The following is a 56,812-nucleotide window of genomic DNA, read 5'->3' as shown; positions in this document are numbered from 1 at the left end:
AATAAAGTATTGATATCTATTTTAATATTTCTAGTCATAATAAAACTCCCTGCTAAGTTTTCACTATTTAAGTGTTTACTTAACAGGGAGCATATCATATTATTAATGGCTCGGCTTTTTATAATCTATTATTTTATTTATAGGTCTCAAGACAATAACTCTCTACACCACATTTTGGACACTTTAATTTTCTAGTTTGATACGTATGATTTGAAGTAAACCACTCTGAAAATTTTGGTTTGAAATCCCTTTGACAATTTGGGCACACATATTGAACGACCTCATAATAACGCTTTGAAGCTATTACTGCATATAATATGATAAATGGATAAACAATAATAATTGGTTTCCATTTCTTTTTTAATATAGCCATCAATATACTACTGTATTGTATAACTCCTACGCCTATTGATATTCCCATAAACTTTTTTCGAAAGTTTTGCATCTTTTGATGTTCTTCAGACTTATTTCTTAAATTTAAAATATTAGATACAGGATAATTACTTTCTTTACTAATACTCTCTTTTACAAACTTAATTTGTTTATGCTTTTGCTTATTATGCTCTATATTATCGTCAAGTTGCAGTAACTTTTCATCTAACAACATATTGAGCGTTTTAATAGATTGCGTTGAATAAAGTAATTCTTTAATTTCTTTCAATGAAAAATTCATATCTTTCAATGTTGTAACAATTCGTAATTGATTGAGTTCTTCTTCAGTATAAAATCTTCTATTATTTAAAATCACACTCGGCTTAACTAAACCTTTCTTATCATAATACTGTACAGTTCTAACTGTGATATCACATAATTCTGCTACTTCACCTGTAGTCCACTTCATATTTTGCCTCCTCATTTTTATAACGATCACTATATTAGTGTTAGTTTAATTGTATCTTGTGACCTTACGTTATAAGCAAGAAGAAAATACTTTTCCCTTAATATTATGTACAGGTTAGACTGACGTATGTGTAAATTCAGCCCATGGATATTCTTTTGGTGGTTCTGATTCAACCGTAATCATTTCATCTTTAGTCGGGTGCTTAACACTTAAGCTAGATGCCCAAAGCGCAATTTGTTGCCCATGTTTATTTACGTGCTCCCCATATTTTTGATCACCATAAAGGGGTGTACCTTGATTAGCTAATTGAACTCTAATTTGATGAGATCTACCAGTTTTTAATTCTACTTCTAACATACTCAAATTATCTTTTTTACTTAACACTTTATATTCAAGTATCGCTTTTTTACCATCTTTATTCTTAGAACTAACGACACTTACAAGATTCTTCTTACGATCTTTGTATAAGTAATCCACTAGTTCCCCTTGTTTATTAGGTAATGTTCCACGAATAATCGCTTTATATTTTCGATAAATTTGTTGTTTCCTCAATTCATTAGACAAACGAGACGCTGCTTTAGATGTACGCGCAAATACCATCACGCCTCCTACTGGTCTATCAAGTCTATGTACAAGTCCTAGGTATACATCACCAGGCTTATTATATTTTTCTTTAATATAACTTTTTAGCATGTTCAATAAATCCATATCTTTTGATGCATCTTCTTGAACTGCAATATTGACTGGCTTCTCCACTATGAGTAAATGATTATCCTCATATAGTACATTAATATGCACTAAAATCACTCCTATATAAATAATTAAAAATTCTTATCAGCTTTAAAGTTTTTGGGTTTATAAAAATTTAATAACATTCAATATAACATTGAAATATAAAAAATCAATAATAGATAAATGGAATAAAAATACATCATTTATAAAAAATAAATACGCTTATTATGTACATAATCACAATGGTGTACATAAATATAAATAACATTTGTGATTAAAGGTTGTACAACTCTTTGATGTGCTGTGATAAATTGGATATAACAACAAAGGAGGGAATCAATATACAGAAGGAAAACTTTAATATCATAACTGAAATGATCAAAAATCCAAAAATAAAAGGTAAAGATTTAGAATCGATGTTTAACATATCTCGCAGACAACTAGGATACAGAATTCAAAAGTTAAATGATTGGTTGAAAGAACAAGACTATCCACAAATAGAAAGAACTAGTCAAGGTTTCTTTATAGTTGATGATTCAATTAAAGATTTTCTTAATATTCCTAGTGAAACTCTCCATCAAGAAAGTGAGCAGGTTTATACAGCCTATCAGCGCGCGCACCTCATTTTGTTGATGTTGTTTAGAGAAGATGAAGTACTATCTTTAAATCACTTCTCAATCGATTTAGAAGTAAGTAAGAATACTGTGCTCAATGACATTAAACAATTAAAGGAATTAATAAGCTCATACAATGTATCAATTAATTATTCACGCCAACAAGGATATTACTTATCTGGTAATGAGTTTGAAATAAGACGCTTATTGATGAGATTAATTGATAAAGTATTCACTTTAAATATTTCAGAAAATGACGTAATCAATAGTTTAAATATAGAAGAAGACAAAATAATATTGATTAACAAACACATTAATAAAGTGGAACAATATTTAAATAATATGTTCATTGACGAAAGTACACTTACATTACCTTATAAACTTTACTTGATATTAAGGCGAATTAATCACGATAAGATAGTCGCACCATTTTCTATTGGTTATGATGATCTTTCAGATACTCAAGAATATCAAGCAACTGAAATTTTAACTTCAAATTATCAAGAAATACCTATGCAAGAAAAGTTATTTATAACTTTACAATTATTATCAACGAGTGTTCAATGGTCAGAATTACATGATGTTCAACATCTGCCAGAACTTCAATACGCACTTGAAGAAATGATTGAGCAATTTGAAAAACTAACATTTATTACTTTTAAAGATAAAGAATCGCTAATTCATCAGCTTATGCATCATATGAAGCCTGCATTTTATCGTATTCGTTATCAATTATCTGATGTTGATAGCTTAACAAATTCACTAAAAGAAGATTATAAAGAGCTCTTTCACTTAGTTAAATTATCTTCTAAACCTTTAGAAAAGTTTCTTAACCAAGAATTACCGGATAAAGAAACAGTTTATTTAACAATGTTAATAGGCGGAAGTTTACGGAGGCAAGATGAAGATATCGATCAGAAAGTAAAAGCCGTTGTTGTTTGTACACAAGGAACTTCTATTTCGAAATTAATGTTGCAAGAATTAAGAAGTGTATTTCCAGAATTTATTTTTCTAGATGCTTTGTCACTTCGCGAATTTAATCAATACGATTTAGATTTTGATATCGTATTTTCGCCAATGCACATTATGACGAATAAAAAATTGTACATTACAAAAACGATTTTGACTGCTCAAGAGAAACACGAGCTAAGGCAACATGTTTTTGGTCAATTAAATAACACTTTAGAAACAGATATCCAAGCCGAAAAAATGCTTTCAATTATACGTGAACATGCGACGGTTCATAACGAAGCTGAACTGTTCAATCAAATTAAAGATCAATTTGAAGATACGTATGCATATTCATCCATTAAAGCATCTACTTTGTCTATAAATAGCAATTTAGATTTACAAGATTTATTGCCTGTAAACCATATTCATTTCACAAAAAATGTTATGAATATCGAGGAAGCTATTCAATTAGCAGCTGAACCCCTTGTCAAAATCCGGTATATCGATAATCAGTATATAGACTTGATGAACAATGCTTTTGACGATACTTATATGGTAATCAATCAAAATATAGCGATACCTCATGCTGATGGCGAGGACACTGTTAACCGTACTTCAATGAGTATGTTGGTACTAGAAGAACCTCTTAAATTAAGTACAGGGTTAGACGTTTATATCTTTGTAGTCATTGCTGCAGCTGATAAATTTAAACATTTACGTCCCCTACTACAATTAAGAGATTTGTCTCAAGATACTCAAAATATTCAACGTATTTCACAAACTCAATCTAAAAGAGAAGTTTATGAAATTATTAAGCATTACTCAAAAATAGATTAAAACAAAGGGGTTGCGTTATATGCAAGATTTGAAAATCGATATCTCGAATGTCCTTATAGATTTAGAGGCATCGACAAATGAAGAAGCATTAAGTAAGTTATCTGACCAAATGTATCAAAACGGATATGTTAAAGAATCTTATAAAGATGCTGTAATAGAAAGAGAACGTTCATTTGCAACAGGTTTACCAACTGTGTATTGTTCTGTGGCAATCCCGCATACCGACATTCAGCACGTACAATCTAAAGCAATCGGTATCGCTACGCTCAAAGAAACAGTTCCATTTATCATTATGGGAGAAGAAAAAGAAACAACAGATGTGAAGTTAATTTTTATGCTAGCAATGGATAAAGAGGATGCTCAACTTTCATTACTTCAAAAATTAATGGGCATATTCCAAAATGATGAAATTTTAGAAACTATTGCAAACGCAACTGACAAAGAAACAATCGTAGAAACGATAGATAAAGAATTAAACGAAGTTTAAAAAATTAAAATATAACAGGAAAAGAATTTAAATATTAAATTCTTAAAATTAGGAGGAAATAATTATGAAACAAGTATTAGTAGCATGTGGAGCAGGTATCGCAACATCAACAGTGGTAAATAACGCAATCGAGGAAATGGCTAAAGAACACAATATTAAAGTAGATTTAAAACAAATTAAAATTTCAGAAGTTGGCGCATATGCGGATACAGCAGACCTTCTCGTTACAACAGCTATGACTCAAAAAGAATATGACTTCCCAGTAATTAATGCACGTAACTTCTTAACTGGTATTGGTGTAGAAGATACTAAACAAGAAATCTTAGACGCTTTACAAAAATAATAAGTTTTTAAAATCAAAATAACTAGCATGTGGTTGAAATTCACAACTTTGATATTTCAACCTCATTCTTCTAAAAAAGAGGATGGTGTAGGGTATGAGTGGTTTCGTAGATTTTATTCAAGCTTTTCTAGACTTAGGTGCAACGGTTATTCTACCGATTGTTATATTTTTACTAGGTTTATTCTTTAGACAAAAAGTCGGTGCAGCATTCCGTTCAGGTTTAACAATCGGTGTTGCATTCGTAGGTATATTTTTAGTTATTGATTTACTTGTAAATAACTTAGGACCAGCAGCACAAGCAATGGTTAAAAACTTAGGTGTAAGTTTAAATGTTATTGATGTAGGTTGGCCAGCAACTTCTTCAATCGCTTGGGCTTCAGTTATTGCAGCTTTTATCATTCCATTAGGTATCGTTATTAACGTCATTATGTTATTAACAAAGACTTCAAAAACAATGAACGTAGATATATGGAACTTCTGGCATTACACATTCATGGGTGCCATGGTTTATGCAATTTCAGGTAGTATTTGGCAAGCTTTAGTCGCTGCTGCACTATTCCAAATTGTTTGTCTGAAAGTAGCAGACTGGACAGCTCCAATGATGAGCGAGTTCTATGATCTACCAGGTGTTTCAATTGCAACTGGTAGTACAATTTCATATGTTCCTGGGATTTTCTTAGTAAAAGGACTTCAAAAAATTCCTGGCATTAACAAATTAAACGCTGATCCAGAAACAATTCAAAAACGTTTCGGCGCATTTGGTGAATCTATATTTGTTGGTTTAGTTCTAGGTTTGATTATCGGTATATTAGCAGGTTATAACGCTGGAGATGTTATTAATTTAGGTATGTCGATGGCAGCAGTAATGGTATTAATGCCTCGTATGGTTAAGATTTTAATGGAAGGTTTAATGCCAGTTTCTGAATCTGCACGTACTTGGTTAAATAAACGATTCGGTGATCGTGAAATTTACATTGGTCTAGACGCAGCAGTTGCACTTGGCCACCCAGCAGTTATTTCAACTGCATTAATTTTAGTACCAATTACAGTTTTATTAGCAGTTATTTTACCTGGTAACCAAGTCTTACCATTTGGTGACTTAGCAACAATACCATTTATCGTTGCATTTATAGTAGGTGCCGCACGTGGTAACATCATACATTCTGTAATTGTCGGTACAATTATGGTTGCTATTTCTTTATACATCGCAACAGATGTAGCACCTATCTTTACTAGTATGGCAGATGGAACAAACGTCAAAATGCCATCAGGCTCATCACAAATCTCAAGTCTTGACCAAGGTGGTAACATCTTAAACTATATTATCTTCAAGTTCTTTAGTTTGTTTAATTAATAATAAGGGGATGAAAGTTCATGAAAGCATTAGTAAAAACTGAACCTGGATTTGGTAATTTAGAAATATTAGAAAAGGAAATTCCCACACCTTCTGAAAATGAAGTGAAAATAAAAGTTCATTATGCTGGTATTTGCGGTACTGATGTACACACGTATGAGGGTCACTATAAAGTAAACTACCCTGTTACATTAGGTCATGAATTTTCAGGAGAAATTGTCGAAGTAGGCTCAAATGTTAATGATTTTAAAGTTGGCGATCGTGTGACTTCAGAAACAACTTATTATATATGTGGTGAATGTGAATATTGTAAAACTGGTGACTACAACCTTTGTAACCATAGAAAAGGTCTAGGAACACAGCAAAATGGTGGATTTACTAATTATTTAGTTGCTCGTGCTGCAAGCGTTCATAAATTACCTGATAACGTATCTTATAAAGCCGCTTCTATGACAGAACCATTAGCTTGTGCTTACCATGCTGTTTCTAAAACCGATATTTATCAAGACGACACTGTTGTAGTTATGGGGCCAGGTCCTATAGGATTATTAGTCGCTCAAGTTGTGAAAAGTAAAGGCGGAAAAGTCATTATTACTGGCTTAGACAACGATAAAGCACGTTTAAAAAAAGCAGAAGAACTGAACTTAGATCACGTTGTTAACATCCAACATACTGATTTGAAAGAATACGTTAATGGTTTAACAGATGGTTATGGCGCTGATGTAGTATTAGAATGTTCAGGTGCTGTACCAGCTGCAAAACAAGGTCTTGATTTATTACGTAAAAAAGGCCGATATGTTCAAGTTGGTATTTTTAAAGACCCTGAAATTCCTTTTGATTTAGAAAAAATCGTACAAAAAGAAATTAGAGTTGTTGGTAGTAGAAGTCAAAAACCTGCAGATTGGGAACCTTCATTACAACTATTAAGCACTGGAGAAGTTAACGCTGAAGCGCTCGTTACTACTGAATTAGATATAACACAATGGGACGAAGGATATAACCACATTAAAGGTGGAGAAGGTATTAAAGTATTACTCCGCCCTATCCAATAAATTATTAAAGGAGATTATTGAATATGGTAGAACCAATGTTAGATTTTATGCTTGGACCAATGAGAGGTATTACTGATTTTTACATGAATAACTTACTCGTTTGTAATAGTGCTGTTTTCTTAAGTTACTTTGGAGCAAAGTTATTCAAGAAGAAAGAAGTTTCTGCTGACCAGTCATAACAATTTATAATCAAGGGAGGGTGAAACATTTGAAATCATTAAATTTATACGGTGTTGAAGATTTGAAATTTGAAGATACATTAAATCCTACTATCCAAACACCTACTGATGTCATTATTAAAGTAAAAGCAACTGGCATATGTGGATCAGACACTTCACGCTATAAGAAACTTGGTCCTTACCGAGAAGGGATGACTTTCGGTCATGAATTCTCTGGTATAGTTGAAGAAATCGGAGATGAAGTTACACATGTTAAAGTCGGGGACTCGGTAACGGGTTGCCCTGCAATTGCATGTCACACTTGTCAGTATTGTGAAAAAGGTGAATACTCAAGATGTGAAAAACTCTATGTTATAGGTTCATATGTACCAGGTTGCTTTGCTGAATATGTCAAATTACCCTCACATAATGTATTAAAATTACCTGATAACGTCGACTTTGATACAGCAGCTATGGTTGAGCCATCTGCTGTTGTATCACACGGTTTTTATCGTACCAATATGAAACCCGGTGCTACTGTAGCAGTGATGGGATGTGGTAGTATTGGCTTACTAGCTATCCAATGGGCAAAAATATTTGGTGCTACAACAATTATTGCTATCGATATAGATAGTCATAAATTAGATATAGCTAAAGAACTCGGTGCAGACTATATCATTAACTCAAAAGATAAATCACTCGAAGACGCAATATCAGAAATCAATTGTAAAATAGATGTCGCTGTAGAATCTGCTGGATCACCTTTTACTATCGGACAAGTACTTACACTCCCTACTAAAGGTGGAGAGGTATTACTATTAGGCATACCTTATGCAGATATCGAATTAGAACGCACACATTTTGAAAAAATATTACGGAACGAATTAAACGTTTTAGGTTCATGGAATGGTCTGTCTGCCCCATTTCCTGGGAAAGAATGGACTGCAACATTACATTATATGGCTACTGGAGAAATCCAAGTTGAACCTATCATTTCAGATAAGTTACCATTAAGTGAAGGTCCAGATACATTTTATAACCTAGTTAATAAGAAGAAACATTACGACAAAGTTATATTCCATCCATAATTTCAACATTGCCGTATATCAATAATAAGCAAAGGTAGCGGGATTGGGATTGAAAAAAGTTTGATAAATAAACCCCAACTCAAAATAAATAACATCTCATTTCACTGATTTATTCAGTTAGAAATGAGATGTTATTTTTATATAATCTACTACGATTTTGTTCGTGCATGCTTGTCTTATATTTCTTGCACGTTAGAAGCTACTCACGCTGACACAACAAAAGTCCAAGACAATTGTTATACCCCGGACCCGGTTTCGTTGTTGTTTACAATGAAGCGTAATGTATTGTCATATTTATTTTAGTTGTATCATTACCTTTATTGCGGTAACTGTGCTGACAGTTTGCTTTGAATTTAATTGAATCATTCTTTTCTAGATAATAAATTTGATTATTAACTACTAGTTCTAGTTCTCCTTCATATACAGTTAAATATTCTGTTGCACCGTTTGTATGTCGTTCACTTTCTAAAAATCCACCCGGTTCAATTTCAACCATATAGATTTCAAATTGTTTATCTTGTTCAAATGAGAAATATGGATAAACTTTATATTTATCATTATCCATCGTTATTTCGTGTAACTCTGATTTTTTAATGACTTCAATATCTTCAGTTTGCTCTTCTATTAAAGAAGTAAATGACAATTTTAATCCGTTAGATATTTTCCAAATAGTTGAGATGGATGGTATTGAATCCAATCTTTCAATTTGTCCAAGCATTGTTTTGCTAACGCCTGTCATTGTTGCTACTTTATCTAAAGTTAGCCCTTCATTTTTTCGATATTTTTTAAGATTTTCTGCTATTATTTCATGAATCTCTCTCATACAATTTCACCTTCTTATTTACAATATAACGCACTAAAGTTATAATATAAAGCACAACAATTATAACGAATATAAAAACGTTATAGCATATTTAGGGAGGTTTTTAAATGCTCGTTCTGTCTATGACCATTTACGCTGTAGTTTCTAGTTTCACGCCTGGCCCTAACAATATTATGTCTCTTTTTTATTCCAAACATAACGGCATGATTGGTTCTTTAAGATTTTGTATCGGTGTCAGTTTAGGTTTCTTTTTATTATTACTTATTTCGAACTTTTTTAGTTCATTTTTATATCAAGTATTCCCTAAAGTTCAATTATTTATGAAGATTTTTGGTGCTGTGTATTTATTATATTTAGCTTATAAAATTGCTACAAGTAAAAGTACAGATGAAAATGGTTTTAGCGAAAAATATAATAACATTAAATTTGGAATGGCTCTTCAATTCATCAATCCTAAAGGTACAATTTATGCATTGAGTGTTGTCGCAGCTTTTGTTACACCTAATTTTGAAGATCCATTATTGCAATTTATACTGCTTATTTATTTAGCTTTAATTGGTTTCTTAGGAACATTTAGTTGGAGCGTTTTTGGTAGCATCTTCAAAAAATTTATAAACCAATATGAATTAATGTTTAATCTTATAATGGCATTACTACTCGTTTATACTGCTATAAGCATCCTATATGTATAAAAAGAGGCATTATTTAAAACAATGCCTCTTTTTTAATATTAACTATTTTGTTTAGAAAATGCTTTACCAATTGCGTCTAATTTTACTGGTGCGTCTGAAGCTGCCATTTTCACTTCGACAAAATGCATTTGATTTGGTTTTGAATTAATGTTTAATAATGTTTTTTCTAAGTCTTCAGATGTTTCTACATCATGTATAGCGACTTTATCTTTCCCACCGAACACTGCTGGTAGTAGTTTATAATCCCACATTTGAATGTCATTATATGGTTGGTTTTCACCATGAATTTTACGTTCAACAGTATAACCATCATTATTTATCACGAATATAACAGGTTTTAAATCTTCTCTAATCATCGTTGAAAGATCTTGTGCTGTTAATTGTAATGAACCATCACCTATTAATAAAATATTTCTTCTATATAAATCAGCAAGTTGTGTACCTAAAGTTGCTGGTAAAGTATATCCGATTGAACCCCATAAAGGTTGTCCTATAAATGTATTATCTTTGTATAAATTTAAGTCATAAGCGCCGAAGAATGATGTTCCTTGTTCAGCTAACACAACATCATCAATACCTATAAACTCTTGCATCATTTTAAAGTATGTTTCTTGCGTTAACGGTTCGTTATTCACTGTATAGTTGCCTTTTGCTGCACATTTAAGCTTTGGATATGATGCTTTATTTTCATAATTCACATCAAGTAAACCATTTATAAGATTTGGCAACGTGATATCAAATATTTTTGTTTCATTTAATTTGAAATTGTAATGATTAATCATTACGACATCATCAATATCAAAACCAAATGAATACCCTGCCGTAGCTGAGTCTGTTAATTTTGCACCGATATTTAATATTGCATCACTATTATCTACATAATTTCTAATGTTTTCTTCAGCGATACTACCATCATAAATTCCCATATATAACGGACTTTCTTCATTAAATGCACCTTTACCTAAAGATAATTGTGCTACTGGTATTTGCGTTAATTGTGCAAATTCGTTTAATTGTTCATGCAGTTTAAAACTATTTATTTCATGTCCTGCGATAATAACAGGTTGTTTAGCAGATTGAAGTTTTTCTTGAACCATCTTAACAATATTAGAAACATCTTGTTGTTCCGGTTCAGCTAATTTAAATCCTTCTGTAATTTCAATTTCAGATTGTGCTACATCAATAGGTAAATGTATGTGTACTGGTCTCTTTTCAGATAGTGCAGCATTAATCAAGCGTGGAATTTCTTGTTGCGCATTCTCTGTTGTAATATACCCTTGAGCTGTTGTAATTTCTTCATACATTTTTCTATAGTTGTCGAATTGTCCTTCTCCTAAAGAATGGTGTACATATTTTCCTGCATTTTCAACTACAGTACTAGGTGCTCCAGTAATTTGAATGACAGGTACACGTTCAGCATATGAGCCTGCAATCCCGTTTACAGCACTTAATTCACCTACTCCAAAAGTCGTTACCATTGCAGCAATTCCATTCAATCTTGCATAACCGTCAGCTGCATAGCTTGCATTCAATTCATTCGTATTACCAACCCAATCTAAATTTTCATGGCTTATAATATCATCTAAAAATGCTAAGTTAAAATCACCAGGAACACCAAAAACTTTGTTTACCCCAGCTTCACTTAAACAATCCATTAAATATTCCCCAACACGTTTTTTCATGTCCATTCCACCTTTATATATATTGAATAACTATTTAGGTCAATTGTATTGACCTATTAGTGTAAAAAAATATCTTTGGATATTTCTTATAGTTTCTTTAATCTATCTAACAATTACTATTGTATGCCTTTATACTAATTAAGTCAATTAACTTGACCTATAAATGCGTTTTATTCTTTTTTCTATTATAATGAACAAAAAGGAGACGACACTATGGATAATAAAAATAATTATGATCATATGCTTTTTTACTTCGCATACAAAACATTTATAAATACAGCAGACGACATCATTAAAGATCACGGAATGAGTAGACAACATCATAGATTTTTATTCTTTATTGATCAGCTACCTGGCATTACGATTAAAGACTTACTCGAAACATTAGAAATATCTAAACAAGCTTCGCATGCATCATTGAAAATGCTTAAAGAAAAAGGACTTATAAGAGATGCCGACTCACCAAACGATAAACGTGTAAAATGTCTATACCCAACTGAAGAAGGCAGTGCACTAGTAAACAAATTAAACCGTGCCCAAAATGAATTACTACAAGAAACATTTGGAGAAGCAGGAACAGACTGGCATGAAGCAATGGAGCAACTTGCGGACCATCGTTCAGGATTCAAAAATATAAAGTCACTTAAACCAAAAGATAAATAATCAATATAGGAATGTTGTATGTGGGCCCCATCTTGTAACATTCGGAAAAATATTAAAACAGGTTGGACAAGGAATTGTCTCAACCTGTTTTTATGTGAATTATCTATTCTTTTCTTTTTGTACATTTTCTTCTATAACACTATGAAAAACGGTACATATTATAAAAAGTACCGTTACAACTACAAAGCTATATGGGAGTTTTTCTAAATAAAACCAACTTATATGTGTATTGAATAAATTATTAGATGTATAAATAATAAATCTCGATAATAATAGTAGTAACAGTATGGAAGCTGTAGATTGTAGGACGTTGTCTATTAGTTTGATCATATTATAATCATCCTTTTGCCCTCACTTTAAATTTAAAGTAAGTAAACATTCTTAATATATATTCTAAAGGTCCGTATCTCAAATTTTTTTGATACCAAGTTGCAAGTAACATTTGGCAGATATACACAATAATAAAAATTATTATAGTAAAAATTAAGATATCCTTCCCAAATAACCCTAAACCATAACTATAAAAAATTAATGTTCCAATTACACTCTGTAATATATACATTGTCAAAGACATTTTTCCTAAATTTTTAAAACCTTGAAGTACAATATTTTCAGATTTTTTCTGATATAAATATTTAAATAAACACATCATACCAAACGCTAATGTCATACTAAATATACCGTGTAAACTTTCTGAGATATTCTCATTATCTATCCATAAATATGAACTTTTACCTAAAATAGATATAGGTATTAAATATATAAATAGTTTAGATGACCAGAAAAGCCGAGCATCTTTTTCAAACCATTTCGCTTTCGACAAATAAATTCCGAATACAAAAAATATTGCTTCCATTATAAAAGCAAATAAAAATATTAATCCTACCGCATCACCGAGCTCATCTTTCATATATGCTAACGATGGATCTTTAATTGTCGAATCACTATTATGTATTTCTGTATACGTACCGTTACTAAATACATGTTGAACTTTTTCTACATAAGTCTCTTTCTCTTTATCACTAATATTTACCTCTTCATCATCTAATAGTCCTAAAACATTCATTGAAAATAATAGCATTAAACCAATAATTGCTATCCACTTAAAAAATCTTTTCCCTAATGATATAAATGGAATAATAATTAGCATTGATAATGAATAACCAAATAAGATATCGCCTTCCCAAATATATATTGAATGCACTAAACCAATAATCAATAAAAATATAGCTCGTCTAAATAATTTTAGTCTTGGCCTTTTTAATTCTTTTAATTTCATTGATTGATATAGTTTATCTAGTGAAAAACCAAACAATATTGCAAATATCGGCATAAAACTGTTTTCAAATATTGTTTTTATAAAATCATATACACCTTGATTTACTGAATTTAAGTGATAAAATTCTATAAATGTTTGTCCAGTTAAACCAAACTGGAATATTAATAAGTTTGCTATAAATATTCCAAATAAACTAAAACCTCTTAAGGCATCTGCCACTTCTATTCTCTTCATTTCTTTCACCTCAGTTATCATCCTAACAACTAAAGCTAAATTCTATCTTATCCTTTCCTTAAAAGTAACTTAATTTTACAATAATAGGTAGATGTATCTAGCAGAGACCTTTAAAATTAAAGATATCGAGGTGTATAGAAATGGCTGCAAAGATATTAATAGTGGAAGATGATATTGATATTCAATCTTTAATCAGAATTACGCTCTCCAACAAGCAATTAGGAGACCTTTATACAGCAAATGATATAAATGAAGCAACTAACTTACTTAAAAGTCATGTATTTGATGTCATGTTATTGGATTTAAACTTAAAGTCTGAAAACGGCTATGAACTTCTAAAATACATAAAAAATCAAAACACTAAATTATTAATTGTTACTGCCAAAGATTCTGAGATAGATACATATAGAGGATTTGAACTTGGTGCAGTTGATTACATTAAAAAACCGTTTGATCCAATTGAACTTGCTTATCGCGTTGGCGTGCATATAGACAAATCAAACGTTCATACAAATAATAGACTTGAAGTAAATTTAGACACGGCAGATGTTTCTTTTAAAAATAAGATTATTAACTTAACAACTAGAGAATACGATTTATTAATATATTTTATAAAAAATCAAAACCGAATTTTAACGAAGGATCAAATTTATGATAATGTATGGGGCTATTCAATAAGCGTAGATGATAATACTTTGATGGTTCATATTAGAACGTTACGCAAGAAAATAGAAGAAAATCCTAATAAACCTGAGCTAATACAAACAGTTAGAGGCAAAGGATATATCTATAGGAGCAATAATAATGAATAAACGCTTTACTTTAAAATTTATAAAATATATCTCAATATTCTTTATAGTCACAATGATACTAACGTGTATAGGTTTATATGTATTTTTTTCAAAAGCGATTAATTTAATGTATACAGACTTAGAAAACATTGATGAAACTTATATAGATTCTGCTATTTCAAAAAGTAAAAATACCTATGAGCTGAATAAAGATTTAACTCAAAAATTAAAAGAAAATAATGCTAAGCTGTATATTATCGATGATAAGGCAAATGTTTCTTATCCTAAAAATCATGGGAATTTAAAAAAGAAACTTATCGGAAATATAAATAATACTATGACTGTCCCTTATAGGAAACATTTACATGTCGCAATTGTATTCCCATCTAACTCAAATTTAACGATTAAAAACCAAGGCGACATTAATACAAAAAAACTAATCAATAGTAACTTTATAGAAGGATATAACCGTTATAATATAGGAATTGAAAATAATAATTTAAAGTTTATCGAAAAACCATTTCATAAAAAAGTTAGTTATGTTTCAGAAATCGGGGAAGCAGATAAAAAATTACTTATAAGCTCCCTACTCGTTACCTTATTATTATTCGCAATAAACTTAATATTTGTTATACTACTTGCTTTAATAATTTCTAAACGAATATCAAATCCATTATTTTTCTACACAGAATGGATTGAAAATCTTTCAAAAGGAAAATTATTTAAACCAAGTTCTAAACATCACAACAAGAAAAATAAAAAGTTATTTAAAGAATTAAATGATTCTGTTGAAACTCTGTCTGACCAATTAATGCAAAACAAAATTTATCATAACCAAATCAATTACTACAAAGAAAAATGGCTTAGTCAAATTTCTCATGATTTAAAATCACCATTAACAACTATATATGGATACTCAAGACTCCTTTCAAACGAATCAAATGAGTCTACAAAGTATGCCATATTAATATCAGAAAAAGCAGCATATATGACAGAGTTAATTAACAGTTTAAATCAAAACTTCAAATATGAAACTGAACAAATGGGTATTAATAAAGAAGCTTTTGATGTTATTGAAACTACGAATCAACTCATCAATTCTTTCCAATATGATAAATTAACAATCATTAATAATCTTGAAAACCCGACGTTCTACGGGAACAAATTATACTTTGAAAGGATGATCATGAATTTAATCGATAACAGCATCGATCATAACAAAATTAATCCAAATATCGAGATTACAATTTCATATAAAAATGAAGTTCTCACCATTGATTATAGGGACGATGGAGTGGGAATAAGTAAGGCAATAGAAGAAAAAGCATTGCATTCAACACATACTAAGAAAGACAACGAAAAAGAACATGGTATAGGTTTTACCATTATTATGGACTCAATACACTTTCATAATGGAACATTCCAATCATTACCTATAGAAAAAGGTGTTCATTTCAGAATAAAACTGTACGAATAGGAGAACACACTATGTTAAGCAAAATCAAATATCTTATCTCATTAACACTTTTCATTATGTTTTGTGGCTGGGTAATATCAGATTCTATAGATTGGTTAGCTCTCATTTTTATAATATTCTTTATGACGATTTTCCTTTTTGTATTCCAAATACGGGATGAATCCTTTAGAACATTTAAAGTAAAAGATGCGTTAATTTATATACTTCCATTTATAATAGTATCTACAGTTATACACTTTTTAGTACCTATAGGCGCAACGAGGAATATCTTACTTGTTTCATTAGCGGTTATATTAGTAATAATACAACTGGTAATAAAAAAGCGTAAAAAGAATGCAACTTCAAAATCGACTAAATAAAAAGACCCCTTCAATCCTCTAGATTTAATCTCGGATTGGAAGGGTCTTTTTGTTTTATATTATGACGTACTTGTTTGTACTTCAATTTCTTCTTCGTGATAATTAAAGTATTTATTTGATATATACTGCTGAATAATTAAGACGATTGCACTAGCGCTCCAATATAATGGTAATGCTGCTGGCATATTCAAGCTCACAATAAATATCATAATTGTACTTATATACATAATATATTTCATTTGGTTATTAGATCCATCTGGTAAATAACGTGTTGATAAATATGCTTGTAATAAATATAATCCACCTGCAATCAGAGCCATGTATATATCTGGTGTGCCTAAATTAAACCAAGCAAAGTTATGACTTGCTAATGCATCATTATTATATATTGCAAAGTATAATGCCATTAATATTGGCATTTGTATCAACATCGGTAAACATCCCATATTTAAAGGATTTACATCATTATCTTTATATAAAGCCATCATTTCCTGACTGTATTGTGCTTTTTCAGTTTCATCTTTAGCTGATTTCATTTTCTTATTAATTTCGTCTATTTGTGGTTTAAGTTGTTTCATTTTAAATTGCATTTTCTTCTGCCCTTTAAAAGAACGTAACATGAAAGGCATTACAATCAATCGTACACATAGCGTTACAATGATGATACCTATTCCGTAACTATTACCGAAAAATGATGCAAAGAATTTAATAAGATGAACAAATGGTTCAACAAATGTTGAATGGAACATGCCACCTTCTTGTGGTGCACACCCTCCTAGTATTAATGATATTGCTAAAAATGCGATTACTGTGTATAGTTTTTTCAAAAAATTTTCCTCCAATATATTAAATAAAATATGATTTAATATATTGGCAACGCGTCTTCTTCATCGCCTGTTTTCGACAGGCATTTTATTCTCCATCTTAATATAGGTACCATCCATACAAAGATATACTGATCTTGTACTTCAGTAGATGGTTGTACATGCCATGTCTCGTTCAATTTGATACTTGCTTGCATTTCTAAGTATACAAATAGAAGCGTTAATAATATTGGAATGAAGTAATGTATACTAAACGTTAAATAATTAAATAATATATCTTCTCCTAGTAACCCTATGAGCCATTCCATTATTATCTCATTCCTTTCAAGTATCGATTCTTTTTTAATTCTACTTGTTTTTACCTAATTCTTCAAATGTTTCCCACTTTAATTTTCCAAAAATTTATTGTAATGGTTTTTCAATTTGGTATAATTGAGAAGAATTATCATTTACAAAAAATAGGAGGACGATGATGAAAAAATTATCCGTTTTTATGCTTGTTTTAGTTATGCTTTTAGCAGCTTGTGGGAATAGTAACACTGAAAAAAATAGTAAAGAATCAGAAGGCAGTAAATCTGATACCAAATCATTTACAAACGATTCTGGAGAAAAAGTTGAAGTTCCAAAAGACCCTAAACGTATCGTTGTATTACATCCAACATACGTGGGCGCATTAGTAAAATTTGGACATAAGCCAGTAGCTGTACCAGAATTTGTTAAGCAGAATAAAGTATTAAATGATGTTACAAAAGATGCTAAGAAGATTGATAACACAAACGTTGAACAAATTGCCAAAGCAAAACCGGATTTAATTATCGCAACATCTCAAGAAAAAAATTTAAAGAAACTTAAAAAAATAGCACCTACTGTTACTATCGATAACATGAAATCTACATATGAAGACAATACAAAACTGCTAGCTGAATTAGTTGGAGAACAAGACAAAGCAGATAAATGGCTTAAAGAATGGAAAGCACAACTATCTAAAGATAAAAAAGAACTGGAACCATTAATAAAAGAAAAAACAGCGACTATTTTACAGCAAACACCTAAAGGGCTCATTGCATTTAACGATAAGATGGGCAGAGGTGGAGAAATTATATTTGATGATTGGGGATTAAAGTTACCTGATGAATTAAAATCAGCAACTAAAAAGACAAGCACACTCACTATCACTCCAGAACAATTTGATAAATATTTAGGAGACTATGTTATTATAGCTGCCAATGGCGACCAAAAAGCGCAATTTGAAGAAACAAATGTATGGAAAAATACAGATGCTATGAAGAACAATCATGTGGTGAAATTTGACGTTACAGAAACACAATATAATGACCCAATCTCATTAGAAAAACAAAGAGAAATATTCTACAAAGCATTTAAAGAAATGAAATAACTTTATAAAAAGACCTTTCCATCATATTTAGATAATGGAAAGGTCTTTTTGTAACTTTCGATATATTTTTTAGACTTCCTTCTGTCTGAAGTAAGACAACCCTCACACTCACCTTCTGTACATACTCACTTCTCTTTTTTTAGTAAGAATAAAAAGTATGGTGCGCCAATTATTGCAGTAATAACCCCCGCTGGAATTTCTACAGGTGGTGCAATACCTTTACCAATAGCATCCGCTAAAAGTAAAAATATAGCCCCTATAATAGATGATACTGGTAAAAGTCTTATAGCTTTTCTTCCTACTAATAACCTTGCAATACGAGGAGATATTAGGCCGATAAAACCAATTGTACCTGTAACAGATACGACGGAACCAATACATATTGCTGACATGAATAAATAAGCACTTCTAATAATACTTACCTTTTCTCCTAAACTTATGGTCGCATAGTCACCTAAACTTAAAATATCCAACTTATTTGCGAATATAAATACCAATGGTAATATACATACACTCGGTATAAAATTCCACAAGTCATCAAAATCTCTACTCCATACACTACCCGACAGCCAAAGCAATGTAGTATTGATATTATCTGGATAGCGTATCATAAAGTACTGAATACCAGCTTGGCATATAGCACTTAAAGCTACACCAATTAAAGCTATCGTATAAGTTGTCGCTTGAAAAATCCTCCCCAAGAACATAATGATTATAATCATTACAACCGCACCAAGAAATGAAGAAATACCTAGATAATAGAATGGCAATGCTGGTAATAGTAATGACTGCGCAACGGCAAATAATCCTGCACCTTTAGTAACACCTATAATATCAGGTGAAGCCAATGGATTTCTAAGTAATATTTGTACAATAGCACCTGCTAATCCTAATAGTAAACCTGAAATTAAAGAAATGACCATTCTTGGTATTCTATATGTATATAATACAAATGCATAATCATCAGTTGTTCCAGCAACCATGTTTAATGTTTCTTTAAATGAAATGAATTGTGATCCGACTTGTACATGTAGCAAGATACTTATAATCAGAACAACTATCACAATGATAAACTTCCATTTATACTTCATTATTTAAGACCACTCCTTCCATTTTTACAAAGATATAAGAAGAATGGTCCCCCGATTAGTGCTGTTACAATTCCAACTGGAGATTCATATGGATAAGCAATGATATGTGATAACGTATCTGCATATACGAGAATAACTGCGCCTGTTAATGCGGTGAAGTATAAGTTCTTCTCATACCCTCCACCTATTAATCTTCTTGAAATATGAGGTGCAATTAGACCTATAAATGCAATTGGTCCTGCTACAGCTACAGACGAACCAGCTAATATAATCACAATAAAACTAAAAATTAAATATTTTAGTTTCTTATGAAGACCTAAGCTCGTTACAAACATATCCCCTAATGATAAAACGGTTAAGTCTTTAGCTAAAAATAAAGCAACAGATACACCTATTACAAACCAGGGTAATAAGATTTGTACACCATCCCAATCCTTACCATTTAATGAACCCGTTAACCAATACAAGACATCAGTAGAATTCTCATTAAGTATTATCAACACTTCAGTTATGGAAGATAATAGTAAATGGATTGTCATACCTGCTAATGCTAATCGTACATGATTATTCTCGTGTCCATATATAAACGTATATACTATCAACCCACCTACAATTGCACCTAAAAAAGCAATATAAGGATTAATTGTATCTGAATGGCCTGGTAAATATACAATTGAAGCAACAAGTAACAATGCTGCTCCTGCATTAATTCCAAATGTTTGAGGCGATGCCAAAGCATTTTTAGTTAAAGCTTGCATAATAGCACCACCTACAGCTAAATTTATTCCTACCATTATAGCAACGAATAATCTTGGCAAACGAATCGTATTAATAATCAGCGCATCTTTAGAGTGATCATCTGCTACAATGGCATTAAATATCGTCTTTAAACTCATAAACGTTGAACCTATGCTCAAATTCAATATCATACCTATCACTAATATGATAATCATGACCATTGTTATTATAGACTTTCTCTGCATCATTTCACCAACTAAATATTGAAATGATGGAACAATGAATGCATAAAACTACACACTCATTGTTCCATTCAATTATTTATTATTTTTCTCTACATCTTTCATGATGTATTCATTTGCTTTGAAACCTCTAAATCTAGTCCAATAATCTCTATCCACTTCTTGAATTTGACCCTTTTTATAAGCACTTAACTCTTTCCAAAGTTCTTTGTTTTTCCATTCATCAGTAATCGGTTTATCTTTATCAGAAGTAATAATTAATTTATCCGAATTTACTTTAGATAATGTTTCTAAGTTTACTTCTTCATACGCTTTATTAGATTCGATCGCATTTTTCATGCCCATTTTCTCTAATAGTTGGCCTACATAAGAATGCGAGGTATGTGCTTGGAATGCATCTTCACGCGCAACAGCAATCATAACTTTTTCATCTTTATTAGAAGCTTTTTCATTTTTTGATTTAGCTTCTTTTAATTTATCTTCTAAATCATCCAACATCTTTTTGCCTTCATCTTCTTTGCCCATTGCAGTTGCTACTTTTTCAAATGAAGCATTTACATCGTCAAAGCTTGCTTCTCTACTCTTTAAAATCATCGTTGGTGCGATTTTCTTAAGATCTTCATAAATGCCTTTATGTCTTTGAACATCTGCAATAATTAAATCTGGTTTTAATGAACTAATCGATTCTAAGTTAGGTTGTTTACGTGTACCTACAGAAGTATATTTCACTTCTTCTCCATATAACTTCTTAATAATTTCTTTTTTATTGTCATCAGCGATACCAACTGGTGTCGAACCTAAATTTTTAACAGCATCAGCAAATGAATATTCTAATACAACTATATTTTTAGGTTTATCTTTAAGTTTAACCGTACCCAATTCATCTTTAATTTCTATTGATTTTTCTTGTTTAGGTTCCTCACCTTTCGCCTCTTTATCTTTATCATTTGATTTATTACTATCACTACAAGCTGTTAAAAATAACGCACTAGCAACAAGTAACATAACTAATAATCTCTTATAATTATTCATATTTTCCTCCTTTTATAATTGATAACCGTTATCAATTATAAAATATATGGAAATAAATGTCTATATGTTTTGATATAAAATTCTGAAAATACTATCGTTTCAATTAAATATCAATATTTTTATTCAACAACATTACAAGAAGTTTATTTTTTCTATATAAAAATAAATAAAAAATACGCCTGCGTATGTATTACAAGCGTATTTTTATACAATTTATCTCTTATGAATTTGTTTCATTATTAGTGTTTTTAATTAAATATTTCTTTTCAATATAACTGTGAACGAATCCAATGATAGTGTAAATAATAATATAAAAAATACTCAAATTACTATTAGACTTCCAAAATAGAATAAAATATGATAATGCGATACACATTATTATGATAGCTAGTCCCATTTTAAATAACATACTCAAAACCTTGTATTTTATATATTTTTTTATTGAACATTATAAATATAACTAGTGCTACAATCCCATATATGAGAACACCAATAAAACTTTCCCAATAATTACTATAGTATACAGTCACACCTAGTAATAAGAATATTATTGATTGAAATATTCTATATTTTACGGATACCAATGGTTTACGTTGATATCTGGCCATCCTAAAATCAGAGGCGATAAAAAACAATGAATATAAACAAGTCGATAACGTGATCACAATTGAATAAGCAAATTGTATATCCAACTTCGAACTTAATATAAAATAAACTAATAGAATGGCGAACCCTAATATATGTCTACAGTCATCTATAAAAATTGCTAACTTCATTTTATTCATTGGTAATTCAATCACCTTTCAAATGCTTTTGTTTTAATATCAATGCTTTTAAGAAACTTTTCTATTTTCTGTTGTTGTTTACCACTAACTTTATTGCTATCTGGTATTATATCTTTCACTTCTTTAAATGGGATTTCACCGTCATTAGCCTTTTTTTCCATTTGTTGAATACTATTGTCAAGTTTACTTAAAGTATCATTATAGGCTGTAAAGTACTCACTTATTCTATATGTATCTTTTTTGTATTCGCTTGGTAATTCATTATTTTTTAAATAATTAGAGAAGTTTTGATCATTCTCGTCTAACAATTTACGAGCTTGTTCTAATTGCTTAGTTTCTTCATTTGTTAAATTTTGTTCATCCCATACTTTTTCTTCAATTTTTGAAGTCACATTATATACTGATTCATTTGTATTAAGGTATTTTTGAATACTTTTCTTCACATCATCTTTAGTTAATGATTGATTGTTTTCATCTGATTGAAATACATCTTTAGGCAATTTTGCTTTTTCTTCTTGTTTTGATTTTACAATTTTACCTGAATCACTTTTCTCTGATGAATCCGTCTCTTTGTTGCTATCATTTGAGCATCCTATAAGCGTTAGAGTAATCATGATGCTAAATAGTGCTATTATGTATTTATTCATTTTATATACCTCCACAATATATGATTATGCAATTAAAAACTTTATATATTTCTTTAATTACTTAAATTATAACATAATATGTAAAATCTCAAACCTTGATTAAAAATTTTATAATATCAAAAACTAAAAATTCTTAAAATTCAGTACATTTTTACTTTCTATAATGATATACTAATTAAAGCTTTCTATAAGAGTTCATTTTGCATAGAAAGTTTTTGTTTAACATTATTTGTAAGCGCTTAATTAAAGAGGGGGATCATTCATGGAAGAAGCAAATACAATGTTAACAATTGTGGGGCTTATTATTATAATATCCATTGTCACAATGTTAATTTTTAAAAAGGTCAGTCCAGTAGTCGGTATGACAATAATACCTATTATTGGCGCATTAGTTCTTGGACATGGTTTCGGAGATATACGAAAATATGTAGATTCTGGTTTTGATCAAGTATTTAATGTAGCAGTAATGTTTATTTTCGCGATTATATACTTTGGAATTATTTCAGATAGCGGCTTATTTAGGCCGTTAGTTAAAGGCATGATTAAATTAACACGTGGAAATATTATTATCGTAGCAATTGTCACAACCATTATTGGTACTTTTGCACAACTTGATGGTGCTGGTGCCACTACTTTCTTATTAGCGATTCCTGCTTTATTACCTTTATATAGAACACTTAAAATGAGTCCTTATTTATTAGTGTTACTACTTGCGCTAAGTGCCGCTATTATTAACATGGTGCCTTGGGGCGGACCAATGGCTCGTACTGCTTCAGTTCTAAAAGTAGATAATATTAATCAACTTTGGTACAACATCATACCTATACAATTAATAGGCATCGTCTTAGCAATTCTATTTGCTATTTATTTAGGCTTAAGAGAAAAGAAACGTATTGCAAGAGAATTTCCTGATGAAGAAACAATTAAAGTAGACATGAATGAAATTATTAAAAATTATCAAAAAGATCAAGAAGAAAATGCTTCAATTAAAGGTGAAGCTAAAAAACATACTTATATTCTTTGGCTCAATCTTATACTTACAATTATTATAGTTGCAATGATGTTATTAGACATCGTTCCACCAGAATTAGCATTTATGATTGGTGTCGGTATTGCATTACCATTAAACTTCAGAGATGTTGACGAACAAATGGATCGCTTACGTGCACACGCACCTAATGCTTTAATGATGGCCGCGGTTATTTTAGCTGCTGGTGTATTTTTAGGTATTTTAAATGAAACAGGCATGTTAGAATCAATCGCGTTATCATTAATTGATATAATACCAACAGCAGTTGGACCTTATCTACATATTATAATTGGTATGCTAGGTGTTCCATTAGATTTATTAACTAGTACAGATGCATATTACTTTGCTGTGTTACCAATTGTAGAATCAACTGCAAGTCAATTTGGTGTACCTTCACTTTCAACAGCCTATTCATTAATGATAGGAAACATAATCGGTACATTCGTTAGTCCATTTTCACCTGCTCTTTGGTTAGCAGTCGGGCTAGCTGAAATTAATATGGGTAAATATATTAAATACGCATTCTTCTGGATTTGGGGATTTTCAATCGTTATGCTATTTATCGCAATTTTACTAGGTATCGTAACAATTTAAATATAAAACTCGTATTTAATAAATAATAACCACCTTGGGATATAAGTCCCTAAATCAAAATAATGCTCCTAACCCTTTAGTTTAATCTACTAAGGATTAGGAGCATTTATTTTGATATGTGATTTGTTTTATATTATGGATTTACTACGTTGTTAATTACATAATATAAGAGGCTGAGCAATTATTTTAGCCCAGCCTCTTTATTTGGATTCTTCAATATTATTTATCAGAGTCTGCTTTGTCTTCAACTTTTCTTAAAGTTTTTTCTGCGAATGACTTACCACCGATACCGAATGAAATAGCAAATGCTACTGCAACAGCACCTAAGATAAGTAAGAATGCTACGTTAACAATACTTTGAGCAAAGTTTAATTGATCTAGTGTCATAAATACTGAAACAACAATTACTAAATACTTAACAATTTCTGCTACAAGACCATTGCCTGTAGATTTTTTGATAAGTTTAGATAATAAGTTACCACCAACAAAACCGATTACTAAGATAATAGCTGCTGAGATAACTAATGGTAAGTAACCAATAATTGCTTCACCAATTGTATTTAACACTTGTAAGTTTACAGTGTGTAAAGCTTCAACAACAAAGAATAAACCAATTATTGTTGTAAGAATCCAGCCTGTAGCTGAAGGAATATCTATACTTTCTTTGTTTTCACCAAAATTAACATAATGGTTATAACGACTAACATTTAAATTAGTTAATAAGTTTTTAACTAATGTACCTAATACTTTAGCAATAAATAAACCAACTATTAGTATTATTACTGCTACTATAACTCTAGGTAAGAAGTTTAAAATACTATCCATCATATTTTTAATAGGTGTTGATACTGATGTCATATTTAATGCATCAAACACTGATGGCAAGAATAATAGGAAAATAATGAAGTAAGCTAGTTTGCCGAATGTTTGAATTAAACCTTCTGATTCAGATTTACCACTACCTGCTTCAGTTAATCCTTTTTTCTCTAACCATTTTTCAAATCCAATAGCTCTTAAGCCTTTTACAATAATCGTTTTAACAATTACTGCAATAATCCAAGCTACGATTAATAAAATAATCGCACTAATTAAATTTGGAATAAATCCAATAATGCTATCTAATGCATTCATAAATGAATCTGTAATTTTACTCATATATATATCCTCCTTTTTTAGTATGTTACCCTAGTATTATATTAATAATCATATTTTTATTAATAATTCTAAAAAAACTTTAAAAAAATTTAATCTCGTTGTTTATTCTTAAATTCCAAAGAATTAATATCCTAATATATTAAAGTGTATGTAATCGATATATAAAATAAAAACCATATTGCGATATTCATTTATCGCAATATGGTTTTTATAAATCTTTTATCATACGGGTTTCACGTAAAACAACACCATGTTCACTTAATTCTACTTTTCCATCTTTTTTAAACCCACACTTCTCATAAAAATTCACTGCTTGTAAATTATCTTCAATTACCCACAGACTTAATTGATCATATTCCTGTTTCATTTTCTTCTCAGCTTCTATCATTAATTGAGTACCTACACCTTGATTTTGATATGCTTCAAGTAAATAAATGACGAGTATTTCTCCACAATTTTCACTAGTATCATCATCTTTATCTTTAGCATACATTAAAAAACCTACTATTTTATTATCTATTTCAGCAACAATACAAGGTGCATTAAATTTATAATGATTTTCTATGTAAGACTCCAAAGTAATTTCATCTAAATAACTCTCAGGAATAATTCCTTTATACGTTGAAAGCCATGACTCATAATGCACTTTAGCTAATTCTTCAACATCAGATTCTTTCTTCTCTCGTAATAACATAATAATATCCCCCTTTTTGTTATCTTGATAATTCTAATTTAAATTTATATTTTTTAGGATGATACAATACCTCAGAATATTCAAATATTTCATCATTACTTAATATAGAATGTGCTCTTAATTCTAATAAAGGAGTATTAGATTTTATATTAAAAATTTCCATTGTATCTTCACTTGGTAACCTAGGTATAAACTCTTCTACCCTTTTTTTTATAACATATCCCTTTTCTTTTAAATAACCATATTTTGATTTAGTCATGGCTTCAACAGAAAGATCAGGAAATAGTTCAAACGGTATATAAGCATTTTCTATAATTAAAACTTCACCGTTCAATTTTCTAATCCTTTTTATGTTATATACTTTTTCTTCTTTGTTGAGATTGAGTATTTCTTGTATTTCATCATTTGGTTTTATAAGTCTAAATTCTATCACTTTGTTTTTAATAGAATCATGATAAGGTTGCATTTCTTCAGTAAATCCTTGTAACTTAAATAAATTATGTTCAAATTTTGGGAAAGCTACATAAGTTCCGCTCCCTTTAATACTGTATAATATTTCTTTTTCTATTAGTCTTGAAATAGCTTTTCTAATAGTTACCCTACTTACTTGATATTTTTCTGATAAAGCCTTTTCAGTAGGTATAACATCTCCATGCTCTAGCCCTTGATTTTTAATATAATCTTGAATATTTTTCATGATTTTTTGATATAAAGGCATTTTCTTATCGCTCATAAAAACCCCTCACCTTCATAGTTTATTTTAACACTTCAAACTCAAAAAGCATACACATTTAAAATATGTATTATATTTGTATTGATTTTTACAATACATATTATATAATGTTACTTGAAAGGGGTTACAAAATAATGAGAAAGAGTAAATTAACAATAGTTGGTGGCGGAAGTACATATACGCTAGGTATATTAATGAGTTTAATTGAAGAATCGAAACATTTACCACTAAGTCATATTACGCTATACGATACAGATACTTCGCGACAAGAAAAGATAGGACGTGCTGCTTCTATATTATTGAAAGAACATTACCCTTCATTAGAAAATTTTAAATACACTTCTAATAAAAAAGAAGCCTTTAAAGATACTGATATTATATTCGTCCAAATTCGTACTGGCGGTCTAACTATGAGAGAAAAAGATGAACAAATACCTATTAAACACGGATTAGTAGGACAAGAAACATGCGGCGCTGGAGGCATGGCTTATGGGTTACGATCAATACCTGATATGATTCAACTTGTCGATGATATTCGTTCATTAAATTCAGATGCTTGGATTTTGAACTATACAAATCCTGCTGCAATTGTTGGCCTAGCATTAGATAAAATCTTCCCTGACGATAAACGATTATTAAATATATGTGATATGCCTATAGCAATTATGAAAAGCTATTCAGACATATTGGAAGAAGATATATGGAATTTAGAAGCTGATTATTTTGGTTTAAACCATTTTGGATGGTTTACGAGTATACGAAATAAGCAGGGTTATGATTATACATCTCAGCTCAAACAACTTATTCTGGATAATGATTTTAAACCTACAGATAAATTAATTGCCAATGACCCTTCCTGGCAAGCTACTTTTAAACAAGCTAAACAAATGATACAAGACTTTAATGAATATCTACCTAACACGTATTTACAATATTATCTTTATCCTAATGAATTATCTAAAAAGGAACCTATGGACAATACTCGAGCTAGACAAGTTATAAATGGACGAGAAAAAGAGGTTTTCACTGACTGCGACGTTATCATTAATCAAAATAGTACTCAGAATATTGATATTTCTGGTGATATACATGGTATATACATGATTCGTATTGCCGCTTCGCTTGTTCATCACTTAAAAGAACGCTTTATTATAATGACAAGGAATGAAGGAATTATTTCTAATCTACCTTATGACGCCCTTGTAGAAGTTCCCGCTTTACTTGGTAACGAAGGTGTAGAGCCTTTTAAAATAGGTGAAATATCTACATTTTATAAAGGATTACTAGAAAATCAATACGCGTATGAAAAATTAATAATCGAAGCTTACTTTGATAATGATTATGAAAAGTTATTGCAAGCCCTTATTTTAAATAGAACTGTCATAGACACGAATAAAGCGAAAGAAGTCTTAAAAGATTTATTTGAAGCGAATAAAGACCATTGGCCCGTTTTAAATAAAAGGGAGGAAACATTATGAAGCTTATCATAAATGCAGATGATTTCGGTTATTCAAATGGGGTAAATTACGGAATTATCGATGCTTTTAAAAATGGCATACTTACTTCAACGACTTGCTTAACAAATATGCCAGGTTTTAACCATGCAATCCAACTTGCGAAAGAAAACCCGAATCTAGGCATTGGCATTCACCTAACTTTAACTTGTGGGAAACCATTAACACATAATTTATATACTTTAGTAGATAGTGATGGAAATTTTAGAGATTTATCTCATTACGAACAAAAATTTTATATAGACACAAATGAACTATACAACGAATGGAAAGAACAAATCGAAAAATTTTTAGAGACTGGAATTACACCTACTCATATGGATACTCATCATCATGTAAATAATTTAGACATAATAGAACCAGTATTTTTAAAATTAGCATCTGAATATCAACTGCCTATTCGAAATAATTTAGGAGATAAAAAGAATTATCCTAATTATAAAATGGTTGATTACTTTGAGTATCACCCTGAAACAATTTTAAACCCTATCGAAATCATCAGAGAGAAATATCAATTATATAAAACTGTAGAAATAATGTGCCATCCAGCATATATAGATAAATTTTTAAGAGATCATTCATCTTTTGTCATGCCAAGAATTGAAGAATTAGATTTATTAACAAGCGAACATGCAAAATCTACTTTTAATAAAGCGAATGGGATAACATTAATCAATTATTCACAATTGTAATGTCAAAGGGGGACATTTGTTATGATGAGATTCTTACAAAAGCTTGGTAAATCAATGCTGATTCCAATAGTAGCTTTACCTGCAGCTGGTATACTTTTTAGAATTAGTTCAGAAGATTTACTGGACTGGAAACTATTTCAAGCATCCGGAGCAATATTTAATAATATTGATATCCTTATAGCAATAGGTATAGCGATGGGGTTATCAAAAACTAAAGATAGAGGAATCCCTGCACTAGCTGGTTTTATTGCAATATCTATACTAAAAGAAGGACTTAATTTACTTGATTCTGATTTAAACATGAGTGTATTTGGAGGACTCATTTCAGGGCTTCTTGCAGCTTGGGTCTACAATAAATTTAAAGATGTAGAACTACCAAAAGTCTTTTCATTTTTCTCTGGAGAGAATTTTCCCATAACTGTAATTATAGTACTTATGTTACCTGTAACAGGTATATGTTTTTTAATTTGGCCTTATGCTCAGTCTTCAATTGATTGGCTAGCTCAATCACTAGTAACTTTAGGAGGACTAGGAGTATTTATAAATGGATTTTTAAATAGATTTTTACTTCCATTTGGATTACACCATGTGTTAAATACTTATATTTATTTTGGTCTGGGAGACTTTAAAACATCAGGAGGAGAAGTTGTTCATGGAGAAGTTACAAGATTTTTAAACGGAGATCCTACAGCAGGTTATTTCCTAAGTGGATATTTTGTCTCAATAATGTTCGGTGTACCTGCCATTGCCCTTGCCATATCCAAAGCAGCAAAATACAATAAACAAAATACAAAAGCTTTAATGGGTTCTGGTAGTTTTACAGCTATAGTCGCAGGTATAACAGAACCTATTGAATTTACATTTCTATTTACCTCGCCATTTTTATACTTTATACATTCTGTATATACTGGATTAGCAGGAATGACCTTATACTACTTGCACATTAGGGAAGGATTCTCTTGGGGTGGCAGCATCATTGACTATGTATTGAACCTAAGTTTATCAGATAAAGGCTGGATGATAATTCCAGTAGGCATAGGATTTTTCATACTTTATTTTATTACTTTTTACTTCTATATTATTAAACGAAAAGTTTCAATAATCGGCCAAATTGAAGACAATAATTTTGATGAAGAAAAGTCCGAAGAAGAAAAAGATTTATCTTTATCGCATAACCAATATCAATATATGTCCAAGAAAATATTAGAAAATATAGGTACTAAAGAAAATGTGATAGAATATGAAAACTGTATCACTAGATTAAGATTAGAACTTAAAGATACCTCACTGATAAACAAAGAAAAAATAATGCAAACTGGCGCTCACGGTGTTGTAATCATTGATAAACATAATGCTCAAATAATTATCGGACCAGAAGTAACTAAACTTGTTAAGGAATTTAATAAAGAAATGGATAACACCTAATTAACATTATTTTATAAAAAAACGCCAAAATCATTTAGATTTTGGCGTTTTTATTACATGTCCATGTCCATATCCATTTCATGTATTTTCATCATAAGACCATGTGGAATATCGTCATGATCTACTATATCTTTTTTATAATAAGTTTTACCGTCATCATTAGAAATAAGTTTTACAAAGTCACCTTTTTTAGGTTTAAAGTCTTCTGTATTCTTAATTTTAACATTTTCTGTTACTTTATTATCTTTTTCACTTACTACTTTTTCAGCTGTAGTGCTATTTTCCATGTAACCATAATAAGTAGATTTTTGTGTTGAAGACATCAACAATACGGCTACAGCGATTGCTACGAGAGCTAAACCAGAAATAAGTGCAATTGCGTATTTTTTATTCATTGAGAAACCTCCCTATCCTCTATAATAAAGCGTTAGTCCAATTTATGAAATGACATAGCCTTAAACTTCTTAAATTCGACATAATTGTAGAAACTAATTTATACATAATATTTTTTCATGAAACTTAAATACTTGCGATAACTTTTAATATTCATCATACTGTACATGTAGAAAATCATAAGGAGTGGAAAAAATGAGCCAAGAACAATTTGATAAAATTAAAAACGGTAAAGGTTTTATAGCAGCACTAGATCAAAGTGGTGGTAGTACTCCAAAAGCATTGAAAGACTACGGTATTGATGAAGATCAATATAATAGTGAAGATGAAATGTTTACACTTGTTCACGAAATGAGAACACGTATCATAACATCTCCAGCATTTAACGCTGATAAAATTTTAGGTGCTATATTATTCGAGCAAACGATGAATCGTGAAGTAGAAGGTAAATATACATCTAATTATTTAGCTGATAAAGGTATTGTACCATTCTTAAAAGTAGACAAAGGTCTAGCTGATGAAGAAAATGGTGTTCAGTTAATGAAACCAATAGAAGGTTTAGACGAACTATTAAAACGCGCTAAAGATCGCAATGTTTTCGGTACTAAAATGCGTTCAAATATTTTAGAAGCAAATAAAGAAGCTATTACTAAAGTAGTACAACAGCAATTTGAAATTGGAAAACAAATTATCGAAGCAGGTTTAGTTCCAATTATTGAACCAGAAGTTAATATCAACGCTAAAGATAAAGAAGAAATTGAAGATATTTTAACTGAGGAAATTGCTAAAGAATTAGATAAATTAAACGATGATCAATTCGTAATGTTGAAATTAACAATTCCAACAAAACCAAATCAATATCAATCATTAATAGAACATCCAAACGTAATTCGTGTTGTTGCCTTATCTGGCGGTTATTCAAGAAATAAAGCAAACGAATTATTAAAAGAAAATGAAGGCTTAATCGCTAGTTTCTCACGCGCATTAGTTACAGACTTATTCGCAGGACAATCAAAAGAAGAATTCGATAAAGGCCTAGCAGACGCTGTAGAATCAATCTACGACGCTTCAGTTAATAAAAATTAATAATTATAAAACTCATATTTAATTTAGTATCAATCATTTTGAATTTCATAAAAATGATTGATACTATTTTTTTATTTTATATGTTAACCGGTTGACATATCGTTTATTTAAATATACACTTCTTTATAGGAAAGCCCTTTCAAGGTTCAGGAGGTATTATTTAATTGCAAATGTTTCAAACTTTTAAGAACAAGTCTTACTTGCAGTCTTCATTTACTTTATTAATATTTTTCGCGTCATGGTCCATTTGGTGGTCATTCTTTCAAATTTGGCTTACCTCAGAAAAAAATGGTCTAGGTTTATCTGGTAGTGAAGTTGGTACGATATATTCAGCCAACTCATTCGTAACTTTAATTCTAATGTTCGCATATGGTATTCTTCAGGATAAATTAGTATTGAAGAGAAGTTTACTTATTTTCTGTGCTACGATGTCAACGTTAGTAGGTCCATTTTTCATATGGATTTATGCACCACTCATTCAAAATCACTTTACGATTGGAATAATAGTTGGTTCACTATTTCTATCTGCTGGCTTCCTTTCAGCCGCTGGTATTTACGAAGCTGTTTCTGAACGTTTAGTCGTTATTTTGATTTTAAATATGGTCAAGCGAGAGCATGGGGTTCGTTTGGTTACGCTATATCAGCTTTAGTTGCAGGATTTTTATTTGTTAAAAACCCAGAGTACAATTTCTGGATAGGTTCAATTTTAGGTTTATTTTTATTATTAAATTTAATATTTTGGAAACCTAAACAAGAAGATAAAGCTAAAGATGAAATTCGCGATGAGGATGTTGATAGTTCTATTCCGAGTTTCAAAGAGATGCTCGATTTACTTAAATTACCCCACTTATGGATAATCGTTATTTTTATTATGTTCTCATGGTCGTTCTATACAATTTATGACCAACAAATGTTCCCGGATTTTTACACACAATTATTCAGTTCACCTGAAACCGGCCAACAAATGTATGGTACGTTAAATTCTATTCAAGTATTTTTCGAAGCTTTAATGATGGGTGTTGTGCCTATCATCATGTATAAATTAGGTGTTAGAAATACTTTATTGCTTGGTGTCTGTGTAATGGTTGCTAGAATCGGACTCAGTGGTGTATTAACTACGCCATTTACGATTTCAATTATTAAAATGATGCATGCTATTGAAGTACCATTATTTATGCTTCCAATGTTTAGATATATTACGCTACATTTTAATCCTAAGTTGTCAGCCACTTTATATATGATTGGGTTCCAAATAGCTGCCCAAATTGGACAAGTTATATTATCAACACCTTTAGGAACGCTAAGAGATAACATAGGATACAGCAACACATTTTTAGTGATTTCAGGAATTGCTTTAATATCAGGAATTTTTGCGATATTCGCATTTAAAAAGGATGACGAAGATGTTTATGGTGATCCATTTACTCGTCAAAATCAAATAAAAAAGAAAGAGGTATAATTGACATGACAAATGAACAAATACAATTAACAGATGATAGATATAGGTTAGGCTACCACGTGATGGCCAAATCTGGTTGGATTAATGATCCTAATGGATTTTGTTATTTTAATGGCTATTATCATATTTTTTATCAACATTATCCATATAGTGCAGAATGGGGTCCAATGCATTGGGGACACGCAAGAAGTAAGGATTTAGTACACTGGGAAGACTTACCGATAGCACTTGCTCCGGGTTCTCCAGAAGATAAAGATGGTTGCTTCTCAGGAAGTGCTATTGTTAAAGATGATACTTTATACTTATTCTATACAGGTCATCACTACTATGGCGATGGTGACCCAGATAACTTCTGGCAAAACCAAAACATGGCTTACAGTAAAGATGGTATAAACTTTACTAAATACGAAAATAATCCAGTAATTGCTTCTGAGCCAGAAGATAATACTCATCACTTTAGAGACCCTAAAGTTTGGAAAGAAAATGATAAATATTATATGGTACTAGGAAGCCAAGAAAAAGATGGTCTAGGTAGAATTATTCTTTATAAATCTGACGATTTATTAAATTGGGAATACATTGGTGCACCAAGTAAATCTAAAGGATTAAAAACAGAAGGCTTTATGTGGGAGTGCCCTGATGTATTTAGATTAGATGGCAAAGATATTTTATTATGTTCACCTCAAGGTATAGACAAAGAAGAGAAAAAATATTTAAACTTATTCCAAAATGGTTATTTTGCTGGTCAATTTAATGACGACAACACAGAGTTTAATAGAGGTAATTTCCAAGAATTAGATTTTGGACATGATTTCTATGCAGCTCAAACAACTCAAGCTCCTGATGGTCGTAGAATCCTCATTGCTTGGATGGCGATGTGGGAAAGCGACATGCCTGAAAAAGAAGATGGCTGGGCTGGAGCATTAACTTTACCAAGACAACTACACATTAAAAACGAAAAAATATATATGAAACCTGTTAAAGAATTGAAATCACTACGAAATGAAAAACTAAATTCAGACAGCACAGAATTAAAAGATGACCTTTTATTAATAGACGATTCTTCTCATGTAGAAATTAATTTAGAACACAAATTCACATCAGAACAAAATGCTGAAACATCATTTTATTTAACTGATAAAAATGGAAATAGCATTTTAAACTTGAAATATAATTCTAACACTAATGAATTTGAGTTATATCGCAAAGATACAGATGATACAAGATATGCCAACATTCTTAGCGATGACAAAGTTAACTTGCGCATATTTATCGATACAAGTTCTATAGAGATATTCATTAATGACGGAGAATCTGTGTTCACAGAAAGATATTATTTAGAAGAAAATCCACAAGTTTGGATAAATGCTTCAGACTCAGTTTCAACGAACTACGAAATTTATGAACTAAATAATCAAGCAATCAAATTCTAATATACGTATTTACAAAACCATCAAAGTTTTCACTTTTAGTGTCTACTTTGATGGTTTTTTCGTTTATATAACACACCATGTTTATAATCCAGTATGATTTTCATTTAGTATTTAACGATACAAATACTAAATGTTTGATATAATGATGAATAATGAATTTCAATACTATGGCGAAAGGATTAAAATATGAAACCTAAATTAGATGATGTTGCTAAATTAGCCAATGTATCAAAAACTACAGTATCTAGAGTATTAAATAAACGTGGCTATTTAAGTCAAGAAACAATCGATAAAGTATACGATGCTATGGAAAAATTAAACTATCAACCTAACACTGTCGCACGTCAGCTTTATAATAAAAAGACTAATATTATAGGCCTATTATTCCCTGCAGTAAGTAATCCTTTCTTTGGAGAACTTGTAGAAGAATTAGAGAAAAAGCTATATTCCCAAGGTTATAAAGTTATAATTGGGAACTCAATGAATGATCCTGAAAAAGAGAAAAATTATTTAAATCAACTTTTATCAAATCAAGTCGACGGTTTAATCGTTGGTACACATAACCAAAATATTCAACAGTATCAAAATGAAAACCTTCCTATAGTAGCAATCGATAGAATTATGAACCAAGACATACCAGTAATCGAATCTGATAATTACTCAGGCGGTAAACAAGCTACAGAAAGATTAATTCAAAAAGGTGCTAAAAAAATCATACATACAACAGGTCCAGATACTTTAGATACACCTGCAAACAGAAGACGAGAAGCATATGAAGAAACAATGACATATCATGGACTTCAACCTATTCACTATTCTGTAGATTTTAATATCTCTTACACAGAGAAAACTGGAATCTTCAACCAAATATTTATAGATCACCCAGATGTAGATGGTGTATTCGCTTCAAACGATGTAGACGCGTTACTTATCATGCAAATTGCTAAAAAGTTCAATAAAAACATTCCTGAAGATTTACTTATTGTCGGATATGATGGTTCTAAAATTATGCGTAATATGTTTCCAAACTTAACAACAATAGTCCAACCTATTGAAGAAATAGCCAATAAAGCACTTGAAGTCTTAAATCTAAGGCTTGAAAAACAAGAAACACTATCTGAATATATACTTCCTGTTTCAATTTGGAATGGAAGTACATGTTAATAGTAAGTATGAAGGAGTCTGAGACATTTTTTATGTCTTAGGCTCCTTTTTTGAACTTATATTGACAATTTTCACTTTATATTTTATCATTTAAGTAAATACTTAAATGATTAATTGAAAGGAAAGGTGGGGTTCATGAGAGACATATTTAAAGCTTTATCAGACAAGACAAGGCGAGATATTTTAGAAATGCTTAAAGATGAGAAACTAACAGCAAGTGAAATAGCAGAACAATTTGATATGAGTCAAGCAAGTGTATCGCAGCACCTTAAAATTCTTAAATTTAATGACTTAATATATGCTGAACGTAAAGGTAAATATATCTATTACCATTTGAATTTATCAGTATTTGAAGAAGCAATTAACTGGATTATTAAGTTTAAAAACTAAAATATAAAGGAGTTTTATTATGAAAGACATATTAAAAAACACAAAAACCGCCATTTTCATCATTGGAGTAGCTATATTAACGTGGTTGATTTCATTCGCTTACTTACCAGATTCTATACCTATGCAATACAGTAATAATGGCTCAGTAAATTGGATAGCTAATAAGTATATTGCTGCCTTAATAATGATAGCCGTTATGATATTTTGTTATTTAACGTTTATATTTTCTACAAAAAAAGATCAAAAAAGGAAGAATTATTCAAACTTAGTTAATTTAGACCAATTTTTCTCTTCTTTAACACAAGGATTTTTATATATCATTTCTCTTATTATGATATTTAATGCACTTGGTCAGAACATTTCTATCAACTATATTATCCCGCTTGTATTAGCTGTAATTCTTATCATTATTGGTAACTACTTACCTAAATTACCACAAAACAAAAGTTTAGGTATCAAAAATAAATGGACTCTAAAAAGTGAAAAGAATTGGAAACAAACTCACCGATTTACATCTCGAATATATATTATCGTTGGACTTATATATTTATTACTCGGGGTATTTGGTAAAATTAATTCGTTCGTTACAATACCATTAGTTATCGCCCTCGTTATCGTGCCATACTTATTTTCATATATTAATTATTCAACAGCTAAATAAAATAATCATCCCTAAAAGTTTATTTTTGGTTCAACTTTTGGGGTGCACTTCATACTTGGATTATTGTCGTCGTTAATCCAATAACAATATCAATTCTTGCTTTTTTGATCTCTCCCATCCCCAAAATGAGCTAAAGATTTATCTCTCTAGCTCGTTTTATTTTTAAACTTTCATCAAACCTGATAAATGATTTCTTTTAAATGTTGCCAAACATCATATAATTGTAGCCACATCGCAACGTGCAACATGATGACTAATATACAAGCGATAATATGAATAATAGCGTATTTTTCTTTTATATTTATTATTTTTTCAATTATAATCACAAGTGCGCATATCATGATAAGGATAGATAAATATGGTGCTATGATATAAATCATATCTAAAGCTGTATTATATAAACTTACTTTCCATGTGTTGAACCTAAAGAAATAAGCAATACCAAAAAATATAACTAAACAAGCTATAATCACAATAATAGTAGCTAATGTCGCCTTTCTCTTTACATGAACCATTTCGCCCATTGCTAACTTTAATGGATGATATACAACAACATGTACAAATGGATATACAGAAATTATGAGTAAACATAACCATAACCAGTTCACTACCACACCCCCAAAAGTGTATATGTACAATTAACTGTATATAAATGCGATATATAAAGCAATACCAAAAAGAGCTTAAGAAATAAATCCCAAGCTCAAAATAATTATTCTAATCCCTTAGATATTTACTTTACAATTAAAACTGGTATTTTTGATCGTTTGGCTACTTTATGAGAAACACTACCCATCATCATTTCTTGAAAATTATTCAAGCCTCTTGTCCCTAGTACTATAATTTCATGTTGATGACGATTTGCTTCATTAATGACGGTTTGTGCTGGTTCTCCATGTTTTATTTTGATTTTATGTTTTATATGATTTTCTTCTAGAAATTGAGTAATTTGTGAAAGTTTTTCTTTTTGTTGCTGATTTGAATTTGCCCCATGTAAAATCACTGTTTTTGATTCATCTATTTCTACTACATTTAATACTGTTACGTGAGCTTCTGATTCTGCAATATTTAATATTTGTTGAGCTGCTCTATAACTATTTTCTGATCCATCGGCAGCTAATAAAATAGATTTATACATGTTACTCTCTCCTTTGTATATTAGTTTAAATGTCTTTCATTTAATTGACTAAGTTCAGAGATGATTTTTCTACTATCAGCATTTAATTGTTTAACGTATACACTATTTTGTTTATCTTCAAACTTTTTAACTATGGTATCAATTGCATCAACTGCTGAATCATCCCATAAATGTGCATCTGTAAAGTCTAATTCAATATGACTGTTTTCGATTGTAAAATCTAATTGCTCCATCATTGAATCTATCGAAACAAAAAATATTTGTCCTTTAAAATAATATAAATAACTTTTATCTTGTTGGTTTAATTCTACTCTAACGTTAGATATTTTTGTAGCAAAGAACAATGCACTGAAAATGACACCTACAACGACACCAATTGCAAGATTATTTGTGAACAAAACGATAATAACTGTGAGTAACATGACTACTGCATCAGATTTTGGTGCTTGTTTAATATATTTAAATGATTGCCAATCAAATGTACCAACCGATACCATTATCATAATACCTGCTAGTATAGGCATTGGGATTTGCACGACGATATCTCCTAATACAATAATAAGAAAAATAAGGACGATGCCTGCTGTAAACGTTGATAAACGGCTGTTAGCACCAGATCTAACATTTATTATAGATTGTCCAATCATAGCACAACCACCCATACCACCAAATAAACCTGTAATCACGTTTGCTATACCTTGTCCACGTGACTCTTTATTTTTATTACTATAACTATCAGTAGCATCATCTACTATTTTTGCTGTTAACAAGCTTTCAACTAGCCCAACAACAGCCATTGATAATGAAAATGGGAAAATAATTTTAAAAGTTTCTACATTAAATGGAACATCTGGTATAAGAAAATGAGGAAAAGCTCTCGTTATAGAACCTAAATCTCCTACTGTTCTTACATTTGCTCCGGTATACATATAAAGAGCAGTTAAAATGATGATTGCAATTAAAGGTGCTGGAATAGTTTTGAAGAATTTTGGAACAATATATACGATTAATAAAGTAATAATGAGATACATATAAGTACTAATTGATATACCGAATATATGTTCAAGTTGAGACATAAATATTAAAATAGCTAAAGCATTCACGAAACCAATCATTACTGATCTAGGTATAAATTTCATAAGCCTACCGATTTTGAGAATCCCTAATATTAACTGTATAATACCCATAAGTATTGTTGCAGCAAATAAATATTCAACGCCATGATCTCGAACTAGTGGTGTAACAATAAGAGCCACTGCACCAGCAGCACCTGAAATCATAGCAGGACGACCACCTACTATAGATGTAGTAGTCGCAATAATAAATGCTGCATAAAGCCCCACCATAGGGTCTACACCTGCTATAATTGAAAAAGCTATTGCTTCAGGTATAAGTGCTAAAGCCACTACAATACCTGCTAGAATGTTTTTACTAGGATTTGAAAACCATTCTATTTTTAAATTTTCAAACATAATCTAAACTCCTATTTTTATATTTTTAATAAAGTCATTATAAACAAAAGAGTTTCAAATGTATACCTTTTTGGAACTATCGAGGTGAAATATATGAAGTATGGTTATACAAGACCAGTAGAAATTTATGATTCTTTAGAACAACAAAAATTAAAATTATCCAATCAAGTTGATAAATTAATTGAAGAATCGCATTCTAACCCAGAAAACCGTAAAGAATTAAATTCTTTATTTTATAGTAAGTTAAACGATGGCGACCATTTATACATTACCGATTTATGTATTCTAGCTGATTCAGTTTCACAACTTGAAGAACTTATACAAATTGCCCAAGAAATAAATGTTACTATTTTTGTTGAGAACATTAACCTTACAATTAGCCCGGATTATCATACGACTTTTATCGAATCGCTCAGCAAAGTGATTCAATTTCAAAATGATATCATCAAATTTAGAACAAAAGTTGGTATGGAGAAGGCCAAGACGAGTGGTAAACGCATTGGTCGACCTCAACGAGATGACATTAATTTAAAAAACGCGATAGAAATGTACCACTCTAAAAAATATACACTAGAAGAAATTAAAGCAGAAACGAACATTAGTAGAGCCACTCTATATAGACATTTAAATAAATAATATAGTTTTTCATAAATAAATGAGGCTGAGCTCTAATTCATCAGTATTATTACTGAATGATTTTTGGCTCAGCCTCATTTTATTTTTTGGTTTTTATGATTTATATTTTCTTTTATTTTATTACGCCAGCATCTTTAGGATGTACGCCATGTATATAGTAATCTATTTCTTCTGGTTCTAATGGTTTTCTTCCTCTTATGATGTCTGCTGCTTTTTCTGCTAACATTAACACTGGTGAATGTATATTTCCGTTAGTTGTACGCGGCATTGCTGATGCGTCTACTACACGTAAGTTTTCCATTCCATGTACTTTCATTGTTAATGGGTCTACAACTGCCATAGGATCTGAAGCAGGTCCCATTTTCGCACTACATGATGGGTGTAATGCTGTTTCAGCATCTTTTTTAACCCAATCTAGGATTTCTTCATCTGTTTGTACAGATGGTCCTGGTGATATTTCACCATCATTGAAAGGTTTAAGTGCTGGTTGTGCTAATATTTTTCTTGCTATTCTTATTGCTTCAATCCATTCTTGTTCGTCTTCTTTTGTCGATAAGTAATTGAAGACAACTTTTGGTTTTTCAAATGGATCTTTAGATTTAATTTTCAAACTACCTCTTGAATTTGAATACATTGGCCCTATATGTACTTGGAAGCCGTGTTCAGTATCTGCTTTTTGTCCATCATAGCGTACTGCTAAAGGCAAGAAGTGGAACATTAAGTTAGGATATTCTACTTTATCGTTAGATCTTACAAATCCTCCACCCTCAAAATGGTTACTAGAAGCTGGACCTGTACGACCAAATATCCATTGCAAGCCAATGAAAGGCATCTTAAGTTTATTTAAGCTTGGTTGTTGTGAAACAGGTTTAGAAGATGCATGTTGTACATATACTTCTAAGTGGTCTTCGAAGTTTTCACCTACACCAGGTAAATGAACACGTGTTTCAATACCTAATGAATTTAAGTGTTCTGAATCACCTATACCTGATAATTGTAATAATTGTGGCGTATTGAAAGCACCACCACATAATATAACTTCTCCAGCTCCTACTGTATGTTTCTTACCATTTTTCTTATAAGTCACACCAGTAGCTTTTCTACCTTCATAGTTAATTTCTGTAACGAACGCACGTGTTTGAACAGTTAAATTTTTTCTCTTCATTGCTGGTCTCAAATATGCTGTTGATGCAGAAACTCTTCTACCATTGTGAATTTGGCTGTCAAAAGGTCCAAATCCTTCTTGTCTAAATCCGTTAACATCAGGTGTTTTGTTATATCCCGCTTGTACACCTGCATCAAAGAATGCTTGGAATAATGGGTTCTTTGCTGGGCCTCTTCTTAATTTAATTGGACCATTTTTCCCTCGGAATTGATCAGACTTATCGGCACCAAATGTTTTTTCTAATTTTTTAAAGTAAGGAAGACAGTTAGCATATTTCCATGTTTCCATTCCTTCAACTGAACCCCAACCTTCATAGTCTAATGGGTTACCTCTTTGATAAATCATACCATTGATAGAACTTGATCCACCAAGCACTTTACCTCTTGTATGTGATACTTTTCTACCACCCATATGAGGTTCTCCTTCAGTTTCATACTTCCAGTCGTAAAAACGATTACCTGAAGGATACATTAATGCTGCTGGCATTTGAATAAGTAAATCCCAAGGGTAGTCACTTCTTCCTGCTTCCAAAACTAAAACTGTTTTATCTTTATCTTCACTTAATCTACTTGCTAATACTGAACCGGCACTACCTCCGCCGATAATAATGTAATCATAAGATTTTTTCATCATGTTATCCTCCTGCATTTTACACTTCATTGTTGTATTTTATTTACTAAACCAATTAACCGGTTCAGGTTTTGTATTGGTAAATATATGTTTTGAAATTAAATATTCTTCTAATCCTTCTTTACCTAATTCTCTACCAATTCCTGATTGCTTATAGCCACCCCACGGTGCTTGAGCAAAATATGGATGGAAATCATTTATCCAAACTGTTCCCATTTTCAATTTATTAGCAACTCGATTTGCTTTAGCTATATCTTCAGTAAATACACCACCAGCTAAACCATAAATAGAATCATTTGCTAAACGTATAGCTTCACTTTCATCAGAGAACCCTTCGATTGTAACGACAGGTCCAAACACTTCTTCTTGGACAATTCTCATAGAAGTATCACAGTTTGTTATAACTGTCGGTTCAAAGAAAAAACCATCCTTTAAGTCTTCTCTATCTGGTCGCTTACCACCAACAGCAATTGTTGTACCTTCTTCTTTAGCGACTTCTATATATTTTTCAACTTTATCTCTATGTTCACTAGAAATAAGTGGTCCCATTTCTGTATCTTTATCAAAACCATTACCTAGTTTGATTTTTTTCACTCGATTAATAAAAGCTGTTTCAAATTCATCTTTAATGTCGTTGTGAACAATAATACGAGAACCCGCAGAACAAACTTGTCCAGCATGGAAATACCCGCCATTTAATGCTTGATCTACCGCTAGTTCAATGTCAGCATCTTCGAAAATAACATTAGGATTTTTGCCGCCAAGCTCTAACGCAATGTTTGTAACATGATCTGCAGCTTTTTTCATAATATGTTTACCTGTTTCAATTCCACCTGTAAATGAAACCAAATCTACATCTTTATGTGATGTTAATGTATCTCCTACTTCTGAACCTTTACCAAGAACTAAATTGATAACACCTTTTGGAATATTAGCTTCTTCCATTAATTCGAAAATTTTAATAGTCGTTAACGGTGTGATTTCACTTGGTTTGATTACTAACGAACAACCCGTCACGAGTGCCGGAGCTATTTTCCATGAAGCTTGTAGTAATGGATAGTTCCAAGGTGTAATTTGAGTTACAACCCCAACTGGCTCTTTCACTACTTTACTTTCTGAATTAGGGATAGGTGATTCGATAATTTCACCACCATCATTACCTCCTAGACCAGCAAAATACATAAACACATTATGAATATCATCCATGTCAGCATATGATTCTTCTAGTGTTTTACCTGTATCTAATGTTTCAAGCTCTGCTAATTCATCTTTGTTTTCTTTAATTAAATCAGCGATTTCTCTTACTTTTTGACATCTATTTTCACTTGTTTCATCAGCCCACACACCAGATTCAAAAGCATTTTTAGCTGCTTGAATAGCTTTAGCCGCATCTTCTGCTGTACCTTCCGAAACAGTTAGAATTACTTCCTGATTATATGGATTTACGATGTCGCGAGTAGCATTATTTGAAGCTTCTACCCACTGGCCATCAATATATTGACGCGTAGACAAATTATTTACATATCCCATAAAACTTACCTCCGTTAACTTTGTTAAATTTTTATTTAACGAACTTTACAAACTTATGTTAGCATATAAATTGAAAGGTCGTCAAATTACCTTTAATATTTGGAGCATGGCGTATCACTGTATTTCAAATAGACAAGCTAAACAAAAGCAACTACAATGTAAAAGAATTCATGATACAATTAAAGTAATTATTGGAGGTGTAGGTAGTGGCAAGTTCAGATAACTACAAAAAACAATTAGACCAAGCTAAAGATATCGTAATAAATGGCATCGGGGAGACGATGGATTTATACGGTGTTAATAGAAGTGTTGGCAACCTATATGGCACAATGGTTTTCCAAGGTAGTATGACACTAGATGAAATGCGGGAACAACTTCAAATGAGTAAACCGAGCATGAGTGCCGGCGTGAAGAAACTACAAGAGTTCGATCTTGTAAAACAACAATTCACTAGAGGCAGTAGAAAACAACACTTCATGGCTGAAAAAGATTTTTTCATATTCTTTAACAATTTCTTCCCTAAAAAATGGGATAGAGAAATTACGATTAATATGGATTCACTAAAAGAAGCAGTGGTATTACTCCAAAAAATTATTGATGCAGATGATGTTGACGCAGAAACTAAAGAGGATGCGATTGCTATTCACACACAACTAATAGAGTCCAAAAATTATTACAAGTGGCTCTCAAATATTAGTGAAGCCTTCAAAACAGGAGAAATTTATAAATACTTCCCAATACCAGAAGACGAAAACGAAGATTAATTTCAAATAAAAGCTCTACCCATTAGTTCGGATATCTAATGAGTAGAGCTTTTTTTATGTATCGTCTCGGTGTCGCGAGATATTGAATGTTGCACGTGATGACCGGCTTGCAACATTACATCCAATTACATTCTGAATCCAATAAAAACAGAGAACATCCTTTACCGTCTCAGGAGGTCCTCTGTTTTCTATCTTATGGATTATTATTTAATATATTATTTAAGGGTTGCTTACTTGCCTAGGGGTATGGTTTCGTCTCTCAAGCTTCTTACTTACAAATATTTATGTTCTTTCAAATAAGCTACTATTTCTTCTACCGCTTCTTCTACGCTATGTTGTTCTGTATCTATTATAATTTCTGGATTAGATGGTTCTTCGTATGGTGCGTTGATTCCAGTAAATTCTTTAATTTCTCCGCTTCTTGCTTTTTTGTACAGACCTTTAGGATCTCTTGCTTCACATTCGTCTAAACTGCATTTTGTATATACTTCTATAAACTCTCCATCTTCTAATATATCTCTCACGATATTTCTATCTTCTTCGTATGGAGAAATAAATGCTGTCATTGTGACCACTCCTGCGTCGACCATCAACTTTCCTACTTCGCCTATGCGTCGTATATTCTCTTTTCTGTCTTCAGGACTGAATCCTAAATTTTTATTTAAACCGTGTCTAATGTTGTCGCCGTCTAAACGATATGATGTAATCTTCTGTTCAAATAGTGCTTTTTCTAACGCTACTGAAACTGTAGATTTTCCTGATCCGGATAATCCTGTGAACCATATTACGACGCTTTTATGTCCGTTTCTTTCTTGTCTCTCGGCTTTTGTAACTTCGGAATCATGCCACGTTATGTTAGTAGATGTACTCATACTTTTTATTCGCTCCTTGCAAGATTAATTTTCTTTCAAACCTCTAATTAATACTTCAGCTACTTCTGGTCTTGAAAATTCTTTCGGTAATTGTTCACCGTTGCGTAATTTCTCTCGAACTTTAGTACCGCTAAGATGTACATGATTTGATTTATCGTGAGGACAAGTTTTTGCTGTTGTCATGTTTTCACAAATTGTGCAGTAAAATGCATGTTCGAATTTGAATATATTAATATCTATTTCATCTTCATATTGTGTGATTAATTCTTGTGCTTCATAAGTGCCATAATAGTCACCTACACCAGCGTGATCACGACCCACTATAAAATGCGTACAACCATAGTTTTTACGTACTAAAGCATGTAAAATCGCTTCTCTAGGACCTGCATAGCGCATTGCTGCTGGGTATATTACCAATCTTGCTCTATCTTCTGGGAAGTAGTGTTTTAAGATAACTTGATAACTTTCCATTCGAATGTCCGCTGGTATGTCATCTGACTTTGTTTCTCCAACTAATGGATTTAGCAATAAACCGTCTACCGATTCTAAAGCTATTTTTTGAATATATTCATGTGCGCGATGCACAGGATTTCTCGTTTGGAATCCTACTACTGTCTTCCATCCTAATTCTTTAAAAAGTGCTCTAGTCTCTGTAGGATCTAAATGAAAATCATTAAATTCGTCATGTTTAGGACGAGCCACTAATTGAATAGGACCAGCTAAATAAACATTTCCTTTTTCATATACACGTTTAACGCCTGGGTGGTCCACTTCTGTTGTACCATATACATTTTGTGCTTCTTTAACTTTATCGTAAGTATATTTTTCCTCAAGTTTTATAACGCCATATAAATAGCCATCCTCACCATAAAGTGCAACGTCATCTCCAATTTCTAATTCATCAGCTTCTTCTTCTGTCACTGGTAAAGTAATAGGGATGCTCCATACAAGTCCATTTTCTAGTCGTAAATTGTCTACTACACTTTCATAATCTTTTTGTCCTAGAAAACCTGTTAATGGACTGAAACCGCCTATAGCAATTAATTCCAAATCAGAGATACTCCATGGATTTAAAGTTATCTTCGGAAATGTTTGTGCTGCTTCTATTAATTGTTCTTTTTCGTTACCTTCAACTTGACGATTAATTAATTGACCACCGTGTGGCTTGATAGTTTCGTCTACAGTTTGAGTTGTTGATGTCATCATGCTTCACTCCTATTAGTTAATTTGATCTACTTTACTAGATTTTTGAGTTTGTACATTGAACGGGAATTTTTGATGTTGGTAAAGTGTAAATAATACTAAACCTGCCCATATTATAATGATGCCGATTTTGACGATTGTTATCGTTACAGCACTGTCTACAAAAGCATTTAAAAGTAAATTGCTATTTGTAAATATAATTAGCCCACCTACACATACAGCAAGTATGTATACAGGTAAAGTTTTTACTAACCATGCTGCGAATGGCGCTGCTACTACACCGCCTAAAGCTAAAGCCGCTACAAGTGCGATGTTAATCTGACTCCATCCAAGGAATATAATAAATCCAAGTGAAGTAGAAATCGTGACAAAGAATTCGCTCGTTGAGACTGTTCCAATAACATATCTCGGTTCTATTTTATTTCTAGATAATAGTAACGGAGTGTTAACTGGGCCCCAACCGCCACCACCAATCGCATCTAAAAAACCTGCAATAGCTCCTTGTGGAACAAGTAAAAATCCTGATAATTTACCTTCATTGAGCTCATTATTTTTTTGCTTTTTAAATACGAATTGATAAATGATATAAATCCCCATAGAGAGTAAAAATATTGCGATAAACGGTTTAATAAATTCACTGTGCAAATTGCTGAGCACGGCAGCTCCAATAAACCCTGTAATTGCACCAGGTAAAGCGAGTTTTAAAATAATCGATTTATCAACATTCTCAAACTTTAAATGTGATAGCCCTGATGCTGCAGTCGTTGCAACTTCTGAAAAATGTATCGTAGCAGAAGCAATTGCTGGTGCGATTCCAAATGTTAACAGCAATGAAGACGAGGTAGCTCCAAATCCCATTCCAAGAGATCCGTCAATCAATTGTGCTAAGAACCCCACGATTGCAAATATCGTTAATTTTCGCATATGTTACTCCTTTCTTTAGTCATTTTCGGTTGTAACGTTAACCACTCTATAAATTCTCGCTGTTTATTTTTATCAAAATATTTATCTGAAAGTATGATTTCTAATAAATGATTTTGTTCTAAACGTTCTATATTTAGTCCTTTAATGATTGATCGACAATTACTTAAAAAATCTACATATTCACCATAATCATCTGGATAATCATCTTCTAAATTTCTTAATATCGACGATACAAGCTTAGGGCTTGCGCCTCCGCTTGAAACACTTATAGTCAATTTACCTCTTTTAAATGTCCCGGGAAATATAACATCTCCCTCTTGAGCGTTACTCGTCATATTAAGCAAAGTGTGTTTAGGTACTTCCTCTTTCAGACGATTGTTTACATCTGCTTCATCTGTTGCGACAACCACTAAATCCGCATTCGTTAAATCGGTAGACGTTATTGCTTTTTTGTGCCAAATAATTTTTTGTTCACTTTGCATTCGATATATATAATTAGAAACGTCTGGGCTAATAACGTGAATTTTTGCGCCACTATTTATTAACTTTCTAACACGGCGTTCAGCAATGTTCCCACCGCCTGCTATAACAACTGTCTTATTGGATAAATCCATCAATATTGGCACGTAAGCCATCTACATCATCCTTTATTTAATGCAAATTCTCGAATTTCTTCATGGTGTATCGTTTCAAGCACTCGATCTTTCAATGCTTCTTGTATCGCTTCATGGTGACCTAAATGCTCACAAACAATGATATCGCTATTTGATTTATGATTTTGAACAGTGCTCTCAATATGTTTTTCCAGTACGCCTGTAAACCATAGATAAGGCGCAATATATATTTGAGAATGACCTTCATCAAGTGCGGATTCTAGCGCATCTTCAAAAGATGGTTCACATGCTGCTAAGTAACAAGCCTCTACATCATCAAATGGAGTTGTTTCATATAATGTTTCAGTTATTGCCGAAATATCAATTTTAGTTTGAGGATTATAACTACCCCGTCCAACGACTAACAGTTTTGCATCCGAATGAGGTAACACATGCGTTTCTTTAAGACGGTCATTAATGATATTCGTTAATCTAGGTTGAACGCCTAAAGGTTGACCATATGTAAACACTACATCTGGATGCTTCACTTTAATTTCGTTTAAAACTTCAGGTATATCTTTAAAATAATGACCAGCACTTAATAAAAGAACTGGTATGACAGATATTTCTGTCGCACCTTTTTCAATTAATTTATGCATACCTTGATGAATTGTAGGTTCTGCTAGTTCTAAGAAACATATTTCTTGAAGAGATACATCTACCTTCTCTTTCACTGTTTCAATAAAAGAAATTGCTTCTTCCGTTGCTTCTTTTATTCTGCTACCGTGACTGACGTATAGTACACCTTTCATTGTATCCCTCCGATTTAATGCATGAGTTCTGGAATATGTTTATCTTGAGCGACTTCTTCGAACCAATTTATTTTTTCTCTTAATTTAACGACTTCACCAATTACAATCATTGCTGGATTTTGAATTTCTCTAGCTCTATCAACAATATCTTTTAAAGTTCCTGTTACTGTAATTTGTTGATTGGATGTTCCGCAATGAATTAAAGCAACTGGCGTATTAGGATTTCTACCGTGTTTTATTAATATATTTTTTATTTCCGGGAGTTTTTTTACGCCCATATATATACATAATGTTTCCGGTCCCAGTGCTAGATGTTTCCAGTATTCATCTTCATCTACTGAGTCTTTAATAACGCCTGTTACAAAAGCAACTGAAGAACTATAATCTCTGTGTGTAACAGGAATGCCAGCATATGCTGGAGCTGCTACACCAGCTGTTATACCTGGAACTACTTCAAATGGTATGTCATGAGACTTTAAAGTTTCCGCTTCTTCTCCACCTCTACCAAAGATAAAAGGGTCTCCCCCTTTTAACCTTGTAACTGTCTGGCCCTCTAAAGATAAAGTAACAAGTAATGCATTGATTTCTTCTTGTTTTAGTGAATGATTATCTGGGCTTTTACCACAGTATATGAGTTTCGTATCTTCAGACGCATATTCGAGTAATGCTTTATTTACTAGTCGATCATACATAATGACATTTGACTGTTTAATTGCTTTAATACCTTTAATTGTGATTAAGTCTGGATCACCCGGACCGGCGCCAACCAAATATACTTTGCCCATTTTTCCACCTCTTTTTATTGACTATGAAAATCTTGACCTGAGTATGTTTCTTTAATAATGTCTTTACGAATAACAAAGTCTCCAAAATGTTCGCCTTCATCTTTTTCTTTTCCATACTGGATAAGAATTGGTTTTAGACTTTCTAATATTTCATCTTCACCAATATTTTCTTTAAATAATTTGTTTAAACGATCTCCTGCGAATCCACCGCCAAGGTACATATTATATTTACCTGGCGCTTTACCGATAAATGCAATTTCTGCTAGTGCTGGTCTTGCACATCCATTAGGGCAACCCGTCATACGAATTGTAATTTCCTCTTCATTTAAGCCAGCTTCATCTAATAGTCCTTCTATTTTATTGATTAAAGTTGGTAAATAACGTTCAGACTCTGCCATCGCTAAACCACATGTTGGAAAAGCTACACAAGCCATAGAATTTCTTCTTAATCCTGTGTAATGTTCACCATCAGTAATACCATATTCATCAATAATTTTTTGAATGTTATCTTTATTTGATTCATCAACATTAGCTATAATTAAATTTTGGTTTGGCGTTAAACGTAAATCACCGTCGTGAATTTCAGCGATTTTTCGAAGTGCTGTTTTTAACTGATAATCTTTAGTATCTTTAACTCGACCATTTTGTACAAACAGCGTAAAGTGCCATTTACCACTACCTTCAGTCCAACCATAACGATCACCATTATGTTCAAATTCAAATGGTTTCACTTCTTCAATTTCCCAACCTAAACGGTTATTCAGTTCATTTCTAATCCAATCAACACCGTATTTATCCACTGTATATTTGAAACGAGCGTTTAATCTGTTTGTTCTGTTACCATAATCTCTTTGAATCGTTAAAATAGCTTCAGATACTTCTACCGCTTTATCTTTATCAATATAGCCTAATAATCTTCCAACTTGTGGGTATGTGTCTGTATTACCGTGCTTCATTCCCATACCGCCACCAACTGTTACGTTAAAGCCGACTAATTTATCGTCTTCAATGATGGATATTAGTCCAATATCTTGAGAATAAACGTCGATATCATTTGAAGGTGGAACTGCAATGCCAATTTTGAATTTACGTGGTAAATACGTTTTTCCATACATCGGTTCTACTTCTTCTTTTGTATCAACTACTTTTTCACCGTCTAACCATATTTCATGATAAGCACCAGTTCGAGGTGATAAATGATCGCTAATTTGACTAGCTAATGTATCTACCTCTTTATGTACATCAGATTGATAAGGGTTTGGATTACACATTACGTTTCTGTTAACGTCACCACAAGCTGCTAGTGAGTCCATAACCGCTTGGTGAATACTTTGCATAGAACTTTTTAGATTTCTTTTCAAAATGCCATGAAACTGAAATGCTTGTCTTGTCGTTAACTTAATTGTTCCATTTGCGTATTGATCGGATATATCATCCATTGCAATCCATTGATCTGCCGTTGCTGTACCGCCCGGAACTCTTACTCTAATCATAAAACTATAAGCTGGTTCTAATTTCTGTCTTCTTCGTTCGTCACGTATATCTCTATCGTCTTGCATGTAACTACCGTGGAACTTTAGTAACTTCGTATCATCATTTGCGATAGCACCAGTTATTTCATCATCTAAACCTTCTTGTATGCTACCTCTTAAGTAATTACTTCTATATTTTATATGCTCTAATTCATCTAATTTCTCAGATAGTTCTGTGTGAGTGCTCATATATTTTGCCCCCTCTTAATAAATATCTCTTTGATACTTTTTATCTTTCTTTAATTTCGTTAAAAATGTTTCCGCTTCTTCTTCGTTATAATGACCTTCTTTTTGGATAACGTTTAATAGAGATTGATGTACATCTTTCGCCATATTTTTCTCATCTCCACAAACGTATATTGCTGCACCTTCTTTAATCCATTGATAAAGTTCTTCGCCATTTTCTTCAATGCGATGTTGTACATAAACCTTTTCTTCAGTATCCCTTGAAAATGCTAAGTTCATCTTAGTTAACACACCATCTTTTAACCATGTTTGCCATTCTGTTTGATATAAGAAATCCGTTGTAAAGTGTTGTTCTCCAAAGAATAACCAAGATTTATTTCCGAGCTCTAATTCTTCTTTTTCTTGAATATATGATCTAAATGGTGCAATACCAGTACCTGGGCCAATCATAATAACTGGTGTATCTTCTGTTTTAGGAAACTTAAAGTTTGGATTCTTTTTCAAATAAATAGAAACTTTGTCTCCTGGCTCTAATCTTTCAGCAAATTGAACAGAGCATACACCTTTGCGATCTCGTCCATTGGCATGATATCTAACGGCTCCTATTGTAAGATGAACTTCATCTGGATTTGCTTCGTAACTGCTAGCAATCGAATATTCTCTCGCTGGTAATTTTCTAAGAATTTTATGCAGTGCTTCAGGTTGTAAATCTTCTGGTGGGAAATCATTGATTAAATCTATAAAATCTCGACCTTCTACATATCCATATATCCATCTATCTTTTTTCACTTTTTCTGATAGCACACCGTTTTCAAAAATGTCAGCTGCCTTTTTAATAATTGGTTTTGTTAATTTTGTAATTTCAAAGTAATTAGTTAAAGCATCACGTAAACTCAGCTTATCTCCATCTTCGTTAATCGGCACTTCTTCATCTGCATTCCATACGAGTGTTTCGATTAATTCTTCAACAAATTCCGGATCATTTTTCGGGAAGATACCAATACAATCACCCGGTTCAAATGCTTCGCCAAAACCTTCTAACGATAACTCAATGTGTCTTACTTCTTTATTAGATCCACGTCCATTTAAATTAATGTTCTCAAGAATTTCAGCCTCGTAAGGATTTGTTCTAGAATAAGTCTGAGTTGTTGAAATATGTTCTGGATCGACTTGAGCTGGTATATCTGATGTATTACCTGCTTCCACTGCCAAAGCATTTAATATATCTTCCATCCATTTCTCAGCTGGTTCATCAAAATCTAAATCACAATCAATACGTTGATGTAACCTTTCAGCTCCTAATTCTTCTAACTTTTTATCGAAATCTTTTCCTGTTTGGCAGAAAAATTCATAAGATTCATCGCCAAGTGCAAGTACAGAGAATCTAACGTCATTTAACTTAGGCGCCTTCCTACTATGTATAAATTCATGGAATGTGATGGCATTATCTGGAGGGTCACCTTCACCGTGAGTAGCAGTAATAATAAATAAATCTTCTACTTTCTTTAAATTCTTTGGTTTGAAATCTTCCATACATTCAAGCTGAACATTAAATGACTGTTCTTTTAATTTATTTTCTAGTGTTTCAGCTAATCCTTGTGCATTTCCTGTTTCAGAACCGTATAACACTGTAATATCTCTTTGTTTCGGTAGCGTTGCAACGCTCGTTTCTGTTGTAGGTTCTAATACTGCTTGATTTGAATCATTTTTAAATTGTGAAGCTGTCAAATAACCACTCAACCAAACTTTCTGTTCGGGTGTAAGTGTTGAAAGTAATTGAGTAATGCTTTCTGACTGCTGTTGATTAAATGGGCTATTCGTTACTGTTAACTCCAAAAATGTCACCTCATCCTGTCCAATTTTTATTTGAAAAACTAATTAATCTTATTGGTATACTATGTTTTAATGTTAAAAATTTTAGCTTGCAGTTTTACTTTGTGTGCAAGCCACATTCTGTTTTGTTAAAGTTTGTCCATCTACCTTCTCTAGAATCCCCCGATGAAGAAACTTGTGATGTACAAGGTATGCAACCTATACTCGGATATTGAAAATCATGTAGTTCATTGTAAGTTAAATCATGTTTTTCGATGTATTCCCACACATCATCCCATGTCCAATAAATTAATGGGCAAACTTTAATTGATTTAAATCTTTCATCTTTATTAATAAAATTTGTGTTTTGTCTGCTTGGAGATTGTTCTCTTCTCAATCCAGATACCCATGCAGTAGCACCAGATAGCACTTCTTCTAAAGGTTTTATTTTTCTAATATAACAACACTGATTAGGATTACTCGTCCATAAAGCAGGTTCATATTGATCAGCTTGTTCCTCTAGTGTGAGATCTGGTTTTTTAAGTTCAATATTTAGTTTTGGATATCTCTCTTTAACACGATCAATTAAGTCGTAAGTTTCTTGAAAGTGTAAGTCTGTATCTAAAAATACGATTTTAGCATCGTTTTTCACTTTAGATATTAAATCAATGAGAATCATACCTTCAGCACCAAAACTACATGAATAAACAATGGAATCTCCATAATGTTCATACGCCCATTTAATAATATGATAAGCGCCCTTTGTTTCGTCATCAGCATTTAAATTTTCAAACGGGTCCGTTTCAAAGCGTTCATAAGTTAACACTTCAGTCATGACTTAAATAACCTCCTTTTACATAAAAATGGTTTATTTTTAAACATAGCTATTTCTGAAAAATATTTTATTCTGATATGTTTACTAGGAATAATAAATTATGATGATTAGCTTACCCGATAGTTACATACATGTCAACAGTTCTTTTTTTAATTTTCTGTTAATTGAAGATAAGTAATACAAAAAAAGATTGTCAATAAGCCAATGATTGACTTATTAACAACCTTAATTATTTTACAAATTATCATCTTCTCTTTTTTCTCTAACCTGAACAATCCTTAAAGAACGTCTTTCAACTTCTTTCAATTTATCAGCACGTTCTTCTAGTTTTATCCGATCGCCTGATAAAGTCCTTATAAAGGATATCATCATCATCACAAATATACCTATTAAAGGAACACTTGCTAAAATGGAAGCAGTTTTTAAAACTTCTAAAGCTTTTTCTCCTCCTACAAGCATTAAAGAGAATGGTAATAGACATAAAGCAAATGCCCAGAAAAGACGGTTCGCTTTAAGTGGTTCATCTATAACTTTTTTCTGTGTTGCAGCAGCTAAAATATAAGAACCCGAATCAAACGTAGTTGCTAAATATAGAAACGCTGAGATTAAGAACAATACAACCATCACTTTAGGTAATGGTAATTGATGCATCACTTCAATAATGGTAGCTTCAGGTGTATGTTGATTTAAGAACTGAATAACATCGAATTGTCCTGATAATTGAAGAAATACTGCATAGTTACCTAAAATACCAAAGAATAATACGCACCCTAAAGTTCCATAAATAATTGTTCCTAAAATAACTTCTTTCAAAGTACGTCCTTTAGAAATTCTTGCAATAAATAGTCCTATGAATGGTGCATATACGAGCCACCATGACCAGTAGAACACAGTCCAGTCTTGTGGGAAGTTCGTTTCTTTTCTTCCTCCTATGCCACCAAATGGCTCTAGCCAAGTACTCATTTGGAAGAAGTTTTTCAACATATTACCTAAACTAGAAACTGTTGTTTCCATTATAAAGACTGTTGGTCCGATAATAAGCACGATACCTAAAATAATAAATGTTAGCCAAACATTTATGTCACTTAATTTTTGAATACCTTTCTTCAAACCAGTATACGAGCTAAATGCGAATATGACTGTAATGATAAGTAATATAATACTTCGCATCACCATGTTCTCTCCGTCTAGCCCTGTCAGTCGCTCTATACCAGCCGCAATCATTGGCACACCTAGCGCAAGTGATGTTGCCGCTCCGCCAAGCAAACCAAATATAAATAAAATATCTACAGTTTTACCAAGAAATTTATCAGTCTGACCTTTTAAAATTGGTCGACAAGCATGACTAATTTTATAAATGGGCTTTTTCTTAACGAATACTAAATACCCAATAGGCAATGCTGGTAATACATATATTGCCCAAGCAATTGGACCCCAATGGAACATGCCATACATCGTAGCATATTCTAGCGCTTCATCAGTCATACCTCCTGCACCATAAGGTGGTACTTGATAATAATAAGCCCACTCTATAACGCCCCAATAAAGTATATCGGAACCTATTCCAGCACAAAAGAGCATAGAAGCCCAACTGAAATTATTGAACTCTGGTTTATCGCTAGCTTTCCCAAGTGTTACTTTTCCGTACTTACCAAAAGCTATGTATAACACAAATCCAAATACTACTAATCCTAGTAATAGATAGACCGAGCCTAATGAATTAGAAATCGTTTCATTAATCTGTGTAATAACATACTGACTCGTTTTTGGGAAGACTATCATCGGTACTACGGCAAATAATAATACTGCTACCGTACCAAGGAACGTCCACCAGTCCATAATTTTATATTTTTGCAATCCTGAACACCCCTCGTTGTCGGTTATTATGTATCGTAAATTGAAATCATGATCAATGATTAATGAATACGACAAAACAAATCACAATGATGAGGTTATACAAGTTTTAATAATAATGCAAATTTCATACAATCTATTTCTGATGTTATTTTGAATAATTATATAATTACATTAATTAAAATGTGAACAAATATCGCTACAACAACTGTGTTAAGTTAACATTTAACGTACTGAACAAATTTAATTAACTTTAATAACGTATTTTTATGCATGTTATATGAATAAAAATTTATATTAAAAAAGAGCTAGAAAATGAATTTCCAGCTCTTTTATGGTTCTGTTGCAAAGTTGAATTTATAGTATAATTTTAACAAAAAGGAGTCTTCTGTATGAACTATTTCAGATATAAACAATTTAACAAGGATGTTATC

56 protein-coding genes and 1 pseudogene are annotated in these 56,812 nt (G+C 31.6%); 26 read left to right on the top strand and 31 right to left on the bottom strand.

Going from position 1 to position 56,812, the window contains the following annotated elements; all coding sequences use genetic code 11:
• Positions 1 to 133 precede the first annotated feature (133 nt).
• Positions 134 to 841 carry a MerR family transcriptional regulator gene (locus tag CD135_RS07455; protein ID WP_070045188.1) on the bottom strand — a complete coding sequence of 236 codons (708 nt, stop codon included), beginning with the start codon at positions 839 to 841 and terminating at the stop codon, positions 134 to 136.
• 114 nt (positions 842 to 955) lie between these two features.
• Positions 956 to 1,639, bottom strand: a complete 684-nt coding sequence (locus CD135_RS07450; RefSeq protein WP_017000192.1) for an RluA family pseudouridine synthase — start codon at positions 1,637 to 1,639, stop codon at positions 956 to 958.
• A gap of 245 nt (positions 1,640 to 1,884) precedes the next feature.
• On the opposite strand from CD135_RS07450, the gene CD135_RS07445 reads away from it, so the two are divergent.
• The 7 genes from CD135_RS07445 (at position 1,885) to CD135_RS07420 (ending at position 8,457) form a co-directional block, all read left to right on the top strand.
• The gene (locus CD135_RS07445) at positions 1,885 to 3,975 is read left to right on the top strand and encodes a BglG family transcription antiterminator (protein ID WP_308863787.1); all 2,091 of its coding nucleotides are present in this window, start codon (positions 1,885 to 1,887) and stop codon (positions 3,973 to 3,975) included.
• A gap of 19 nt (positions 3,976 to 3,994) precedes the next feature.
• Positions 3,995 to 4,462 carry a PTS sugar transporter subunit IIA gene (locus CD135_RS07440; RefSeq protein WP_103269137.1) on the top strand — a complete coding sequence of 156 codons (468 nt, stop codon included), beginning with the start codon at positions 3,995 to 3,997 and terminating at the stop codon, positions 4,460 to 4,462.
• A 64-nt stretch (positions 4,463 to 4,526) separates the two neighbouring features.
• Complete coding sequence (locus CD135_RS07435; protein ID WP_017000189.1) at positions 4,527 to 4,805, top strand: PTS sugar transporter subunit IIB; 279 nt, start codon at positions 4,527 to 4,529, stop codon at positions 4,803 to 4,805.
• 94 nt (positions 4,806 to 4,899) lie between these two features.
• Positions 4,900 to 6,159, top strand: coding sequence for a PTS galactitol transporter subunit IIC (locus tag CD135_RS07430; RefSeq protein WP_103269136.1), 1,260 nt, complete (start codon positions 4,900 to 4,902; stop codon positions 6,157 to 6,159).
• Positions 6,160 to 6,179: 20 nt separating this feature from the next.
• On the top strand, positions 6,180 to 7,211 hold the full coding sequence (locus CD135_RS07425) for a zinc-binding dehydrogenase (protein WP_103269135.1): 1,032 nt from the start codon (positions 6,180 to 6,182) through the stop codon (positions 7,209 to 7,211).
• Positions 7,212 to 7,234: 23 nt separating this feature from the next.
• A complete protein-coding gene (locus tag CD135_RS12990; protein WP_017000186.1) occupies positions 7,235 to 7,390 on the top strand; it encodes a hypothetical protein in 156 nt (51 codons plus the stop codon).
• A 29-nt stretch (positions 7,391 to 7,419) separates the two neighbouring features.
• Positions 7,420 to 8,457 carry a galactitol-1-phosphate 5-dehydrogenase gene (locus CD135_RS07420; RefSeq protein ID WP_103269134.1) on the top strand — a complete coding sequence of 346 codons (1,038 nt, stop codon included), beginning with the start codon at positions 7,420 to 7,422 and terminating at the stop codon, positions 8,455 to 8,457.
• A gap of 265 nt (positions 8,458 to 8,722) precedes the next feature.
• On the opposite strand, the gene CD135_RS07415 is transcribed toward CD135_RS07420, so the two are convergent.
• On the bottom strand, positions 8,723 to 9,280 hold the full coding sequence (locus CD135_RS07415; protein ID WP_103269133.1) for a helix-turn-helix domain-containing protein: 558 nt from the start codon (positions 9,278 to 9,280) through the stop codon (positions 8,723 to 8,725).
• A 107-nt stretch (positions 9,281 to 9,387) separates the two neighbouring features.
• Between CD135_RS07415 and CD135_RS07410 the strand changes: the two genes are divergently transcribed.
• Positions 9,388 to 9,972 carry a LysE family transporter gene (locus CD135_RS07410; RefSeq protein ID WP_103269132.1) on the top strand — a complete coding sequence of 195 codons (585 nt, stop codon included), beginning with the start codon at positions 9,388 to 9,390 and terminating at the stop codon, positions 9,970 to 9,972.
• 38 nt (positions 9,973 to 10,010) lie between these two features.
• On the opposite strand, the gene CD135_RS07405 is transcribed toward CD135_RS07410, so the two are convergent.
• Positions 10,011 to 11,654: an alpha-keto acid decarboxylase family protein gene (locus CD135_RS07405; protein WP_103269131.1), complete on the bottom strand. Its 1,644-nt coding sequence runs from the start codon at positions 11,652 to 11,654 to the stop codon at positions 10,011 to 10,013.
• Between the two features lie 213 nt (positions 11,655 to 11,867).
• On the opposite strand from CD135_RS07405, the gene CD135_RS07400 reads away from it, so the two are divergent.
• Positions 11,868 to 12,317 carry a MarR family winged helix-turn-helix transcriptional regulator gene (locus CD135_RS07400; RefSeq protein WP_103269130.1) on the top strand — a complete coding sequence of 150 codons (450 nt, stop codon included), beginning with the start codon at positions 11,868 to 11,870 and terminating at the stop codon, positions 12,315 to 12,317.
• A 99-nt stretch (positions 12,318 to 12,416) separates the two neighbouring features.
• On the opposite strand, the gene CD135_RS12985 is transcribed toward CD135_RS07400, so the two are convergent.
• Positions 12,417 to 12,647, bottom strand: coding sequence for a hypothetical protein (locus tag CD135_RS12985; protein WP_103269129.1), 231 nt, complete (start codon positions 12,645 to 12,647; stop codon positions 12,417 to 12,419).
• A gap of 7 nt (positions 12,648 to 12,654) precedes the next feature.
• The gene (locus tag CD135_RS07390; protein WP_103269139.1) at positions 12,655 to 13,830 is read right to left on the bottom strand and encodes a DUF418 domain-containing protein; all 1,176 of its coding nucleotides are present in this window, start codon (positions 13,828 to 13,830) and stop codon (positions 12,655 to 12,657) included.
• 140 nt (positions 13,831 to 13,970) lie between these two features.
• Between CD135_RS07390 and CD135_RS07385 the strand changes: the two genes are divergently transcribed.
• From CD135_RS07385 to CD135_RS07375, 3 genes are read left to right on the top strand one after another with little or no spacing between them, the layout of a single operon-like run.
• Positions 13,971 to 14,642, top strand: coding sequence for a response regulator transcription factor (locus CD135_RS07385; RefSeq protein WP_103269128.1), 672 nt, complete (start codon positions 13,971 to 13,973; stop codon positions 14,640 to 14,642).
• Positions 14,635 to 16,098 carry a sensor histidine kinase gene (locus tag CD135_RS07380; protein WP_103269127.1) on the top strand — a complete coding sequence of 488 codons (1,464 nt, stop codon included), beginning with the start codon at positions 14,635 to 14,637 and terminating at the stop codon, positions 16,096 to 16,098. Before CD135_RS07385 ends, CD135_RS07380 begins: the two co-directional genes overlap by 8 nt.
• 11 nt (positions 16,099 to 16,109) lie before the next feature.
• On the top strand, positions 16,110 to 16,457 hold the full coding sequence (locus CD135_RS07375; protein ID WP_103269126.1) for a hypothetical protein: 348 nt from the start codon (positions 16,110 to 16,112) through the stop codon (positions 16,455 to 16,457).
• A 59-nt stretch (positions 16,458 to 16,516) separates the two neighbouring features.
• On the opposite strand, the gene yidC is transcribed toward CD135_RS07375, so the two are convergent.
• Positions 16,517 to 17,284 (bottom strand): membrane protein insertase YidC, encoded by a 768-nt coding sequence (gene yidC, locus CD135_RS07370; RefSeq protein WP_103269125.1) that lies wholly within the window; start codon positions 17,282 to 17,284, stop codon positions 16,517 to 16,519.
• 35 nt (positions 17,285 to 17,319) lie between these two features.
• Positions 17,320 to 17,589, bottom strand: coding sequence for a hypothetical protein (locus CD135_RS07365; protein ID WP_103269124.1), 270 nt, complete (start codon positions 17,587 to 17,589; stop codon positions 17,320 to 17,322).
• Between the two features lie 164 nt (positions 17,590 to 17,753).
• Here CD135_RS07365 and CD135_RS07360 point away from each other — a divergent pair, with 164 nt between their 5' ends.
• Positions 17,754 to 18,677, top strand: a complete 924-nt coding sequence (locus tag CD135_RS07360; RefSeq protein WP_103269123.1) for an ABC transporter substrate-binding protein — start codon at positions 17,754 to 17,756, stop codon at positions 18,675 to 18,677.
• Positions 18,678 to 18,802: 125 nt separating this feature from the next.
• On the opposite strand, the gene CD135_RS07355 is transcribed toward CD135_RS07360, so the two are convergent.
• The 4 genes from CD135_RS07355 to CD135_RS07335 all read right to left on the bottom strand — a co-directional run bounded on the left by CD135_RS07355 (position 18,803) and on the right by CD135_RS07335 (position 23,212).
• Positions 18,803 to 19,768: a FecCD family ABC transporter permease gene (locus tag CD135_RS07355; RefSeq protein ID WP_103269122.1), complete on the bottom strand. Its 966-nt coding sequence runs from the start codon at positions 19,766 to 19,768 to the stop codon at positions 18,803 to 18,805.
• Entirely contained in the window at positions 19,768 to 20,751 is a 984-nt protein-coding gene (locus CD135_RS07350) for a FecCD family ABC transporter permease (RefSeq protein WP_103269121.1), read from the bottom strand. The genes CD135_RS07355 and CD135_RS07350 overlap by 1 nt, the downstream gene beginning before the upstream one ends.
• Positions 20,752 to 20,823: 72 nt before the next feature.
• On the bottom strand, positions 20,824 to 21,780 hold the full coding sequence (locus CD135_RS07345) for an ABC transporter substrate-binding protein (protein WP_103269120.1): 957 nt from the start codon (positions 21,778 to 21,780) through the stop codon (positions 20,824 to 20,826).
• A gap of 796 nt (positions 21,781 to 22,576) precedes the next feature.
• Positions 22,577 to 23,212, bottom strand: a complete 636-nt coding sequence (locus CD135_RS07335; protein ID WP_103269118.1) for an NDxxF motif lipoprotein — start codon at positions 23,210 to 23,212, stop codon at positions 22,577 to 22,579.
• 262 nt (positions 23,213 to 23,474) lie between these two features.
• Here CD135_RS07335 and CD135_RS07330 point away from each other — a divergent pair, with 262 nt between their 5' ends.
• Positions 23,475 to 24,836, top strand: coding sequence for a CitMHS family transporter (locus CD135_RS07330; RefSeq protein WP_103269117.1), 1,362 nt, complete (start codon positions 23,475 to 23,477; stop codon positions 24,834 to 24,836).
• A 219-nt stretch (positions 24,837 to 25,055) separates the two neighbouring features.
• Here the strand turns inward: CD135_RS07330 and CD135_RS07325 are convergent, their stop codons facing one another.
• From CD135_RS07325 to CD135_RS07315, 3 genes are all read right to left on the bottom strand, one after another.
• Positions 25,056 to 25,991: a mechanosensitive ion channel gene (locus CD135_RS07325; protein WP_016999842.1), complete on the bottom strand. Its 936-nt coding sequence runs from the start codon at positions 25,989 to 25,991 to the stop codon at positions 25,056 to 25,058.
• Between the two features lie 208 nt (positions 25,992 to 26,199).
• Entirely contained in the window at positions 26,200 to 26,685 is a 486-nt protein-coding gene (locus CD135_RS07320) for a GNAT family N-acetyltransferase (RefSeq protein ID WP_103269116.1), read from the bottom strand.
• Between the two features lie 19 nt (positions 26,686 to 26,704).
• Positions 26,705 to 27,418: a GntR family transcriptional regulator gene (locus CD135_RS07315; RefSeq protein WP_103269115.1), complete on the bottom strand. Its 714-nt coding sequence runs from the start codon at positions 27,416 to 27,418 to the stop codon at positions 26,705 to 26,707.
• Between the two features lie 134 nt (positions 27,419 to 27,552).
• Between CD135_RS07315 and CD135_RS07310 the strand changes: the two genes are divergently transcribed.
• Genes CD135_RS07310 through CD135_RS07300 form a run of 3 tightly spaced genes read left to right on the top strand, consistent with a single transcriptional unit; the run spans position 27,553 to position 31,049 of the window.
• The gene (locus CD135_RS07310; protein ID WP_103269114.1) at positions 27,553 to 28,896 is read left to right on the top strand and encodes a family 4 glycosyl hydrolase; all 1,344 of its coding nucleotides are present in this window, start codon (positions 27,553 to 27,555) and stop codon (positions 28,894 to 28,896) included.
• The gene (gene chbG / locus CD135_RS07305) at positions 28,893 to 29,624 is read left to right on the top strand and encodes a chitin disaccharide deacetylase (RefSeq protein WP_016999838.1); all 732 of its coding nucleotides are present in this window, start codon (positions 28,893 to 28,895) and stop codon (positions 29,622 to 29,624) included. The genes CD135_RS07310 and chbG overlap by 4 nt, the downstream gene beginning before the upstream one ends.
• Positions 29,625 to 29,645: 21 nt before the next feature.
• Complete coding sequence (locus CD135_RS07300) at positions 29,646 to 31,049, top strand: PTS transporter subunit EIIC (RefSeq protein ID WP_016999837.1); 1,404 nt, start codon at positions 29,646 to 29,648, stop codon at positions 31,047 to 31,049.
• A 53-nt stretch (positions 31,050 to 31,102) separates the two neighbouring features.
• Here the strand turns inward: CD135_RS07300 and CD135_RS07295 are convergent, their stop codons facing one another.
• Positions 31,103 to 31,444: a DUF4889 domain-containing protein gene (locus CD135_RS07295; protein WP_070045197.1), complete on the bottom strand. Its 342-nt coding sequence runs from the start codon at positions 31,442 to 31,444 to the stop codon at positions 31,103 to 31,105.
• Between the two features lie 193 nt (positions 31,445 to 31,637).
• Between CD135_RS07295 and CD135_RS07290 the strand changes: the two genes are divergently transcribed.
• From CD135_RS07290 to CD135_RS07265, 6 genes and pseudogenes are all read left to right on the top strand, one after another.
• A complete protein-coding gene (locus tag CD135_RS07290) occupies positions 31,638 to 32,528 on the top strand; it encodes a fructose bisphosphate aldolase (protein ID WP_103269113.1) in 891 nt (296 codons plus the stop codon).
• Between the two features lie 170 nt (positions 32,529 to 32,698).
• Positions 32,699 to 33,987: pseudogene (locus tag CD135_RS07285) on the top strand (oligosaccharide MFS transporter).
• Between the two features lie 5 nt (positions 33,988 to 33,992).
• Positions 33,993 to 35,420 carry a glycoside hydrolase family 32 protein gene (locus CD135_RS07280; protein ID WP_103269112.1) on the top strand — a complete coding sequence of 476 codons (1,428 nt, stop codon included), beginning with the start codon at positions 33,993 to 33,995 and terminating at the stop codon, positions 35,418 to 35,420.
• Positions 35,421 to 35,606: 186 nt separating this feature from the next.
• Complete coding sequence (locus CD135_RS07275; RefSeq protein WP_103269111.1) at positions 35,607 to 36,584, top strand: LacI family DNA-binding transcriptional regulator; 978 nt, start codon at positions 35,607 to 35,609, stop codon at positions 36,582 to 36,584.
• Positions 36,585 to 36,719: 135 nt separating this feature from the next.
• Entirely contained in the window at positions 36,720 to 36,974 is a 255-nt protein-coding gene (locus CD135_RS07270; RefSeq protein WP_016999831.1) for an autorepressor SdpR family transcription factor, read from the top strand.
• 19 nt (positions 36,975 to 36,993) lie between these two features.
• Positions 36,994 to 37,635 carry an SdpI family protein gene (locus CD135_RS07265; RefSeq protein WP_103269110.1) on the top strand — a complete coding sequence of 214 codons (642 nt, stop codon included), beginning with the start codon at positions 36,994 to 36,996 and terminating at the stop codon, positions 37,633 to 37,635.
• A gap of 173 nt (positions 37,636 to 37,808) precedes the next feature.
• Here CD135_RS07265 and CD135_RS07260 read toward each other — a convergent pair whose 3' ends face one another.
• The 3 genes from CD135_RS07260 to CD135_RS07250 form a co-directional block, all read right to left on the bottom strand.
• Entirely contained in the window at positions 37,809 to 38,243 is a 435-nt protein-coding gene (locus CD135_RS07260) for a hypothetical protein (protein WP_103269109.1), read from the bottom strand.
• Positions 38,244 to 38,368: 125 nt separating this feature from the next.
• The gene (locus CD135_RS07255; protein ID WP_103269108.1) at positions 38,369 to 38,773 is read right to left on the bottom strand and encodes a universal stress protein; all 405 of its coding nucleotides are present in this window, start codon (positions 38,771 to 38,773) and stop codon (positions 38,369 to 38,371) included.
• 20 nt (positions 38,774 to 38,793) lie between these two features.
• A complete protein-coding gene (locus CD135_RS07250) occupies positions 38,794 to 40,245 on the bottom strand; it encodes a SulP family inorganic anion transporter (protein ID WP_064205055.1) in 1,452 nt (483 codons plus the stop codon).
• Positions 40,246 to 40,338: 93 nt separating this feature from the next.
• On the opposite strand from CD135_RS07250, the gene CD135_RS07245 reads away from it, so the two are divergent.
• A complete protein-coding gene (locus tag CD135_RS07245; RefSeq protein ID WP_103269107.1) occupies positions 40,339 to 40,881 on the top strand; it encodes a recombinase family protein in 543 nt (180 codons plus the stop codon).
• Positions 40,882 to 40,993: 112 nt separating this feature from the next.
• Here the strand turns inward: CD135_RS07245 and betA are convergent, their stop codons facing one another.
• Both betA and betB read right to left on the bottom strand, forming a co-directional pair.
• Positions 40,994 to 42,676 (bottom strand): choline dehydrogenase, encoded by a 1,683-nt coding sequence (gene betA, locus CD135_RS07240; RefSeq protein ID WP_017000091.1) that lies wholly within the window; start codon positions 42,674 to 42,676, stop codon positions 40,994 to 40,996.
• 39 nt (positions 42,677 to 42,715) lie between these two features.
• Positions 42,716 to 44,206, bottom strand: coding sequence for a betaine-aldehyde dehydrogenase (gene betB / locus CD135_RS07235; RefSeq protein ID WP_017000090.1), 1,491 nt, complete (start codon positions 44,204 to 44,206; stop codon positions 42,716 to 42,718).
• Between the two features lie 55 nt (positions 44,207 to 44,261).
• Between betB and CD135_RS12980 the strand changes: the two genes are divergently transcribed.
• Complete coding sequence (locus CD135_RS12980) at positions 44,262 to 44,429, top strand: hypothetical protein (RefSeq protein ID WP_180991114.1); 168 nt, start codon at positions 44,262 to 44,264, stop codon at positions 44,427 to 44,429.
• A complete protein-coding gene (gene cudC / locus CD135_RS07230; protein WP_017000089.1) occupies positions 44,413 to 44,970 on the top strand; it encodes a choline uptake/conversion transcriptional regulator CudC in 558 nt (185 codons plus the stop codon). Before CD135_RS12980 ends, cudC begins: the two co-directional genes overlap by 17 nt.
• Positions 44,971 to 45,242: 272 nt before the next feature.
• Here the strand turns inward: cudC and cysC are convergent, their stop codons facing one another.
• The 10 genes from cysC to CD135_RS07180 all read right to left on the bottom strand — a co-directional run bounded on the left by cysC (position 45,243) and on the right by CD135_RS07180 (position 56,381).
• A complete protein-coding gene (gene cysC, locus CD135_RS07225) occupies positions 45,243 to 45,842 on the bottom strand; it encodes an adenylyl-sulfate kinase (protein ID WP_017000088.1) in 600 nt (199 codons plus the stop codon).
• Positions 45,843 to 45,866: 24 nt separating this feature from the next.
• Positions 45,867 to 47,045 carry a sulfate adenylyltransferase gene (gene sat / locus CD135_RS07220; RefSeq protein ID WP_103269106.1) on the bottom strand — a complete coding sequence of 393 codons (1,179 nt, stop codon included), beginning with the start codon at positions 47,043 to 47,045 and terminating at the stop codon, positions 45,867 to 45,869.
• 15 nt (positions 47,046 to 47,060) lie between these two features.
• Positions 47,061 to 47,969 carry a sulfite exporter TauE/SafE family protein gene (locus CD135_RS07215; protein WP_103269105.1) on the bottom strand — a complete coding sequence of 303 codons (909 nt, stop codon included), beginning with the start codon at positions 47,967 to 47,969 and terminating at the stop codon, positions 47,061 to 47,063.
• Entirely contained in the window at positions 47,957 to 48,604 is a 648-nt protein-coding gene (locus CD135_RS07210) for an NAD(P)-binding protein (protein WP_017000085.1), read from the bottom strand. The genes CD135_RS07215 and CD135_RS07210 overlap by 13 nt, the downstream gene beginning before the upstream one ends.
• A gap of 5 nt (positions 48,605 to 48,609) precedes the next feature.
• A complete protein-coding gene (locus CD135_RS07205; protein ID WP_017000084.1) occupies positions 48,610 to 49,374 on the bottom strand; it encodes a sirohydrochlorin chelatase in 765 nt (254 codons plus the stop codon).
• Between the two features lie 14 nt (positions 49,375 to 49,388).
• Complete coding sequence (gene cobA / locus CD135_RS07200; RefSeq protein ID WP_017000083.1) at positions 49,389 to 50,159, bottom strand: uroporphyrinogen-III C-methyltransferase; 771 nt, start codon at positions 50,157 to 50,159, stop codon at positions 49,389 to 49,391.
• A 14-nt stretch (positions 50,160 to 50,173) separates the two neighbouring features.
• Complete coding sequence (locus CD135_RS07195; RefSeq protein ID WP_064205064.1) at positions 50,174 to 51,880, bottom strand: assimilatory sulfite reductase (NADPH) hemoprotein subunit; 1,707 nt, start codon at positions 51,878 to 51,880, stop codon at positions 50,174 to 50,176.
• Positions 51,881 to 51,895: 15 nt separating this feature from the next.
• On the bottom strand, positions 51,896 to 53,713 hold the full coding sequence (locus tag CD135_RS07190) for an assimilatory sulfite reductase (NADPH) flavoprotein subunit (protein ID WP_103269104.1): 1,818 nt from the start codon (positions 53,711 to 53,713) through the stop codon (positions 51,896 to 51,898).
• A 94-nt stretch (positions 53,714 to 53,807) separates the two neighbouring features.
• On the bottom strand, positions 53,808 to 54,524 hold the full coding sequence (locus CD135_RS07185) for a phosphoadenylyl-sulfate reductase (protein WP_017000080.1): 717 nt from the start codon (positions 54,522 to 54,524) through the stop codon (positions 53,808 to 53,810).
• 234 nt (positions 54,525 to 54,758) lie between these two features.
• Positions 54,759 to 56,381 (bottom strand): BCCT family transporter, encoded by a 1,623-nt coding sequence (locus CD135_RS07180; RefSeq protein WP_064205066.1) that lies wholly within the window; start codon positions 56,379 to 56,381, stop codon positions 54,759 to 54,761.
• Positions 56,382 to 56,812 lie beyond the last annotated feature (431 nt).

This window comes from Mammaliicoccus lentus (assembly GCF_002902755.1).
GTDB lineage: Bacteria > Bacillota > Bacilli > Staphylococcales > Staphylococcaceae > Mammaliicoccus > Mammaliicoccus lentus.
The sequence above is the reverse complement of the archived record's forward strand: the minus strand, read 5'-3'. Positions and strand labels throughout refer to the sequence as shown.

Excerpts from the sequence above, each read along its gene's own strand:
- CD135_RS07455 (WP_070045188.1), bottom strand. The coding sequence starts at position 841 with ATGAAGTGGACTACAGGTGAAGTAGCAGAATTATGTGATATCACAGTT.
- CD135_RS07440 (WP_103269137.1), top strand. The coding sequence starts at position 3,995 with ATGCAAGATTTGAAAATCGATATCTCGAATGTCCTTATAGATTTAGAG.
- CD135_RS07435 (WP_017000189.1), top strand. The coding sequence starts at position 4,527 with ATGAAACAAGTATTAGTAGCATGTGGAGCAGGTATCGCAACATCAACA.
- CD135_RS07430 (WP_103269136.1), top strand. The coding sequence starts at position 4,900 with ATGAGTGGTTTCGTAGATTTTATTCAAGCTTTTCTAGACTTAGGTGCA.
- CD135_RS07425 (WP_103269135.1), top strand. The coding sequence starts at position 6,180 with ATGAAAGCATTAGTAAAAACTGAACCTGGATTTGGTAATTTAGAAATA.
- CD135_RS12990 (WP_017000186.1), top strand. The coding sequence starts at position 7,235 with ATGGTAGAACCAATGTTAGATTTTATGCTTGGACCAATGAGAGGTATT.
- CD135_RS07415 (WP_103269133.1), bottom strand. The coding sequence starts at position 9,280 with ATGAGAGAGATTCATGAAATAATAGCAGAAAATCTTAAAAAATATCGA.
- CD135_RS07410 (WP_103269132.1), top strand. The coding sequence starts at position 9,388 with ATGCTCGTTCTGTCTATGACCATTTACGCTGTAGTTTCTAGTTTCACG.
- CD135_RS07405 (WP_103269131.1), bottom strand. The coding sequence starts at position 11,654 with ATGAAAAAACGTGTTGGGGAATATTTAATGGATTGTTTAAGTGAAGCT.
- CD135_RS07400 (WP_103269130.1), top strand. The coding sequence starts at position 11,868 with ATGGATAATAAAAATAATTATGATCATATGCTTTTTTACTTCGCATAC.
- CD135_RS12985 (WP_103269129.1), bottom strand. The coding sequence starts at position 12,647 with ATGATCAAACTAATAGACAACGTCCTACAATCTACAGCTTCCATACTG.
- CD135_RS07390 (WP_103269139.1), bottom strand. The coding sequence starts at position 13,830 with ATGAAGAGAATAGAAGTGGCAGATGCCTTAAGAGGTTTTAGTTTATTT.
- CD135_RS07385 (WP_103269128.1), top strand. The coding sequence starts at position 13,971 with ATGGCTGCAAAGATATTAATAGTGGAAGATGATATTGATATTCAATCT.
- CD135_RS07380 (WP_103269127.1), top strand. The coding sequence starts at position 14,635 with ATGAATAAACGCTTTACTTTAAAATTTATAAAATATATCTCAATATTC.
- CD135_RS07375 (WP_103269126.1), top strand. The coding sequence starts at position 16,110 with ATGTTAAGCAAAATCAAATATCTTATCTCATTAACACTTTTCATTATG.
- CD135_RS07365 (WP_103269124.1), bottom strand. The coding sequence starts at position 17,589 with ATGGAATGGCTCATAGGGTTACTAGGAGAAGATATATTATTTAATTAT.
- CD135_RS07360 (WP_103269123.1), top strand. The coding sequence starts at position 17,754 with ATGAAAAAATTATCCGTTTTTATGCTTGTTTTAGTTATGCTTTTAGCA.
- CD135_RS07355 (WP_103269122.1), bottom strand. The coding sequence starts at position 19,768 with ATGAAGTATAAATGGAAGTTTATCATTGTGATAGTTGTTCTGATTATA.
- CD135_RS07350 (WP_103269121.1), bottom strand. The coding sequence starts at position 20,751 with ATGCAGAGAAAGTCTATAATAACAATGGTCATGATTATCATATTAGTG.
- CD135_RS07345 (WP_103269120.1), bottom strand. The coding sequence starts at position 21,780 with ATGAATAATTATAAGAGATTATTAGTTATGTTACTTGTTGCTAGTGCG.
- CD135_RS07335 (WP_103269118.1), bottom strand. The coding sequence starts at position 23,212 with ATGAATAAATACATAATAGCACTATTTAGCATCATGATTACTCTAACG.
- CD135_RS07330 (WP_103269117.1), top strand. The coding sequence starts at position 23,475 with ATGGAAGAAGCAAATACAATGTTAACAATTGTGGGGCTTATTATTATA.
- CD135_RS07325 (WP_016999842.1), bottom strand. The coding sequence starts at position 25,991 with ATGAGTAAAATTACAGATTCATTTATGAATGCATTAGATAGCATTATT.
- CD135_RS07320 (WP_103269116.1), bottom strand. The coding sequence starts at position 26,685 with ATGTTATTACGAGAGAAGAAAGAATCTGATGTTGAAGAATTAGCTAAA.
- CD135_RS07315 (WP_103269115.1), bottom strand. The coding sequence starts at position 27,418 with ATGAGCGATAAGAAAATGCCTTTATATCAAAAAATCATGAAAAATATT.
- CD135_RS07310 (WP_103269114.1), top strand. The coding sequence starts at position 27,553 with ATGAGAAAGAGTAAATTAACAATAGTTGGTGGCGGAAGTACATATACG.
- chbG (WP_016999838.1), top strand. The coding sequence starts at position 28,893 with ATGAAGCTTATCATAAATGCAGATGATTTCGGTTATTCAAATGGGGTA.
- CD135_RS07300 (WP_016999837.1), top strand. The coding sequence starts at position 29,646 with ATGATGAGATTCTTACAAAAGCTTGGTAAATCAATGCTGATTCCAATA.
- CD135_RS07295 (WP_070045197.1), bottom strand. The coding sequence starts at position 31,444 with ATGAATAAAAAATACGCAATTGCACTTATTTCTGGTTTAGCTCTCGTA.
- CD135_RS07290 (WP_103269113.1), top strand. The coding sequence starts at position 31,638 with ATGAGCCAAGAACAATTTGATAAAATTAAAAACGGTAAAGGTTTTATA.
- CD135_RS07280 (WP_103269112.1), top strand. The coding sequence starts at position 33,993 with ATGACAAATGAACAAATACAATTAACAGATGATAGATATAGGTTAGGC.
- CD135_RS07275 (WP_103269111.1), top strand. The coding sequence starts at position 35,607 with ATGAAACCTAAATTAGATGATGTTGCTAAATTAGCCAATGTATCAAAA.
- CD135_RS07270 (WP_016999831.1), top strand. The coding sequence starts at position 36,720 with ATGAGAGACATATTTAAAGCTTTATCAGACAAGACAAGGCGAGATATT.
- CD135_RS07265 (WP_103269110.1), top strand. The coding sequence starts at position 36,994 with ATGAAAGACATATTAAAAAACACAAAAACCGCCATTTTCATCATTGGA.
- CD135_RS07255 (WP_103269108.1), bottom strand. The coding sequence starts at position 38,773 with ATGTATAAATCTATTTTATTAGCTGCCGATGGATCAGAAAATAGTTAT.
- CD135_RS07250 (WP_064205055.1), bottom strand. The coding sequence starts at position 40,245 with ATGTTTGAAAATTTAAAAATAGAATGGTTTTCAAATCCTAGTAAAAAC.
- CD135_RS07245 (WP_103269107.1), top strand. The coding sequence starts at position 40,339 with ATGAAGTATGGTTATACAAGACCAGTAGAAATTTATGATTCTTTAGAA.
- betA (WP_017000091.1), bottom strand. The coding sequence starts at position 42,676 with ATGAAAAAATCTTATGATTACATTATTATCGGCGGAGGTAGTGCCGGT.
- betB (WP_017000090.1), bottom strand. The coding sequence starts at position 44,206 with ATGGGATATGTAAATAATTTGTCTACGCGTCAATATATTGATGGCCAG.
- CD135_RS12980 (WP_180991114.1), top strand. The coding sequence starts at position 44,262 with ATGTTAGCATATAAATTGAAAGGTCGTCAAATTACCTTTAATATTTGG.
- cysC (WP_017000088.1), bottom strand. The coding sequence starts at position 45,842 with ATGAGTACATCTACTAACATAACGTGGCATGATTCCGAAGTTACAAAA.
- sat (WP_103269106.1), bottom strand. The coding sequence starts at position 47,045 with ATGACATCAACAACTCAAACTGTAGACGAAACTATCAAGCCACACGGT.
- CD135_RS07215 (WP_103269105.1), bottom strand. The coding sequence starts at position 47,969 with ATGCGAAAATTAACGATATTTGCAATCGTGGGGTTCTTAGCACAATTG.
- CD135_RS07210 (WP_017000085.1), bottom strand. The coding sequence starts at position 48,604 with ATGGCTTACGTGCCAATATTGATGGATTTATCCAATAAGACAGTTGTT.
- CD135_RS07205 (WP_017000084.1), bottom strand. The coding sequence starts at position 49,374 with ATGAAAGGTGTACTATACGTCAGTCACGGTAGCAGAATAAAAGAAGCA.
- cobA (WP_017000083.1), bottom strand. The coding sequence starts at position 50,159 with ATGGGCAAAGTATATTTGGTTGGCGCCGGTCCGGGTGATCCAGACTTA.
- CD135_RS07195 (WP_064205064.1), bottom strand. The coding sequence starts at position 51,880 with ATGAGCACTCACACAGAACTATCTGAGAAATTAGATGAATTAGAGCAT.
- CD135_RS07185 (WP_017000080.1), bottom strand. The coding sequence starts at position 54,524 with ATGACTGAAGTGTTAACTTATGAACGCTTTGAAACGGACCCGTTTGAA.